At 55.8% G+C, this 57,671-nt stretch carries 39 protein-coding genes (2 of these 39 cut by a window edge); 26 read left to right on the top strand and 13 right to left on the bottom strand.

Annotated features, from left to right (window positions below; all coding sequences use genetic code 11):
- Nucleotides 1-1,828, top strand: partial view of a TonB-dependent receptor gene (locus VHE34_RS30090; RefSeq protein WP_325595107.1) — the 3' portion only. It extends 986 nt beyond the left edge of the window; 1,828 of the gene's 2,814 nt are visible here — the last part of the coding sequence; its start codon lies beyond the left edge, outside the window; its stop codon occupies nt 1,826-1,828.
- A gap of 71 nt (nt 1,829-1,899) precedes the next feature.
- Here the strand turns inward: VHE34_RS30090 and VHE34_RS30085 are convergent, their stop codons facing one another.
- Complete coding sequence (locus tag VHE34_RS30085) at nt 1,900-2,964, bottom strand: serine hydrolase domain-containing protein (RefSeq protein WP_325595105.1); 1,065 nt, start codon at nt 2,962-2,964, stop codon at nt 1,900-1,902.
- A 493-nt stretch (nt 2,965-3,457) separates the two neighbouring features.
- Nucleotides 3,458-4,441 carry an NAD(P)-dependent oxidoreductase gene (locus VHE34_RS30080; protein ID WP_325595103.1) on the bottom strand — a complete coding sequence of 328 codons (984 nt, stop codon included), beginning with the start codon at nt 4,439-4,441 and terminating at the stop codon, nt 3,458-3,460.
- A gap of 122 nt (nt 4,442-4,563) precedes the next feature.
- Between VHE34_RS30080 and VHE34_RS30075 the strand changes: the two genes are divergently transcribed.
- Nucleotides 4,564-5,364 (top strand): hypothetical protein, encoded by an 801-nt coding sequence (locus tag VHE34_RS30075; protein ID WP_325595101.1) that lies wholly within the window; start codon nt 4,564-4,566, stop codon nt 5,362-5,364.
- Nucleotides 5,365-5,476: 112 nt separating this feature from the next.
- On the opposite strand, the gene VHE34_RS30070 is transcribed toward VHE34_RS30075, so the two are convergent.
- From VHE34_RS30070 to VHE34_RS30050, 5 genes are all read right to left on the bottom strand, one after another.
- A complete protein-coding gene (locus tag VHE34_RS30070; RefSeq protein ID WP_325595099.1) occupies nt 5,477-6,328 on the bottom strand; it encodes an NAD(P)-dependent oxidoreductase in 852 nt (283 codons plus the stop codon).
- 63 nt (nt 6,329-6,391) lie between these two features.
- The gene (locus tag VHE34_RS30065) at nt 6,392-9,043 is read right to left on the bottom strand and encodes an outer membrane beta-barrel protein (RefSeq protein WP_325595097.1); all 2,652 of its coding nucleotides are present in this window, start codon (nt 9,041-9,043) and stop codon (nt 6,392-6,394) included.
- Between the two features lie 236 nt (nt 9,044-9,279).
- Nucleotides 9,280-9,825, bottom strand: coding sequence for a DinB family protein (locus VHE34_RS30060; protein WP_325595095.1), 546 nt, complete (start codon nt 9,823-9,825; stop codon nt 9,280-9,282).
- 194 nt (nt 9,826-10,019) lie between these two features.
- Nucleotides 10,020-10,910, bottom strand: a complete 891-nt coding sequence (locus VHE34_RS30055) for an SDR family oxidoreductase (RefSeq protein WP_325595093.1) — start codon at nt 10,908-10,910, stop codon at nt 10,020-10,022.
- A gap of 99 nt (nt 10,911-11,009) precedes the next feature.
- Nucleotides 11,010-12,803, bottom strand: a complete 1,794-nt coding sequence (locus tag VHE34_RS30050) for a beta-N-acetylhexosaminidase (protein ID WP_325595091.1) — start codon at nt 12,801-12,803, stop codon at nt 11,010-11,012.
- Nucleotides 12,804-12,868: 65 nt separating this feature from the next.
- Here VHE34_RS30050 and VHE34_RS30045 point away from each other — a divergent pair, with 65 nt between their 5' ends.
- The 4 genes from VHE34_RS30045 (at nt 12,869) to VHE34_RS30030 (ending at nt 20,194) form a co-directional block, all read left to right on the top strand.
- Nucleotides 12,869-14,512: a serine hydrolase domain-containing protein gene (locus tag VHE34_RS30045; protein WP_325595089.1), complete on the top strand. Its 1,644-nt coding sequence runs from the start codon at nt 12,869-12,871 to the stop codon at nt 14,510-14,512.
- An 11-nt stretch (nt 14,513-14,523) separates the two neighbouring features.
- A complete protein-coding gene (locus tag VHE34_RS30040) occupies nt 14,524-15,288 on the top strand; it encodes an SDR family oxidoreductase (protein WP_325595087.1) in 765 nt (254 codons plus the stop codon).
- A gap of 162 nt (nt 15,289-15,450) precedes the next feature.
- Nucleotides 15,451-17,823, top strand: coding sequence for an ABC transporter permease (locus VHE34_RS30035; protein ID WP_325595084.1), 2,373 nt, complete (start codon nt 15,451-15,453; stop codon nt 17,821-17,823).
- Nucleotides 17,816-20,194 carry an ABC transporter permease gene (locus VHE34_RS30030; RefSeq protein ID WP_325595082.1) on the top strand — a complete coding sequence of 793 codons (2,379 nt, stop codon included), beginning with the start codon at nt 17,816-17,818 and terminating at the stop codon, nt 20,192-20,194. Before VHE34_RS30035 ends, VHE34_RS30030 begins: the two co-directional genes overlap by 8 nt.
- 77 nt (nt 20,195-20,271) lie before the next feature.
- On the opposite strand, the gene VHE34_RS30025 is transcribed toward VHE34_RS30030, so the two are convergent.
- A complete protein-coding gene (locus VHE34_RS30025; RefSeq protein WP_325595080.1) occupies nt 20,272-20,688 on the bottom strand; it encodes a hypothetical protein in 417 nt (138 codons plus the stop codon).
- A gap of 328 nt (nt 20,689-21,016) precedes the next feature.
- Here VHE34_RS30025 and VHE34_RS30020 point away from each other — a divergent pair, with 328 nt between their 5' ends.
- From VHE34_RS30020 to VHE34_RS29925, 20 genes are read left to right on the top strand one after another with little or no spacing between them, the layout of a single operon-like run.
- Nucleotides 21,017-21,604 carry a DUF4255 domain-containing protein gene (locus VHE34_RS30020; RefSeq protein ID WP_325595078.1) on the top strand — a complete coding sequence of 196 codons (588 nt, stop codon included), beginning with the start codon at nt 21,017-21,019 and terminating at the stop codon, nt 21,602-21,604.
- On the top strand, nt 21,601-22,980 hold the full coding sequence (locus VHE34_RS30015; RefSeq protein WP_325595074.1) for a hypothetical protein: 1,380 nt from the start codon (nt 21,601-21,603) through the stop codon (nt 22,978-22,980). Before VHE34_RS30020 ends, VHE34_RS30015 begins: the two co-directional genes overlap by 4 nt.
- Before the next feature lie 45 nt (nt 22,981-23,025).
- Nucleotides 23,026-24,489, top strand: a complete 1,464-nt coding sequence (locus VHE34_RS30010; protein WP_325595072.1) for a phage tail sheath family protein — start codon at nt 23,026-23,028, stop codon at nt 24,487-24,489.
- 33 nt (nt 24,490-24,522) lie between these two features.
- Nucleotides 24,523-25,539: a hypothetical protein gene (locus VHE34_RS30005; protein WP_325595070.1), complete on the top strand. Its 1,017-nt coding sequence runs from the start codon at nt 24,523-24,525 to the stop codon at nt 25,537-25,539.
- 18 nt (nt 25,540-25,557) lie between these two features.
- Nucleotides 25,558-26,475: a hypothetical protein gene (locus VHE34_RS30000; RefSeq protein WP_325595068.1), complete on the top strand. Its 918-nt coding sequence runs from the start codon at nt 25,558-25,560 to the stop codon at nt 26,473-26,475.
- Between the two features lie 27 nt (nt 26,476-26,502).
- Nucleotides 26,503-26,973: a phage tail protein gene (locus tag VHE34_RS29995; protein ID WP_325595066.1), complete on the top strand. Its 471-nt coding sequence runs from the start codon at nt 26,503-26,505 to the stop codon at nt 26,971-26,973.
- 18 nt (nt 26,974-26,991) lie between these two features.
- On the top strand, nt 26,992-27,447 hold the full coding sequence (locus VHE34_RS29990; protein ID WP_325595064.1) for a phage tail protein: 456 nt from the start codon (nt 26,992-26,994) through the stop codon (nt 27,445-27,447).
- A gap of 17 nt (nt 27,448-27,464) precedes the next feature.
- Nucleotides 27,465-27,647: a DUF5908 family protein gene (locus VHE34_RS29985; RefSeq protein ID WP_325595062.1), complete on the top strand. Its 183-nt coding sequence runs from the start codon at nt 27,465-27,467 to the stop codon at nt 27,645-27,647.
- Entirely contained in the window at nt 27,637-28,344 is a 708-nt protein-coding gene (locus VHE34_RS29980) for a hypothetical protein (protein ID WP_325595060.1), read from the top strand. The genes VHE34_RS29985 and VHE34_RS29980 overlap by 11 nt, the downstream gene beginning before the upstream one ends.
- A gap of 5 nt (nt 28,345-28,349) precedes the next feature.
- Nucleotides 28,350-30,125: a type VI secretion system tip protein VgrG gene (gene vgrG, locus VHE34_RS29975; RefSeq protein ID WP_325595058.1), complete on the top strand. Its 1,776-nt coding sequence runs from the start codon at nt 28,350-28,352 to the stop codon at nt 30,123-30,125.
- Nucleotides 30,126-30,168: 43 nt separating this feature from the next.
- A complete protein-coding gene (locus VHE34_RS29970) occupies nt 30,169-30,432 on the top strand; it encodes a PAAR domain-containing protein (protein ID WP_325595056.1) in 264 nt (87 codons plus the stop codon).
- Between the two features lie 15 nt (nt 30,433-30,447).
- Nucleotides 30,448-30,882 carry a GPW/gp25 family protein gene (locus VHE34_RS29965; RefSeq protein ID WP_325595054.1) on the top strand — a complete coding sequence of 145 codons (435 nt, stop codon included), beginning with the start codon at nt 30,448-30,450 and terminating at the stop codon, nt 30,880-30,882.
- Nucleotides 30,883-30,895: 13 nt separating this feature from the next.
- On the top strand, nt 30,896-35,407 hold the full coding sequence (locus tag VHE34_RS29960; RefSeq protein ID WP_325595052.1) for a hypothetical protein: 4,512 nt from the start codon (nt 30,896-30,898) through the stop codon (nt 35,405-35,407).
- Nucleotides 35,391-41,705 carry a hypothetical protein gene (locus tag VHE34_RS29955; protein ID WP_325595050.1) on the top strand — a complete coding sequence of 2,105 codons (6,315 nt, stop codon included), beginning with the start codon at nt 35,391-35,393 and terminating at the stop codon, nt 41,703-41,705. Before VHE34_RS29960 ends, VHE34_RS29955 begins: the two co-directional genes overlap by 17 nt.
- A gap of 9 nt (nt 41,706-41,714) precedes the next feature.
- Nucleotides 41,715-43,313 carry a contractile injection system tape measure protein gene (locus VHE34_RS29950; protein WP_325595048.1) on the top strand — a complete coding sequence of 533 codons (1,599 nt, stop codon included), beginning with the start codon at nt 41,715-41,717 and terminating at the stop codon, nt 43,311-43,313.
- Nucleotides 43,314-43,317: 4 nt separating this feature from the next.
- Nucleotides 43,318-50,970 carry a DUF4157 domain-containing protein gene (locus VHE34_RS29945; protein ID WP_325595046.1) on the top strand — a complete coding sequence of 2,551 codons (7,653 nt, stop codon included), beginning with the start codon at nt 43,318-43,320 and terminating at the stop codon, nt 50,968-50,970.
- A 30-nt stretch (nt 50,971-51,000) separates the two neighbouring features.
- Entirely contained in the window at nt 51,001-51,768 is a 768-nt protein-coding gene (locus VHE34_RS29940) for a ParA family protein (RefSeq protein ID WP_325595044.1), read from the top strand.
- Between the two features lie 4 nt (nt 51,769-51,772).
- Entirely contained in the window at nt 51,773-52,510 is a 738-nt protein-coding gene (locus VHE34_RS29935) for a DUF4157 domain-containing protein (protein ID WP_325595042.1), read from the top strand.
- Nucleotides 52,511-52,528: 18 nt separating this feature from the next.
- On the top strand, nt 52,529-54,145 hold the full coding sequence (locus VHE34_RS29930) for an ATP-binding protein (RefSeq protein ID WP_325595040.1): 1,617 nt from the start codon (nt 52,529-52,531) through the stop codon (nt 54,143-54,145).
- Between the two features lie 60 nt (nt 54,146-54,205).
- Nucleotides 54,206-54,991: a ParA family protein gene (locus VHE34_RS29925; RefSeq protein ID WP_325595038.1), complete on the top strand. Its 786-nt coding sequence runs from the start codon at nt 54,206-54,208 to the stop codon at nt 54,989-54,991.
- A 29-nt stretch (nt 54,992-55,020) separates the two neighbouring features.
- On the opposite strand, the gene VHE34_RS29920 is transcribed toward VHE34_RS29925, so the two are convergent.
- The 5 genes from VHE34_RS29920 to VHE34_RS29900 form a co-directional block, all read right to left on the bottom strand.
- A complete protein-coding gene (locus tag VHE34_RS29920; protein WP_325595036.1) occupies nt 55,021-55,638 on the bottom strand; it encodes a hypothetical protein in 618 nt (205 codons plus the stop codon).
- Nucleotides 55,639-55,873: 235 nt separating this feature from the next.
- Nucleotides 55,874-56,299, bottom strand: coding sequence for a cytochrome C (locus tag VHE34_RS29915; RefSeq protein WP_325595031.1), 426 nt, complete (start codon nt 56,297-56,299; stop codon nt 55,874-55,876).
- A complete protein-coding gene (locus VHE34_RS29910; RefSeq protein ID WP_325595029.1) occupies nt 56,296-56,511 on the bottom strand; it encodes a hypothetical protein in 216 nt (71 codons plus the stop codon). Before VHE34_RS29910 ends, VHE34_RS29915 begins: the two co-directional genes overlap by 4 nt.
- Entirely contained in the window at nt 56,508-57,506 is a 999-nt protein-coding gene (locus VHE34_RS29905) for a cytochrome c (protein ID WP_325595027.1), read from the bottom strand. The genes VHE34_RS29910 and VHE34_RS29905 overlap by 4 nt, the downstream gene beginning before the upstream one ends.
- Nucleotides 57,490-57,671: the end of a cbb3-type cytochrome c oxidase subunit I gene (locus VHE34_RS29900; protein ID WP_325595025.1), read on the bottom strand. The gene runs 1,891 nt beyond the window's last position; the window shows 182 of its 2,073 coding nt (coding positions 1,892-2,073); the start codon falls outside the window, past its right edge — the gene reads right to left on this strand; its stop codon occupies nt 57,490-57,492. Before VHE34_RS29900 ends, VHE34_RS29905 begins: the two co-directional genes overlap by 17 nt.

Genomic DNA, 57,671 nt, shown 5'->3' with positions numbered 1-57,671 from the left:
AACGGCGGCGGGCGGACTGAATTACAACAATACCTGGGATAATGGAAGGACGAACCTCAATGCCAACTATACGATGAGTCATATCCGGCTTTTGACGGATAAGGAGTCGCGGGTGCAGAATCTCCTGCCGGGCAATTCTTATACGACGACGGACAGTAGCCATACGGCACATAGCGTCGATCAGCAACGGCTGAACCTTATACTGGATCAACAGATGGACAGCTCGTTCTCCCTGCGGCTGACGCCGTCCCTCACCTGGCAGGACACCCATAAGAACGAGCAGTCTTCTTATGCCAGCGCGCTGAACGACGGAACGATGTTAAACGATGGCAACAACCGGGCGGAGACGCGGCCGGGAGCCTTCAATCTAACTTCGGATGCCTTGCTGCGGAAGAAACTAGCCAAGAAGGGGCGGACGATATCCCTTGACCTGAATGTCGGGTATAATCACAGCACCAGTACGGGAACCCAGGTCTCCGATAATTTCTTTTATCCGGGGGCAGGGGTAACCGATTCGGCGATCAACCAATACGCTTCACGGGATGCCGTTACGCGGAGCATCGGCGGGAATCTCACCTATACCGAGCCCATCGGGCGGCGCAGCCTGGTGGCGCTTAGCGGATTTTACAATTCGAACATCGGCAGCAGCAACAAGGAGGCCTTTGACCTGGATGCGGCGACGGGCAAACGCGATCGTTTCAATACTCAACTTAGCAATGATTTCAGCAGCGATTACCGGTATTCGGGGGGAGGGCTCAGCTTTCGGAGCAACCCCGGAAAGTGGATGCTTACCGCGGGGGCCAACCTGCAGGCGGCCGTGCTGCGTGCGACTGACAATACCGCGGGGAAGACGATCCGGCAAGCGTTTACGGACGTGTTGCCGGTCGGCGTCGTCAAATATGTCATCAATAATTCGAAAATGTTCCAACTGGATTATAACACGAGCACGATCCAGCCCAGCGTTGTGCAGCTGCAGCCGGTGGCGGACCTGAGCGATCCATTGAATGTCCGGATCGGAAACCCCGGTCTGCGGCGAACCTATTCCCACCGGGTGGGTCTTTCCTTTTTCTCCGCCAATCCCGGCAAGCGGACCAATTTCATGGGAATGATCGGCTACAATGCCTCGGCCAATGCGATCGTGGAGAGCGATTCTGTGGGTGGTTCCGGTGCGAGGGTGATCGTTCCGGTCAATACGGATGGCGTACGGAATCTTATCGCTGATGTGAACCTGGGGTTCCCGATGCGGAAGATCTTTTCCCGGCTGGAGGTGGGCAGCTTTTTCACGGAGGCACGGAATGTGTCCTTTTTGAATGGGGTAAGGAACCTGATCCATTCGACGACGGTGGGTCCGCGGTTTTCGTTTGACTATAGCAGGGACAATGCAATCGACGTGCAGCTGACGGCGTCGCTGTCGCTGAATACGGGGAGCTATTCGTTGCGGCCGGCGCTGAACACCCATTACATGCGGCAGAACTACGGGGTCAATGCCACGGGGTATCTGCCGTGGGGGATCTCGGTGCATAGTGAGTTCAATGTCCTCTTCAATACGGGGCGTACCGAAGGATATAATACGACGATCGCTTTGTGGAATGCGTCGGTTGCCAAATCGATGCTGAAGCATGACCGGGGGGAGGTCAAGTTCGGCGTGATGGACCTGCTGAACCGGAATACGGGGATCACGCGAAGCGTCAACCAGGGAAGCATTGTGGATGAGCAGTATAATGTGCTGCGGCGGTATTTCCTGTTGAGCTTTACGTACAGTTTGAATAAGGCGGGGTTGAAGACGAAGGGGGGGCCGGTGATCAATGTGAGGAGGGTTGGGGAGTAGTGTTTCTAATTGCCAATTCTATCACTGATATCAATAAGGTGCTCATATTATTGCCTCATGCTCTGTGCTGTTTATAATCCTGAGCTTTGGTACGGCATATGAAAGACCAGGGACGCGATTTTATCGGCCCGCCCAACTAAATCCCCTTCTGATATATTACTCAGTAAAACAATGCAAAGGTCATCATCTGGGTAAAATTCCAGGTCGGAAATGAAACCCGGAACTCCTCCCGCATGTGAAATGCATTTCCGGCTGTATAACGAATAGGTGAACCATCCATAGCCATAAAGCCATTGATGGGGAGTAAAGGCGATTTCCCTGGTCTGACTGTTAATTAGCCGGTTGGTGCAGAGCCCGTGGTAGAACTTGTAGAGGTCCATTGCTGTTGTATAGACCGATCCACAGCCTGGAGCATAGGTCGAATCAAAATCATTTACAGCGACGAGCCCTTGTTTGTCTCGGATGTAGCCCGCTGATTTGTTGCTGTCTGCGAGGTGCAAGAAATCAAATCCCGAGTGATCCATCTGCAAAGGGGTAAATATCATTTCCCTCACCACTTGCTCGAATTTTTTTCCGGTAATTTTTTCTACGATGGCCGCCAGTAGGATATAATTTGAGTTCGAATAAGCAAACTTTTTCCCAGGCTTTTCCCCTGACGGTTCATCTTCGAAATAAGAAATTAGCGTTTCCATTGATATCGGAGGTGCTGAATCAGGAAGCTGCTGAACCGATCTCACTTCCAAATAATCCTTGATACCGGAACTATGGGTTAGCAAGTTTTCGATCGTAATTGAATCACCTTTCGGATACCCGGGAAAATAGGTAGACAACTTGTCCTCCAGGCTTAGCCGCCCTTCCTCTAGCAGCTTCATTATAACGGTTGCAGTGAAAGGCTTGGAAAGGGAACCGATCCGATAGATTGTCGATGTATCTGCTGGCTTTTTTGAGCGCATATTCCTATATCCATATCCGTTATTGAGCAGGATATTGCCTTTATAAACTACCAACACCGTCCCGTTAAAGGGATGCCCTTTTTGGTTAACGTGTAAGTAGTCTTCGATCTTGGAAGCGGTGGATTGAGCTTGTGTCCATAAAGATATCATGATCCAACCAAGTGTAAAGCAGAAGTTCTTCATTCGACAAATTATTGCTTTTATCTCCAGTTCGGTGATAAAAGAATGTTAATGCTAACTTCAACAGGCTAATTCGTTCGGGTTAACTGACCTTTTCAAATTCTTAAATAAAACAGACTTTCAAAGGAATGCTTTCTGAAAGGTTGTTTCAGCAAGATCGACCGAAACAAACTTTCAATTGGATTATCATGGTATACAGCATTTAGCCGGATGATTCGGAGAATATCGCCGGCGGAAAGTTTGAGCCGGTTGCAGGTCTTTTGGCGCAACTTCTCCGCATTGATAAAGAGTTGAGTTAACATACATAGGGCCATGTGCCGCAGCCAGCCCAGTTCCCTTCGGGTTTGATACTCATTTAAGCCAAGTTCCATTAGGATGAGATACCCTGTTTTGACGGAGCGGCGTCAGGGTTCCCGGCGATGGGAAACGAGATGGCAAGCGGTGAGGGTTTCGGCGATAGCGATGATGCCAAGGGTGCACAGGTATTTCGGGGGAATCAGTGCACGGGATAGGGACCTTCGGTAAATTCTTCTTCATGATAACCCTTACAGCCGATGGCCTGGGCAAGGGGGCTCCGGATCGTGCCGCCGGCGGCAAGACGGGCGAGAAGATCGGCAAAATCATGGCGGGGCTGCCAGCCGAGCTCAGTGCGGGCCAGGGCGTTGACATAGACGCGGTCGATGGCGGGGAACATTTTCCAGCCGAGTTTGGCATATATTTCCTCGTAGCCGGGGAAGAGGCGCCGGACGACGGTTATGGCATCGGTGCGAAGAAGGGTCATGTCTTCCGGCGTGAAGGGGGTCGTAGCGCTGATGATATATTTCCCGAAACCGATGGATTCGGCTTTTTCGGCCGCGGCCAGCAGGGAGCTGACGGTGTCTTCGATGTCCACGCGCCGGAAAAGGTACTCGTTGGCCTTGATATTGTCGCTGGAGTAAATATCCCGCATCTTTTTGTTATCGTCGTCCTCGGGGAAGAAGCGGGAGGTGCGCAGCACGATGCAGGGAAGGCGGAAATTGCGATAGTACAGCCGGCAAAGGTTCTCGGCGGCCTCTTTTGTTACTCCATATATATTCTTGGGGATCGGGCGGGTGTCTTCGGTGATCCATTCGGCCGGGGAGCCGGCAGGTGGGATCAGGGCATCACCGAAGACGCTGGTGGTGCTGGTGAAGATAAAGCGTTTGACCCCGGCGGCGACGGATTCCTGCAGGAGGTTGAGTGTGCCGGAGATGTTGGTGTCGACGAACTGTTGGGGGGTGTGGGTCGCTACATGGGGCTTGTGGAGGGTGGCGGTGTGGTAGACGGTGTCGACGCCCTTCATGCATTCGCGGACGAAGTCGCGGTCGACGATGGTGCCGACCTTATCGGTATAAGGCGATTCGAGGATATCGATTCCGAGGACGGGATGGTTGGCGGCGCGGAGGGTCCGGATCATGGCTTCCCCCAAATGGCCTGCGCTGCCGGTGACGAGTGCTTTCATTGGTTTTCGTTGTACCGGGACGAAGTTAGGGTTTTTTAGGAGGCGGCGGGCTTGTACGATCTTGTACGGAGATGTACAAGGCTTGTTTGGGGACCGGAGCCTTTGGGGGGTAAATTACCGCTATGAAGAAACTAACTGAACTGGGACCTGTCTTCTACGCGATAGCCGTGGCCGGGTTCGGCGTCAACCAGCTGGTAACCCAAAACTTTCTGACAGGGCTGTTCCCTGTGCCCGCGGGCGTGCCGCTGCGAACCTTCCTGATGATCGCGAGCAGTCTCCTTTTCCTGCTGGCGGCGGTAGGGATATTGTTCCTGGGGCGTAAGTGGCTCGCCGCGGCGCTGGCGGGGTCTTGTTTTTTTGTTTTCTTCCTGGTGCTGCATTTGCCGATCCTGTTGGGTGATCTGAAGAACCCGGTCCTCTGGACGCCGCCTTTCGAAGCGCTCATGCTGGGAAGCGGCGGTTTTATCATTGCGGCCTACTACATCAATACGGGAGCCGGCGATGCCCGATGGGTGAAACCGTTGAACCTGATGGGTACGCTGAGCCAATATTGGTTTGCGGTGGGCCTCGTGGTTTTCGCCGTGTTACACATCAAATACAATGACTATATACAAACGCTGATTCCCACCTGGATGCCGGGACATGTGTTCCTGTCCTATGTCGTGATCGCGGCCTTTCTGTTGTCGGCCTTCAGTCTTTTCACCGGGCTGAAGCTTACGCTGGCATCGGGGCTTTTAGGGGTCATGTTCCTGCTTTGGGTTCTATTGCTTCATGCGCCGCGGGCAATCGGGAAGATGACGATGGAACCGGAATGGTCCAGCCTGTTTGTCGCATTAGCAGTCTGTGGCGCGGCTTTTACCGTTTGCCGGCAAACCCAGGTATGGAGGGGGTATCACGTGCAGCGAGGGGCGTTCGCCAATTGAGGGGGCGGACCGCCCTTGGAGGGGGGCGGTCCGCAGGGCTGCATTGCGTTTTTGGCGGCGGGCTTCGCGGGCGGCGTGTTTTTGGCGGCGGGCTTCGCGGGCGGGGCGCTAATTATTCCAAATACTTTCTGATTGCGATGAGGTCTTCGTCCCCGTATTGGGCCTGTGCCTTTTGGAAGGACTGAAAGGCCAGCTCGGCCATGGGTGTTTTCCAGCCTTCGGCGCGCGCTAGTCCAAGGTCCTTCACCATGTGCTTCAACATAAAGGCGGGTTTGTAGTTATTTTGGATGATGGCCTCGCCTTTTATCCTTGCGAAAGGATTCCCCATGGCTCCATTGTTCATGATGTTCATGAAGTCTTCTGTACCGATCCCGTGTTGATTGGCGAAGAGGGTTGCTTCGGCCAGTCCCTGGGTGTGGAAGCTGAGGAGGAGATTGATCGCAAGCTTGACCGTATTTCCCGCGCCGGCGGCGCCGAGATGAAGGATGAGCTTGCCGAGTGGTTGGAGGAGTGGGTTTATTTTTTCGTATCCCTCTTTTGATCCGCCGACCATAATAACCAGCTGGCCTTCCTGGGCTTGTTTTACACTGCCGCTGACGGGGGCATCGAGATATTCGTTGCCCTGGTTTTTGCAGGCGGTTGTCAATTCCCGGCTGATACCGGGTGAGACAGTGCTCATGTTGACGATGAGCTTACCGGTGGCGTTGGCGGCCAGCAGGCCGTTGTCCCCGTCGAAACAGTCGCGAACGGCCTGGTCGTCGGAGACCATGAGGAAGACGATATCGGTTTGACGGATCAGGTCCGCGGGAGTGGCGGCAATGGACGCGCCGGCGGCTTTGAGGGCCGTCTCCTTTTCCTTGCTACGATTGTATGCAGTGACCTGATAACCGGCATCGATGTGGCGTTGGGACATCGGCCTACCCATGGTCCCCAGTCCGAGCCAACCTAATTTTACATTATTCATAGGACAAAGGTAAATGGTAAGGCCCGCTTTCGCGGGCCCTTTTTATTTCCATGGATTTCATTCCTATTGTTGCATACTTGAGCCGGCGTCACCCATGCCCTGGCCGTTCATGCTCTTACGCTTGAAGAGGTTGAGGTCCATCTTTCCGAAGCGATAGGCGAAAACGACGCGGAACAACTGGGGATCCTTCAGGCGATCGTATTCCTGCGAGAAGAAGGGGCTGCTGCTGTACTGATCGGACCAGCGATTGCGGAAGATATCGGTCATGGTGGCGGTGATCGAGGCGGCGTTCTGTTTCAGGAAGCTGTATTTGACCGCGAGATCGAATCCATAGTAGGGTTTGATATACCCCTGGGCCGAACTCTGCTGGACATTTCCGGGAGGGCCGAACTGGTTGTTGTTGAGGTTTACCGGCAGGTTTGTCTTCGACTGATAGATCGCTGTCAGCTGCACCGTGAAATTGCCCGGGATCTTGAAGTTGCTGTTGAACTTACCGAACCAGCTCCAAAGGGCGGCCTGCGAAGCCTGCTGCAGGTTCTCGGTGTTTATATGAGAATTATACACGTTGACGTTGAGCGATATATCCCACCACCTGGTGATATTATCCGTAGACGTAATCTCACCCCCGACGGTATAGGCGCTGTTTGCGTTCTCATACGTATTGATCAGCACGGGCTGCCCGATCGGGTTGACACCGCTGTCCTGGTAACGCGTGATGAGGTTGGTCGTATTCTTATAATAAGCCGAGATCAACAGGGTGTTGTTGTGCGGGAAGGTCTTCATGTACGAGAACTCGGTGTTGTACGTGAATTCCGGCACCAGGTTGGGATTACCGCGGGTGATGTTCAGCGTATCGGAGTAATCCGTAAAAGGTATCAGCTGGAAGAAACCGGGACGGTTGATCTTACGGGTGACACTGAGCTGCAGTTCCTGGTTGTGTTTCAGCTTCTGACTCAGGAAAACCGACGGGAAGAGCGCAGTGGGATACGAGTTATGGAAATGCTGGCCGGTATTCAGCAGATCGCCTGTATACCGGGAGCTCTCCCCACGCAGGCCGAGGGCATAGCCGAAGCTGCCGATGGCGCTGGTGAAATTGACATAAGCCGCGTACACGTCGCTTGTGCTGGTGTAGTCGCTGATGCCAAGAGTATTGAGGGTCCGGTCGCCTTTGTCGTCCAGGGTGAAGGTGTTGTTGTCATTGGCCAGCTTCTGAATGCTGGTCCGGAGACCGGCCTCGATCTTGGTTTTTTCTCCCAGCGGATCGACAAAATCGGTCTGGATGGTGTAGAATCGGGGTGCGGCGGTGCCGGTCTGCAGTTGCCGGGTAGTATAGGCGATGCTGCCACCGGGTTGGCCCGCATAATAGTCCGTTGTATAGAGCGAGGATAAGGAAGAATTGACGTCGAAGAACGAACCGTCGATGGTCCACTCCTCCCCTTTCTTATCGAATGTGTGCTTCATCCCTGTCTGTACGCCGTTGACGTGGAAGACGCGATCGTTGTTGGCGCTGCGGAGGGAATAGATGACCGAAGAATCGCTCCCCGGGGGAAGGATGACAGTCCTGATATTGGATGCATCGGTGGGCTTGAAAGAACCGTCGACGCGGAGATAGGAGGCGGAAAGGGTGGTCTTGTTGGATACGAACCAGTCCATCCCGAACTGCCCAAACATAAAGTGTCCGTGTGTCCGCTGAAGGTCGGACTGGAGGAGATGGGTGGTGGTGTCATGGAGAATGGTATAGCGATCGGTCGATCCTATCGTTTTCGGGTTCATCCCGTTGTACATGCCGTTGAGCGTGAAGTTGACTTTGTTCTGGCGAAGGCTGAGACCGACGAGGGCATTGGGCTGGCCATGGGAGTCCATGCCGGCGGAAATGCTGCCGTTGTAACCTTGCTTCCTGTTCTTTTTAAGGACGATGTTGACGATCCCCGCGCCGCCGCCGGAGGCGTCATATTTTGCGGAGGGGTTGGTCATAACCTCGACGCTTTCGATGGCGTCGGCCGGGATCTCGTCGAGGGTCAGCGTGGTAGGCCGGCCGTCGATGAAGATGGTAGGCGTTGCGCCGCGGAGGGTCAGGTTGCCGTCGATGTCGACGTTGACGGAGGGAACGTTGCGCATGACATCCACGCCGGTACCGCCGGCGCTCACGATGTTCTGTGAGACGTTGAAGACTTTTTTATCGAGCTCGAGCTTCATTGGCGGCGTCTTCGCTGTTACGGTCGCGGCAGCGAGCTGCGCGACATCGGTTTGTAATTTTAGAGAGCCTAAGTCCTTTTCGAAGGAGGGCATAGCGCCGAAGGGATTGCTGCTCTGTCCCGGTGTGGTCTGCGCTGCGGCGGGGATGATCGTAAAGCTTACGTCCTGCGACTTGTAACCGGTGGCGGAGAGCCGCACTACCAGGGGTTGGACGATCGGCAGATCTTCGAAGTTGAATTCGCCATTTGCCTTGGTGTCCATTCCTTTTATGAGCACGAGCTTTTTCTTTTTTGTCGTGGGATCGACGGTGGACTTTAGCACGACGGCTGTTGCTGCGATGGGCTGGCCGGTGGAGTCGGTGACTTTACCGAAGGCGCGACCGATGGCGGGAGGAGGACCGGAGGGTCTGCCGCCGGGAGCGCCGGGTTTTGCGCCGGGGGCGCCTCCACCGGGTTGCTGCGCCTGCGAGAGGTTAGCGAAGAGGAAGGAGAAGATAAGGAAAGCAACTAATTTTCTCACGATTGTAATTTTAGACCACAAAGGTAATTTCGGCGCCGGGTTCTGTCGATAGCATTACTGCAAACGGAGCAAAAAACGCGGTAAACGGCATAAATCTGTCGGCAAACGAAATCGGCGGGTTTTGATGCGAAAATCGCGTGAGAGGGATGCAAAAAAAGATAAACAAATATTCTTTTCTATTTGTAACATATTGAAGAAGACTGCGACGGATCTTTATTGATCCGTCGCAGTCTTTCTTATTTTACTCCTTTGTTGGCGTCCCAGTTGCCGGCGAGTTTACGGATGTATAAGATCTGGCCGGTATGGTAGGCGGTATGTGTGTTGATATGATCGATGGTGGAAGCCCATTTTTTCAGTTTGGCTTCATCGGCGGTCTCGATGGCTTTTTCCCAATCCGACATGACCTGGTTGAGCTGCTGGATGGTGGAGGTCCAGGTTGCTTCTGTGACAGCGGTGAATGTTTCGTTGTTGTTACCGCTGAACGGCGCGGGTTTGCGGTCATAGAATTTGTCGAGTGATTCGCGGTTCCAATACATGATGTGATAAGCGAGCTCGGCGACGGAGTGGCTGGAGTCGGCGGGTTTCCACATGGCCTGTTTGGCGGTGATGCCTTCGACGGCGATGGAAACGGGGACGTACCAGTCCTCTTTGTTCCAGGTGTTGCGGAACTGTTCGAGGAGGATGGATCTCAGCGTCGCCTCTTTTTGCGGGGCTTGCTGTGCGGCGGCGGGCAGCGCTGCGCTGATGAGGAGGATGGCGATGGGAACGAGGTGTTTACGCATGGTGAGCGATTGTTTTTTTTCAAATATAGGGGTTCCGGGGGCGGCGTTTGCCGGTGTTTGACAGGCGGCCGGGAGGGCGTGCTATTTAGCAGTTTTGTCGAGATATTTGGTTTCCTTATAGATGAGGGATGCCCGGTCCGTAAAGAAACACGGACCGGGCGCTGGAGACCGGAGATGTCGACTGATTGGAAAACCTACCTGGCTTGGGAGCGGCTGAGGAACGCCCGGCCACCGTCGGTGTCGAAGAAGTTGACGGCGTCGTCGTGGTCGGTGGACCGGCTGATGGGGAGCCATTTTTCGAGTTCGGCTTTGCGGGTGGCATCGGCGGCCTGGAGGAGGGCGACGGCTTCGCTGCCGAGGACGAGGTGGACGGGGGGCTGGGGTTCGTCGGCGAGGCTGATCATCGCCTTTGCTGCCTTGTCGGGATCGCCCATGGGGACATAGATGCCGCTGCGGAGGAAGCTGCGGATCGCGCCGACGCTGGCTTCGTACCCTTCGACATCGGGGGCGAAGGTCATCGAGGCGCCGCCCCAGTCGGTGCGGAAGCCACCGGGTTCAACGGAGGTGACGTGGATACCGAGGGGCGCCACTTCTTTTGCGAGGGCTTCGGAGAAACCGGCGAGGCCGAATTTGGCGGCCTGGTACATGGTCAGGCCGGGGTTGCCGACGCGACCGCCAACGGAGCTGACCTGCAGGATGCGGCCCGACCGCTGTTTGCGCATGATGGGCAGAACCGCGCGGGTGACAGCGATTGGCGCATATAAATTGGTCTCGAGCTGGCTACGGACCTGGTCGTCGGAGAAGGCTTCGGCGGCGCCGGTGATGCCGAAGCCGGCATTGTTGACGAGGACGTCGATGCGCCCGAACTTGCCGAGGGTCTGCCCGACGGCTTTTGCGATCTGCGCGTCGTCAGTGACATCGAGCGCGATCGGAAGGATCTGATCGGAGTATTGGGCTTTGAGATCGTCTAATTGTTTCGGGTCGCGGGCGGTGGCGGCGACTTTGTCGCCGGTTGCGAGTACTGCTGCGGTGAGGCTGCGGCCGAGACCGCGGGAACTGCCGGTAATGAACCAAACTTTTGCCATGATCATTGATTTTTTGATGGCTCAAAGTTCGGTTCATTTTCGGGCGGCAGCTTTGTTTAAAAGCTCAAACATGGTTTGTTGTGGGGCTCACCCACCTCACTAGTAGACGTGATGTCCTTCGGCGGCGCGTTTGATCAGCTCGTCCTTCTTCACACCGATCTGCATTCCGATGGGATGCCCGTCGCGATAGGCGACGACATTGATCTGGTTGGCGCCCATAGGGAACCGCACTGGCGTACCGTCATATTTGGGATAGGTGGAATCGGGATTTGTCTGGTCGAAGGTATAATAGAGGTCCAGGCCGCTGATCTCGGTGGTAATTCCTACGGTAAGCTCGCCGCCCGGCAGCCGTTTGGGGATAAGGATGGGATTGAAGGCGCTGCGGGCATATTTGATTCCGGCGGCATCCATCCGCTTGAACTCCTGCTCCATTCTCTTTGTGAAGTCATCCCAGTTGCGGGCTTTCTTCGGACTCCAGTAGACCTCGGCAAGGGCGAGGCCGCGGGGCCAGGTCATATACTCGGCATGGCGGAAAGTGGGGACAGACTCGGACCAGAGATTGCCCTGGCCACCGAGGATCAGTTTTTCGTCGACGCTGTCGGGGACAGGATCCCAGGTGTAGGAATCCTTGAGGCGGCACATCCCATACGTGGGCGGCTCAACTGTAGGCTCTCCCTGGTAGAGATCAATATAGACATAATCCCAGGGGGTCATGACCACGGGATGGTTCATCTTTGCCGCGGCGACGCCGCCGGACATTCCGCGCCAACTCATCACCGTTGCGGTTGGAGCGAGACCGCCCTCGAGGATCTCATCCCAACCGATCAGCTTCTTGCCTTTTGAATTGACGATGGTCTCTATACGCTTCACAAAATAGCTCTGCAACTCGTCGACGTTCTTGAGATTCTCGTCGTGCATCCTTTTCTGACATTTGGGGCAGGTGGCCCAGAAACCTTTGTAGGCCTCGTCACCGCCAATATGAATATAAGGATTGGGGAAAAGGGCGGCCACTTCGGTGATGATCTTGTCGAGCACCATATATACGGAATCATTGCCGATGCAGAGGGCATTGTCCTCGCGGATCGGAGGGCGCGCACCGGGGTTGACGCTGTATTGCAGCTGGGTGCAGGAAAGATTGGGATATGAGGAGATCAGCGCGAGGCTATGCGCGGGGATATCTATCTCCGGAAGAATGGTCACATGACGTTCGGCCGCATAACGGATGATGTCGCGCATTTCTTCCTGGGTATAGAAGCCGCCGTAGGGCGTGGGCTCATTGGCGAGAGGCGGAAGATATTCCCCCCAACGACCGGTGCGGGCTACGCGCCAGGCTCCATGCTGCGTCAATTGGGGCAGGCTTTTGATCTCGATCCGCCAGCCCTGGTCATCGCTGAGATGGAGGTGAAGCGTATTGTATTTGTACCGCACCATGTCATCGATATAGTGCTTGACCTCATCCTTTGTGAAGAAATGGCGGCTGACGTCGAGCATCAGACCGCGCCAGGCGAAGCGGGGGTAGTCCGTGATCTCGACACAGGGAATATTCGTGGGTTGGCCGGGCGTTGCGCCGACGGGTATCAGTTGCAGGAGGGTCTGCCTGGCATAGAACATGCCGGCAGCGCCGTTGGCGCCGATGCGGATCGCCGAGGGAGTGACGACAAGGGTATACCCTTCTTCTCCGAGGACGTTGCGGTCGGCAGGCGTCGTGAAGACGATGCGTTTGCCCCCTTTACCTTGTTGCAGGAGAAGATCTTCGGCGGCGGTGAGCGTAAAATGACCGGGCTGCTCTTTGACGGAAACGGGCTCGGGAATGATATGGACGTTCTGGGCGAGCAGCGTGCCGGAGAACACGATGCCAACAAGCAATGATGAGAGTCGGGGAACGATGGACATAGCGGGCAATTTTATGAATGAACCGTGAATTTAGAATTTTCCTACCTTTCTGTAAAATGTTGTCTATGGTCCCTTCCCCCTTCCTTCGACGGGTCGTCGTGTGTCTGCTGTTGATCGTAGTGTCTGGCCGCGGCTTCAGCCAGGTGAGCGATTCGCTTGCTAAAAGAATCGACCGGGTGTTTAGTGAGTGGGACAAGACCAATTCTCCGGGCTGTGCGCTGGCAGTGGTGAAGAATGGAAAAGTGGTTTATACGCGTGGATATGGCATGTCCAATATGGAATATTCCATCGCCATTACCCCGGCCTCCATTTTCCATGTGGCCTCTATCTCCAAGCAGTTCACTGCGGCTTGCATCCAGCGGCTGGCACTGGAAGGGAAGCTGTCGTTGCATGACGATGTGCGGAAGTGGGTACCGGAGGTACCGGATTTTGGGCATCCGATCACGCTGGCGAATTTGATGCATCATACAAGCGGGTTGCGGGATCAGTGGGATCTGCAGGCGCTTGCCGGCTGGCGGGATGGGGACCTGATCACGGAGGACGACGTGCTGGAGATGCTGCAGCGGCAGCAGGGCCTGAACTTCCGGCCGGGAGATGAATATCTTTATTGCAATACCGGTTATACCTTGTTGGGAGTAGTCGTTAAGCGGGTGACGGGGGTTTCGTTGCGGCGGTATGCCGACTCGGTGTTCTTTCAGCCGTTGGGGATGGGCTCGACCCATTTTCACAGCGACCACAGCGAGATCGTGCCGAACCGAACGTCGGCGTATGTACGGGATGGGGGAAGGTGGGCGATAAGTATCCCGGTGTTCGATACTTATGGGGCCACCAGTCTTTTCACTACGGTGGGTGATCTCGCGAAATGGGATGAGAATTTTTATACGGCCGCCGTGGGTGGACGGGCGTTTATCAACGCGATGTTGGAGCCGGGGACTTTCAATAACGGCGCTGTACAAAACTATGCGTCGGGTGTTGTGCTTGGGGAATATAAGGGGCGGCGGATCGTAGAACATTCGGGGGCGGATGCGGGGTACCGGGCGAACTTCCTGCGTTTTCCCGAGGAGCATTTTTCTGTCATTGTGCTGGCGAATTTGGGGGATATCAATCCCGCGAGTCGATGCCGGCAGGTGGCGGATTTGTTTTTGCCGCCGGTGGGTGGCAGGGATGCAGTGCCGGACGTTGTCGTGGATACGGTGAGGGCGGCGAAATGGGCGGGAGATTATTTTGATGATGTTACCAAGGCGAGGATGAAGGTGGAAATGGTTGCGGCGACTCTTTTGAACAGCGGGATGCTGAGTGTTAATGGGAATCTTTTACGGGCAATGAGCGATTCGGTGTTTTCTTATAATGGTACGGAATACCGGTTTCGTGTTTTGGAGGACTCCATTACACTGGTGTTACATTCAGCAGGGATGCGCGACAGGACGATGGGGAAGGTGAAGAAGGTGGCGGTGTCGCTGAAGGGGTTGGAGGAGTATGTGGGGACTTACTATAGCAAGGAGCTGGATGTGAAGTATTCTCTTATTATGAAAGACTATACGTTGCGGGTGAAGACGCCGAGGAATGAGGCGGCGGAGCTGATGCCCTTTATCCGGGATGTGTTTACGGGACCATTTTTGGTGGAGGTGGAGAGGGATAAGAAGGGAAAGGTGAGTGGGTTTTTGGTGTCGACGGGGAGGAGCAGGAATATACGGTTTGAGAAAATTTAAAATTTACAACCATGAAAAAATGGGACTTGAGGGGCAAGAGGACCCTTGTAACGGGGGGAACGAAGGGGATCGGGAAGGCGATCGCGGAGGAGTTTTTGGAGCTGGGGGCGGAGGTGATGATCGTAGCGCGGAATGCGAAGGAGGTGGGGGAGCTGGTACGGTTGTGGCAGGCGGAGGGCCGGGCGGTGACGGGGCTGGCGGGGGATGTGAGTGTGGAGGCGGACCGGCGCCGGATCGGGGCGGCGGTGGAGGAGCGGTGGGGTGCGCTGGATGTGCTGGTCAATAACGTTGGGACGAATATCCGGAAGAAGGTGGTGGAATATGAACCGGCGGAATACCTGCAAATCTTCGATGTGAATTTGTTTGCGGCGGTGGAGCTTTGCCGGCTTTGCTATCCTTACCTGCTGAAGGGGACGGGCGCGAGTGTGGTGAATGTGGCGTCGGTGGCGGGGAGCGTGGATGTGGGGTCGGGCGCACCTTATGGGATGACGAAGGCGGCGTTGATCCAGCTGACGCGGAACCTGGCGGTGGAGTGGGCGCGGTTTGGGATTCGCGTCAATGCGGTGTCGCCGTGGTATACAGACACGCCGCTGGTGGAGAAGGTGCTGCAGCAGCCGGAGCGATTTCAACGGATCATCGACCGCACCTTGCTGAACCGGGTGGCGCAGGCGGAGGAGGTGGCCGCGGCTGCGGCGTTTCTCGCGATGGATCGGGCCTCCTATATCACCGGGCAGAATATTGTGGTTGACGGGGGGATGGCTGCGAAGGGGATATGACGGTGTGGCCGGTGGACGTGCGGGCTGGGGTTGTGGGAGCGGGTTGCGTTAGGGCCGGACATCGGGCGTATCGAAAGCGGACAATCCGGGTACTTGGGCCGATTGTTTATCACTGATAATTAATAGGATACAAAAGCGGCATTCTTTTTACAGCGAAAAGATATGCTCAAAAGTTATTTCAAGCTCGCCTGGCGTAATCTTAAAAAAGACAAGCTCTTCAGCTTTATCCATATTTCGGGGCTGGCTCTTGGGATGACCGTTGCCCTGCTGATCGGGCTCTGGGCCTGGTATATGTATTCCTATAACCGTTTCCTGCCGGGTTACCGGCAGGCGTACCAGGTGAAGCTGAACTTCGACTACAAAGACCATATCCAGACGCAAAGCGGGGCAACGCTGCCACTGGCGGATGCACTTCGCAGCCAGGTGCCGGGGATCCGGTATGTGGCCGAATCCGATTGGTTGGGTCAGCATGGGCTAACGGCGGGGGAGCGCAAGCTGTACCTGAGGGGGGGTGCAATGGGAGCCGATTTCTTCCATATCTTTCCTTTTCCATTTGTCGAGGGGGATGCGGCCACCGCTTTGCGGGACCCCTACTCGATCGTGCTGACGCAGTCCGGAGCCAAGGCCTTGTTCGGTTCGGCGGATGCGCTCAACAAGATAGTGCGCTATGAGAATACGCATGACCTGAAAGTGACTGGCGTGGTAAAGGATCCGCCGGGAAATTCTTCTTTTCAATTCAGCTTTATCATCCCTTTCAGCTATGATGAGCAGAACGCCGATTGGGTGAAGCAGAGCCGCACGAACTGGGGGAACCATTCCTATCCGGTCTATGTCGGGCTGGAGCCCAATGCTTCGCCGGAGCAGGTGGGGCGGCTGGTCCATGATCTTCAGCAAGATAACGAACATCCCACCACGGCGAAGATCGGGGTGGTCCTGCATCCTTTCGCCAAATGGCGGTTGTATGCCCAATTCGAAAACGGCGAGGCCGTTGGCGGCTATATCGAATATGTCCGCATCTATAGCTTTATCGCCGTGCTGGTGTTGTTGATCGCCTGTATCAATTTTACGAATCTTTCGACGGCGCGATCCGAGAAGCGGGCGCGGGAGGTAGGAGTCCGCAAGGTAGTGGGTTCGGAGCGGCGGGATCTTATCGTGCAGTTCCTGGCGGAGTCGCTGGTCGTTGCTTTTATCGCCTTTGGGATCGCGCTATTGCTGGCGCAGCTGGCGCTGCCCGGCTTCAATAGTCTGTTTGACGTGACGTTGCAGATGCCCTTTTCGAATCCTGTCTTTTGGGCGTTGATGATCGGCTATGTATTGCTCACGGGCGTGTTGGCAGGGATCCGGCCGGCCTTTTATTTTTCGGGTTTTGAGCCGGTGAAAATATTAAAAGGTACGTTTTCATCAGGGAAGCCGGCTGCCTGGTCGCGGCGGACGCTTGTCGTCGTGCAATTTGCGTGCAGCTTTGCGTTGATCATCGTGACGCTGATCGTTTATCAGCAGGTGCGGCATGCGCAGAACCGGCCGGCGGGGTTCGATAAGAACGGGCTTGTGGCGGCCGATGTCAGTCCCGATCTGGCGAAGAATTACGAGCCGTTGAAAAACGAGCTGTTGCAATCCGGGCTGGCGGCCTCGGTCACCAAGTCCTCGGCCTCACTTGATGGATTTGCGGCATCCTTTGCCATCAAGGACTGGCCGGGCAGAAAAAAGGACGAGTCGCTGGAGATGGCGACGACATCGGTTTCCGATGATTATTTCAAGACGGTGGGAATGACCATCAAAGAAGGCCGGGACTTCAAAGGGCCGATAGATACGATGAGCCTGGTGTTGAACGAAGCGGCGGTGAAACGGTTGCGGCTTAGCCATCCGGTCAATAGCCTGATCAGTCTCGACTATACACAGGTTCCGATGCGGGTGATCGGTGTCGTGCAGGATGCCGTGATGGGGTCTCCCTTCCAGGCGGCTGTCCCTACCCTTTTTGTCTATAACACGGGATGGGCGAGTGCCATCCTCGTGCGGCTGTCGCCGGGGCGGCCGCTGACCGACGGGGTGAAACGGATGGGCAGCGTGTTTGGAAAATACAACCCGGCCTATCCATTTGTATATCATTTTGTCGATGAAGAATACGAACACAAATTCGACGCAGAGGCGCAGGCGGGTCAACTAGCCGCCTTGTCGGCCACGCTGGCCATTGTGATCTCCTGCCTGGGGCTGCTGGGACTGGCGAGCTATGTCGCCGAGCGGCGGTCGAAGGAGATCGGCATCCGGAAGGTGATGGGGGCGACGCCCTGGCGGCTGTGGCGACTGTTGTCGACGGAATTCCTGCTGCTGGTGATCATCAGCTGCGTGGTAGCGTCGCCGGTGGCTTATTTTTTGGCGCATGGGTGGCTGGCGAAGTATAGCTACCGCGTGAGCATCGGGCCAGGCGTATTTATCCTGGCTACCGTGCTGGCGCTTACCATTACTCTTATTACGATCAGCGCCCAGATCGTCAAGACGGCGCTGGTAAACCCTGTAAAAAGTCTGAGAAATGCTTAAGAATTATTTGCGTACCGCGTTGCGGACCCTTTGGAAGCAAAAGGGTTTTACGGCGATCAACCTGACGGGTTTGGCATTGGGTATGGCGTGCAGCCTGCTCATTCTTCTATGGGTGCGGGACGAGCGGGGGGTGGATGGGTTCCATGCAAAGGGGAACCGGCTGTTCTATGTCTATGAGAAGAACCAGATGGGGGCCAAGCTGCAGTCCTGGTACTGGACGCAGGGGCCGCTGGCGGAGGAGTTGAAAAAGGATATTCCCGAAGTGGAAGGCGCGACCGCGATCGCGTCGGGCTATACGGGCTTGTTCAGTGTCGGGGACAAGAAGCTGAAGGAAGCCGGATTTGCTGCAGGGCCGGATTTTTTCTCGATGTTCAGCTATCCGCTGATCAATGGGAGTGGGACGAAGGCGTTGAGTGCGCCGGATGGGATCGCGATCTCGCGGCGGATGGCGGTCGGTTTGTTCGGCAGTGCGGATGCGGCTATCGGCAAGACCGTGCGCTATAATAATAAAAAAGATTTCGCCGTGCGGGCGGTCTATGAGGACTTTGGACCGCGGGTGTCCTATCCCGGCGAGTTTGTCATGTCCTGGAAAGGATATATAGAAGATGGGAACGAGTGGGCGACGGGATTTGCGGCAGTGGACAATTCGACCTGTGTCCTGCTGAAGGCCGGTGTCGATCCTGCGGTAGCGGAGGCCAAGATGCGTCATCTGCTGGACGATTTCCCGACAGAAGACAAGAAGGTCAAAATCAACCTGGCTTTGCAGCGGTTTGGCGACCGGTACCTGCATTCGGATTTCGATGCTGCGGGAGTGCCGACGGGCGGGCGGATCGCCTATGTGCGACTGTTCGGGCTTATTGCATTGTTCATCCTTGTCATTGCGTGTATCAATTTCATGAACCTGACGACGGCGCGGAGCGTCAAGCGGGCTAAGGAGATCGGCGTGCGGAAGGTGATGGGTGCGGTGCGCGGGCTGCTGATCCGGCAGTTTATCGGCGAAGCGATCCTGATGGCGTGTTTCTCGGCGGCGCTGGCCCTGGTGCTTGTCGCGATGGCGTTACCGGCCTTTAACCTGCTAACGGGGAAGGCTATCGTCCTGCCGGCCGGGGATGCTCAATTTTGGGTCAGCCTGGCGGGCATTACCTTGCTGACGGGGCTGTTATCGGGGAGCTATCCGGCGTTCTACCTGTCGGGGTTCAATGCGATCCGGGTGTTGAAGGCCGCGCTACCTTCGGGGACGAGGGGAGATGCGCTGTTTCGGAAGGGGCTTGTGGTGTTCCAGTTCACGCTATCGATCGTGCTGATCCTGGCGACGATATTGATTACGCAGCAGATCGACTATATGCGGAACGCCCGGCTGGGTTATGACCGGGAAAATTTGCTTTACCTGCCGATCGAGGGCGAAATGGGAAAGAAGCTGGGGGTGTTGCAGACGGAGGGCTCGCGATTACCGGGTGTGGCTCAGCTGACGCTGTTCTCCGGGGGTAGTGCGACCAGCTTTGGCGACGGGACCCTGGGTATAAATTGGACAGGTAAGGACCCGAATGAGACGGTTCGATTTATCCACGAGTCCGTCGGCCGCGATTTTCTGAAAACGATGAAGATAGAGCTGGTTGCGGGCCGGGATTTCTCGGCGGACTTTCCCACGGACAGCAATGGAGTGATCCTGAATGAGACGGCCTTGAAATTGATGGGTTATAAGGACCCGATCGGGAAGACGCTTAAGATATATAATTATCCGCTGCATATTATAGGGATCGTTAAGGATTTTCATTTCCAGTCGTTGCAGGAAACGATGCTTCCGTTGGCGCTGTTCCAGGGAAAGAACGAGTGGTTCTCGACGGTTGTCATAAGGACGAAGCCGGGGCAGACACGGGTCGCGCTGGCTGGGCTCGAGAAGTTGTACCGGCAGCTGAACCCAGCGTTTCCGTTCAGCTATCAATTCGCCGATGCGCAGTATGCGGCGCTGTATAAGAGCGAAGAGGTGACGGGGCGATTGTCCGTTCTCTTTGCGCTGCTGGCTATATCCATTTCCTGTTTGGGTTTGTTGGGACTGTCGCTGTTCACGGCGGAGCAGCGGGTAAGGGAGATCGGCATCCGGAAGGTGCTTGGAGCGAGCGTGTTCTCGTTGTTTGCGATGTTGTCGCGGAGTTTCCTGGGGCTGGTGGGTATTGCGTACCTGGTTGCGGCGCCGTTGGGTTGGTGGGCGATGCATCAGTGGCTGGCGGGGTTTGCGTATCGCACGACCATTTCGGGGTGGACCTTTGTGGTCGCGGGATTGCTTGCGGTGGGGGTGGCGTTGGTCACGGTGGGGTGGCAGACGCTGCGGGCGGCGGGGGCGAACCCGGTGCGGTCGCTGCGTAGCGAGTAGAATACGAATGGACAGCTTTGCTGTGCCATTTTTGAACCACTAATGATGGGCCTTCGGCCGGCCGGCCTGTGGCCGGCCTATCTAAAACTATATTCGACCGTCTTGGTTCGCTGGCCGGCGGTGCTGCTGTCGAGGAACCAGCTTTCCCCTACATTATCGATGTCGTAGATGAAACCGACGACGAGGTTGTCGTGTTCGTGGCCGGGGGGAACGTTTTTTGTGAAGACGAGGCGGTGCAGGGAGTCGGGGATCTCGCTGACCTTCATCGGTGCGATGCTGGAGTCGAGGAGTACTCTTCCGGTGGTGCCGGTCGTTTGCATCCGCAGGCGGAAGCGGATGGTGTCTTTTACGCTGGCAAAATCCTCCTTTGTGTACAAAATATACCAGATAGTCCGGGATGGCGAGGGCTCGGCAGACTTTTTGCAGGCGGTGAAAAGCATTGAGAGTCCGGCGCATAGGACGCCCATGATCAAAGTAAGTTGGTGTTTCTTCACGTTAACAATTTGGCATAGTAGACGCAGAAAAGAGTGCAGGCGTTGCCTGACCGGTTGTTAAAAATTGCGTAATAATACTTATCCAAAATGGGTTTTTCCCCATTGTTTATTTAAAATATTTTTCTAACCTTCGTAAAAGCTTCGCAAAGATTTCATAAACCATCCGCGCCAGTTAAGTTTTACATCTACTTAATCACCTCACCACTTTCCGGTTACCCCACAGACCCTGAATTAGTATGTGTGTAACCTTGCGCCTACACGGGTGCGAGCGTTATGGGTGCCTTATTCTGCCTATTCCGGCCATTTTATTACCGATCAATCTGGTCATATGATTGACGCAGCTATTGCTTTGCTCCAACAGGAGCTGCAAAATTATCTCACCATCAAGGACGCCACGGCAACCGTGGTAGTCGATAATATTGGACTGCTGGAAACGCCCAATGGAGATAACCTCCCTAACAACATCATCATTTCCGTCGTGAATGTGGAAGAGGAAAGCACACTAAAGAATCAACCGGCCATAAAAAGGAATCCGCCTTTCAACGTGACCTATGAGAATCCGCCGGTATTCCTGAACCTCTATGTGCTTTTTACGAGCAACTACTGGGGAGACAAATACATTTTTGCGTTGAAGCGGATCTCCTATGTGGTACAATTCCTTCAGTCGAAGAATTCGTTTTCCTATGGATCGTCCGTAACCGGCGCGATAGATGCGGATCCCGATCTGCTGGACCTGAAATTCACGATGGAGATCTACACCCTCACATTCGAGCAGCTGAATCATTTATGGGGATCATTGGGCGGGAGGCAGATTCCCTTCGTCATGTATAAACTAAGGCTGGTGGCGATAACGGAACGTAAGAGGTTGCGCGAAGTGCCGCCGGTACTGGGAGTAGAAACCGGAATCACGGGATGAGAACGCTGTATAAAATATTATTCGAAGTGAAGCTGCTGCACGGGTTCTACCTGACGGACCCGGAGGGCAATGCCATCTTCGATCTTCCGGCGCAAGAAGACCGGATGAATTTTTTGCTTAGCCGGTTCTCGACGGATGTGAGCCCCGTGAATGAAGACGTTACCTTCACGCTGAGTCCTCAGCAGCAAAGCGTGTTCAATAATTATCATCTGCGACTGGTGGCCAGCTATAGTGGCTGCCAGGTGGTCGTGGAAGTGACCGAATCGGGGATTGCGGGGGGAAACACCGTATATACACCCGTCGTCAGCCTGCCTGACAATCTGAATTTGCTTATCGGAATTACCGAGACCCGATCTTTTTTGGATCAGATCACCAATGCGCGGATGCAGCGGGCGGTGAAAGCCGCCCGATATTTCAGCAACGAGCGGGTATTCGGTCCAAAGGTCTCTCCGTCGTTATCCTCGCCGTTGCCGGCATTGGTCGCCGGCTATCCTTATGAGCAAGGCGAGCTGGCCAATTTCGGCGTCGACGATACCGGAGCCTATTATTTTTATAACGTGGGCAATCCCTCGAACAAGGACCGATGGGTGCACTTCAAGGGAGAGGGTTTCAGCGGCGAGCCGGACCGGTTGGTTGTATCGCCAAGATCCTACTATAGCTTTTCAGCGGCAGATAATGTCAGTAATGCCGTGATCGAGCTTAGGGATGCGAACGGAACGTCGATAACCACGCAGGTTTTTACCGATCCGGTACGGCTGGGCAGGGTGATGCTGGATTATCGTCCGTTTCTAAAGAAGCCGCCCGATGCGATGGAGCCGCCCGCCCTGATCCCGCCGCCGGTGCTGAATACCCTTCCCGATTCGGGCGTTGGAGACGCCATCCTGTATACCTTGTTCGTGACGGGCGACAACGGCTATAGCCGGCAGGTGCCGGTGATCTTCCGCACCGAGGCGATGGGCGACGAATGGGGCTGGATACAGATACAAAGGACCGTGAGCGATCCGGCCTACAACTTACTCGATGCGGATGGACGACTCGTGACGCAGACGAAACCCGACGGTACTACGATCCCCCATCGCATCTTCGAGATCTGGCTGAAGAGCCGTTTCACCTACTGGCGTTATCAGAATGATGAAGGCGGGCAGCTGAAGGCTCCCGCGGCTCCGAACGATGTGTTCCTGGACCTCGTGGGTGCGAACCTGGTAACCAAGACCCCGCGATTCATTACCTACCGGGCCGGCTATTTCCTCAATGAGGCAGACGACACCTATCATTTTCTCCCCAACCCGGAATTTGAAACGCTCCCGGTGATCAGCGCGAACCAGTCGTTCTCCAATATCCCGGTCGCGGCTTCAACCTTATTCCCCGTCAATTGAACCATTATTATATTATAAACCAGATTATTCAAAAAAGCATCAAATATGAATCAGCCAACCATCCCCGGTGTGTATATCCAGGAGATACCCAATTTGCCGCCTTCGATCGTTTCGGTGCCGACGGCGATACCCGCCTTTATCGGGTATACGGAGAAGGATACGCAGTATAAGGACGCGGATCTGCACCTGGTCCCGTTTATGATCGAGAATATCATGGATTACCAGCGCTATTTCGGCCTGGCCGCGCAGGATGCCGGTTTGAGTGTGGCCTTTTCGACCGACAGCGCGGGGAATATCGTTCCGATCGCGAGCGTCGACGAGAACAAACGATCGAAATTCCTGATGTACTATGCGCTGCAGCTATTTTTCGACAATGGCGGCGGAGAGTGTTATATCGTATCGGTGAACAAGTATACGGCCGATGGAAGCATCAGCGAGGACGATCTGCAGAATGGGCTTGACGCTATAGAGAAGCTACAGGATTGTACCCTTATCGTTTTCCCGGATTCCATGGGTCTATCCAGCTACGCGTCATATTATCTTTTGCATACGAAGGCAATCGCCCAGTGTGTGAAGCTGCAGGACCGCTTTACCGTCATGGACCTGTACCGGGACAAGGTTGGGACCCCGGCGAAAATAGACAACACCACCCCTGGCTGGCAGACCGACGTAAAGAAGATGCGCAATGCGCCCATCGGCGGCAATCCTTCCACGGGCGGGCTTTCCGGCACGGTGGACGATCTGAAGTACGCGGCCGTGTATTTCCCCCGAATATTCACCGGGATCGAGTTCAGATATGACGAGACAAAGGTTGCCATCACCGGGTCGCCGGAGGGAAGCGACACGATGGCCAAGCTAAAACAGGGGAACAATCAATACTACAATATCGCGAAGAATGCGCTTACGGGCGCCAATCTCCAGATGCTGCTTCCGGCGGCGGGCGCGATCGTCGGCGTCTATGCCAAGACGGACGACGCCCGGGGCGTTTGGAAGGCCCCTGCCAACATCAACATCATCGACGGTCTTGACCTGGAAGTGAAGATCAACAATTTCGACCAGGGGGACCTGAATGTGGACCCCACGGGCGGCTTGTCCGTCAACGCCATCCGGTATTTCCCCGGCAGGGGGTCGGCCATCATCTGGGGAGCCAGGACGCTCGCCGGCAACGACAACGAGTGGAGGTACATCCCGGTGAGAAGATTCTTTACGATGGTGGAGCAGTCGGTAAAGAACGCCTGCGCCCAGTTCGTTTTCGAACCGAACGACACCAACACCTGGGTCCGCGTAAAGGCAATGATCAGCATTTACCTCACAGAGCAATGGAAGAGCGGGGCACTGATGGGCACCACGGCGCAGGAAGCCTTCTATATCCATATTGGCCTTGGTCAAACGATGACGGAAGTCGACCTCTGGGAGGGAAGGATGATCGTACAGATCGGGATGGCGGCGGTGAGACCGGCCGAGTTCATTATCCTGCAATTCGTCCAGAAAATGCTAAGCGAATCATAAACCATACTATTCAACCAAAAAAAATAACCCACTATGGCATCGAACTCGTATAATCAACAGGATCCCCCGAGGAAACATGATCCCTGCAAGTGTGAAGAGCACGACTCCGCCACCAAAAAGAGCCTGGGCGCCCTGATACAGGTGTATTGCCAGGCGAAGGACGCCGCGGAGAGCAACCAGGAAGTCGCTACGAAAGATTTCGAGCAAAAAGAGGATCTCTTCCAGGAGAAGAAAAAGACCTTTATGTGGACCGAGCGGAATTACCGCATCTACCGGGACATCGATATCGTCGTCGATACGCGGCTGCAGGCGACCAACGACACGTTCAAGACCAATGTCGCCACCTACAACACCGAGAGTACGGCCTTGTATACCCAGCTGAAGAATATCCTGGCAGCCATCAAGGACGTCAAGACCAAGGTGTCGGCGTTGCGGGACCAGGCGTCCAACCTGGACAATTTCAGGAACGACCAATGCAATGCGGGTCAATGGGCATTATTGACGGGGAAAAATGTGGAGAATTGCAAACCCGATCCCAATGGTCCCCCGATCGAACGGCCCGAGGCCTGCAAGGATGCGGAGAAGATCTACAATGAGCTGATTCATGTGCCGAAGAAGTGCCTGGTCTTCGACGTCGACTACCTGGTGTCGGCCTCCGCGGATGTGATCGGCATCCAAACCTTCTCGAATATCGCTTCGCTGACCCCGCTACAGGGAAATCTGGCCGATGCGAGCAAGGCCTTAATCACGGCTATCCAAACGGCGGCCAATACCCGCAAGGGCGAGCTGACGACGCTGCAGGCCGATCTTATCACTGCGATGACGGACGCCACGGTGTCGGGGATCAACAAGTTCACGGCCATCAGCGACTGCGACGCCGCCTACTCCACCCTCGAATTCTTCTGCAAGCCGTGGTGCGATTGCGTGGTGCCCCGAAGAGAGGACGTCTGCGAGCCCCGGCTTAAGAAGTGCGAATGCGAGATCTGCGAGATCTGCACGGAAGTCAAGAACACCTATTGTGAAGCGGACAAGAAGTCCGTCCATTCCTGATCAATAAAACTATTTCATATGTTAGCAATTTATGAAACATGCGGTCCGAAGAAATGGGATAAGGACATGTTCTGCAAATGCTGTGAAAAGCCGGCGCCTCCCGATCCCTCTTCCGACTGCTGTTATAACACCTGGCAATGGGAACTGATCCGAACGACCCGGGAATACAACCTTGTGACAAAGGAGCTGCAGTATGTACAGAAGCACCTGGACATCATCACGGCGCGAACGACGAGGCTGAAGACCTGGTTCGACGAGCTCACCAGCGCCAACGAGCTGGCCAGGAAAGTATGCCATCAGCTGGAAGTGATCGAAGCCCAGGTGGTGAATATCTGTATCAACACGGAGTTTACCGTGAAGGCGATCCGCATCCTGTTCTGTATGGTCCGGGAGTTCTATGTGGAGGTGGATTGTCTGCAGACCAAATATGACTGTCTGAACAATTGCCTCAAGTGTCTCAACCCATCTTCCATTTCCGCTACTCAGGGTATCGGGAAGGCGCTTGCCGATTATGCGACGGCGCTTGCGGCGCTGATCGCCACCCGGGACAATCTTCTCAAGCTGGTGATGGCCGCCCTGGCCATGGCCGAGCAGCTCCACTGGGAGATTTGCGACAATTGCGGATTCAAGCGGCTGCTGATCGACTGGTCAGAGACCCTGCATTGCGGGGTAACCTGCGGGCCTATCGAGGGCGAATGCCGGGATGAGGATGAGCCTGACTGGGAAAAGGATTGCCTGTTTCCGATATTGCAATTCCCGCTTTGCAATACCCACTATTACAAGATGATCGACAATTTGTATCACAAGGACAAGAAAAAGATGGACGAGCTGACGGTGTCCAGGCAACGGCTCACGAAGCGGCAGTTATCCTTGCAGGCCGGGATGCAGAGCCTGCAGAAGGCATTGAGCGAAGTAGGCCAGACGGCCAGGTGTTAAATTCTCTATACTTTAAACTGAATCAATATGGCAACAAACGATCCTACAAAAACTTACCCTCTGCCGAAATTCCATTTCGAAGTGGATTGGGGAGGGACGCGTATCGGCTTTACGGAGGTGAGCGGGCTTGATTTCGAGACCGAGGTGATCCAGTACCGGGAAGGGCATTACAAGCTGTATCATAAGACAATGCAGCCGGGGCTCACCAAGTACACGAACATCACGCTCAAGCGGGGTACTTTTCTCGGGGACTATGAGATGTACAACCTGTGGCTCAACACCTTCCTGTTCCAGGAGGCGGACCAGAGCCCGGCCAAGAAATACCGCCGGGATATCACCATCAAGCTGTTGGACGAAACGCATAAGGCCGTCATCACCTGGACGGTGGCCAATGCCTGGCCGACCAAAGTGCAGTCCACGGACCTGAAGGCCGATGCCAATGAAGTGGCGATAGAAACGATGGAGCTGGCGCACGAGGGATTGCGGATACAGATCTGATCGTCTTAAAGGAGACTTATGGCTACGAGCTTTTATCCAACGGTAAATTTTTGTTTCCGGGTCAATTTCTATCTCGATACCAAGACCCGAACGGATATCGGTTTTCAGTCCGTCAGCGGTCTCGACGCGACCCTTGAAACGGAAACGATCGTCGAAGGAGGGGTCAATCATTACACGCATGTCGTGCCCACGCGGAGGAAGTACGGGCCGTTGGTGCTTAAGAGAGGGCTACTTAGCCAGGACCAGTCGGCGCTGATCGAGTACATTAAGGGCTGTTTCGACAATGAGACGATCGACCCATTGCCGACGGTGCTGATCGAACTGCTGGATGAGAAGAATCAGTCTTTGCTGCATTGGACGGCGTCGAATGTATGGCCGTTGAGCTGGAAGGTCGGAGAACTAAATGCCACGCAGGGAGAGATCCTTATAGAGACCCTGGAGCTGAACTATAACCAACTCGTCTTTAACGACTGAGTCAATATCTGGAAAATATGCCAATAGAGGTACGCGAACTGGTGATCAAGGCTACGGTCCTTTCGAAAGGAAGCTCTCCTTCGGAGGGCGGCAAGACCGACGACAGTAAAACGAACAACACGGTTCCCCCGCAGGAGGAGATCATCAAGGCCTGCCTGGAGAGGGTGTTGGAAATCTTAAAAGACAAATATGAGCGATAGCAATCCGACCAGCAACAGCTTATCCAAACTGATCATTCACTGTTACCTGGATAAGAATTTCCAGCAAAAGAAGCCGGACCTGGACTTCAGCACGCCGATAAACCCGGAGTCCTTTACCCGGAATCTGACCGTCAACCTGGATACACGGGTGGCGCATGGGCAGCCGGGAACGGATGCGGGGTATAAGTCCAGCCAGCCGGAGCAGCTCAAGCTGGATTTTGTGCTCGACGGGACGGGAGTAGTGCAGGGTTATGCGTATCCCCCGGGTACCAATTCCGTGCATGAAGAGCTGGAAGCCTTTTTAAATTGCGCGTATAAATTCGACGGGATCACCCACAAGCCGAACTACCTGATCGTCTACTGGGGCACCGAGATCAAATTCCCCTGTGTCCTTTCCAGCGTGGACATCAATCACACGCTGTTCAGACCGGATGGCAGCCCGTTGCGGGTAAAGATCAGCGCGACCTTCACCAAGACGGAATCGGATGCGGCCCGGGCGGCCATCGCGCAATTCTCTTCCCCCGACCTCACGCATCAGCGGACGGTGCAGCAAGGGGACCGGCTGGATAACCTGGCCTTCGATATCTATACGCAACCCGGTTATTTCCTGATGGTGGGGGCGTCCAACAACCTGACGACGATTCGGAGACTTTCACCGGGTCAGAAACTCAATTTTCCTCCTTTGCCTAAAAGTTAAACCCTATGGCCGAATTGTTCATCCCCAATGCCTCGACCTATAATGCGGTGACGTATGCGATCCTTATCAACGGGTCGCCTGCGGACCCCAGCTATGAGCTGCAAAGCCTGGTCGTCACCCGGGAATTCAACCGCATCCCGATGGCGCGGGTGGTGTTCAGGGACGGGGACCCCAGCCGCAGCACTTTCCCGTTGAGCGACAAGACGGATTTTGCGCCCGGCACCCCGATCCAGGTGAATATCGGGAGAGATGGGAAGAATGTCAACTCCTTCAAGGGGATCATCGTCAAACACAGCGTCCGCGTAAAGGAGAACGGGAACGGCGAGCTGATCCTCGAGTGCCGGGACGAGGCCATCCGCATGGCCGTTGGCCGTCACAGTAAATACTATACGAATATAAAGGACAGCGCGTTGTTCGACCAGCTGATACAACCGCATGCGCATCTTCAAAGCGATCTGCAGCCGACGTCCTATGAACATCCGGAGCTGGTGCAACACCATTTGACGGATTGGGATTTTATGCTCTTACGGGCAGAAGCCAATGCGATGCTGGTGAATGTCATCGACGGCAAGATCTCGATCCGGCGTCCAACCACGAACGGCAGTCCTGTGCTGGAAGTGAACTATGGTTCTTCCCTGCTGGAATTCGAGGCGGAGATGGATGCGCGGACCCAGTGGAAGAGTGTGGAGGCCAAGTCCTGGGATTATCATGATCAGCAGCTGTTCAAGGCGGATACGGATGGGGTTCCCGGCTGGGTGGAATCGGGCAATATCACGGCTACGACGCTTGCCGGAACGATCGACCTGTCTGCTTTCGAGCTGCGTCATAGCGGTTATCTGCCGGAGCAGGAATTGAAGGATTGGGTGGACGGGCAGATGCTGAAGAGCAGGATCGCCAAGATCTGCGGAAGGGCGAAATGCACGGGTTTCGCGGGTATAAAGCCCGGCGACGTATTAAAGATCAGCGGGGTCGGAGCCCGGTTCACGGGCAATGTCCTGGTGACGGCCGTACGCCAGGAGGTGGGTTCGGGTTCATGGGACAGTCATATCCAGTTCGGGCTGGACCCGCGCCGTTACAGTGAAGCCTATCCGGACCTCAATGACCGGCAGGCCGCGGGGTTGATGGGAGGTATCCGCGGGCTGCAGATCGGCGTTACCGTCAAGCTCGAAGGGGACCCCGAGGGGCAGGACAGGATACAGGTGAAGCTTCCGACGATAGATAACAATGCCAGCGGTATCTGGACGAGGATGGCTTCGCTGGATGCGGGTAATAAGAGAGGCGCTTTCTTCCGGCCCGAGGTTGGCGATGAGGTGATCGTAGGATTTATCAATGACGACCCCAGGGAAGCCGTCGTGCTGGGAATGCTGAACAGCAGCGCGAAGCCGGCGCCGCTGGCTACGGAGCAGTCGAATGACAAGAAGGGGTTCACGACGCGGAGCGGTATGCATGTGCAATTCGACGATGGCGCCAAAAAGATCACCATCGATACCCCTGCGGGGAACTCCATCGTGCTGGACGAATCTTCCCAGCAGATACAGATAACCGATCAGCAGCAGAACCAGGTGACGATGGATACGAGCGGGATCACCGTGCAATCCAACCTGTCGGTGTCCGTGAAAGCGGGCACGGACCTCAGCCTTTCGGCGGGAGCGTCGCTGAGCATTTCGGCGCCGTCGATCAGTCTCTCGGGCGACGCCCAGGTGAGCATGTCCGGCGCCGCGCTGACGTTGTCCGCGCAGGGGGTGGCGTCGATCAGCGGCACGCTTGTGAATATTAATTAACCAGCAATAAAACCCGATGCCATCCGCAGCGAGAATAACCGATATGCATACCTGTCCACTGTTCAATGGGCCCGTTCCCCATGTGGGGGGGCCGGTGGTGGGGCCGGGAGTGGCGACCGTCCTGATCGGCGGGTTGCCGGCGGCCGTCGTAGGGGACATGATGGTGTGTGTGGGGCCGCCGGATGTGGGAGCGATGGGCAGCACGACCGTCCTGATCGGCGGGCGGCCGGCCCTTCGGCAGGGAGATCTTACGGCGCATGGGGGAGTCATCGTGGGCGGGATGCCTACGGTACAGATCGGCGGGTAACACAAATAAAAGATCATGAGTACAACGAAAGATGCACAACCGGGATTTTTGGGACGAGGGTGGGCCTTCCCGCCGTCGTTCGACCGGAATGCCGGCACGGTAGAGATGGTGAGCGGCGTCACGGACATCGAGCAAAGCCTGAATATCCTGCTTTCCACGAGTCTGGGCGAACGGGTCATGCAGCCGAACTACGGCTGCGCCTTACAACCTTATCTTTTCGAGCCGCTGAATGCCAGCCTCATCGGATATCTGAAAGACCGGGTAACCAACAGCATCCTGTTCTACGAGCCGCGCATCAATGTCGTCAGCGTGGAAGTCACCGCGGCGGATTCAACGGATATCTGGTCGGGAAAATTCCGGATCACGGTGACGTATGACGTCATCCAGACGAATTCCCGGCTGAACTACGTATACGACTATTATCTAAAAGAATCATTACAGCCTATCTAAATAAAGGGAGCCCATGTTCGACTGCCACCATCTTGACCATCCCTTTTTGCACGATCCCGGAGTTTCCCAGGCGGACAGGGCCCTTGCGACGCTGTTGCCGGAGAACCTCCGCATAGACGGCCGGAAGACGGCCGATCTGTTGAACTATTTCACCGAGCTGGCGCGGCAGATCAATTTTTACAATACGGACTCTTCCATCCTCGACTGGAGTCTTTTCTTCGAGAACAGTCTTCCTTTCCTGCTCAGCAGGATCGCGGTGCACCCGCTGAAAGTGCAGGAGCAAAAGCTGGCCACCTACGAGCACCTGCTGCATCGAAACGCCAGCGCCTCGAGCCTGCAGCTGCTGTTCTTTTACAGCTATTACAACCTGATCCTTCCGCTGCATCGGTGGGCCGTCCTGTTAAAGGGCACGAATGTCGACCTGGAAACCGGGCTGACCAAGCTGATCAAGGAGAATCTGCGTCAGCCGTTGCTCAGCTTTATCAGCCTGGCCAACACCGCCAGTCATTGTTATGGCATCCGGAAGATCGATTTTGCCGATTTTCTGCAGGTCGACGCCTGGGGATTGGAGCAAGCCGATCTTTATGCCTACCAGGCCAGCTTTGTCTGCAGTGCGGGTGGAACGAGACCGCAAATCCTGGCGTTGTGGAATTCGGCGAACGACGTCCTCCCCTTCTTTACGGGGGTGATCGGGCAGGCGTCCTCGGGGGCTGCCAATGACGTCAACGACAAACTGACTGACGTGCTGACCCTGGGCGGCGGACAGGACCTGCCGCCCCATCTTGCGTTGTTGTTCAGCTTTATCAACCTATTCGGCAAATTGCAATCTGATCTCAACCGGTTCGCGAGGCATCACCTGCGATATTTCTATACCCAGGTGTTACAGCTGGCGCCGGCGCCGGCCGTCGGGGACAAGGCCTTCCTGGTGTTCGGCATTCAACAGCAATTCAAGCAATACCTGCTGGACAAGGGGTTGCTCGTGAAGGATGGGAAGGACAGCAATAAGGCGGATATCCTTTTTTCGCTGGATAAGCCGCTTGTCGTCAACCAGGCGCAGATATCCGATACGAGAACTCTCTTCTTCAATACCCTGTATCACTATGACCAGTATTATACGGAGGGCGCTTATATGGCGCCGAATGCCCTGATGGCCGATGGCTTGACAAAGCCTTTTGCCGATGCGAGCTATGTGAGCTGGGCGACGCTTGGGTCGCGACTGAGTAAATATATGCCGACGGGGGATGATGGGCCGATCCCTTATCCTGCTGCGAGGCTTGGGCTTATTCTGCATTCGCCGGTTCTTTTGTTGAATGAGGGGACGCGGACCATCACGATCCACATGGATTGTGAGTATAAGGATGATATCTGTCCCAATGCCCTGCCCGGGGAGTTGGGAATGAGCGAGCTTTTCCCCGTTGTGTCGCCGATGCTGAGCACTACCTATTTTTATTTTACGCAGGATAATGTGGCCGAGGCGCTTGGGAAGGGGCTGGCTCCGTCGCTGGGTGAGGATATCCTTACCAACTGTCTGACCTATACGGACCCGAAGGGGTGTTACGGTCCGCATAGTCAAAGTCTGTACGATGCTTTCGTGCCGACTGGGTCTCTTTCCGATCCGGACGCGCTGGCCGTCTTTTTTCCCAAGCGAACGGTGTTCCAGCTGCAATTCAGCGGAGCGAAGGGTTGGATCCAACCCATCCATCCGCCGACGGTAACGCTTCTTTTTACGGGGGGAACCGGGTTTACGCTTGATTTCCAGGTAACTCTTCAAGCGGAGGAACCGGCCGTTAGTTTTTATGACAAGAAGGTGTTTGGGGGGCTTGACTACCAGACGACGGACCCGATGGTGAAGATATTGCTGGATGATGCCATCAAGATGGTTTATACATCTTTGAACGCGGACCCGGGTTGCTGCCTGGAGCCGAAGTCTTCGGCGGAGCTGTCGGTGTCTACGTATCATTTTTTCAAGCATTTGCTGATAAAGGATCTCAACATTACGACCGAAGTCTGCGGGATGAAGAATCTTATTGTGCAGAACGACCAAAGCGTGATGAGTGTAAATGGGCCTATTTATCCTTTCGGGACCAGGCCTACGATCATCGACTTCAACCTGATCCAGCCGCAACCCCCCGCCTCCCCCGGTCCACCTACCACTCCGAATCTGAAAGGGCCTAATTTCTATCTTGGATCGGCGGAAATCTTTTGTAAGTCGTGGAACTACCTGTGGATCGGTATCAACTGGAAGGATAAGCCGGGTAACTTCAATGATTATTATGCAGGGTATTTGCGCAGGGGAGATGGCTCTATCGGCAATCCATTCGTATATGGACTCAACTCCAGCGACTTCGTCGTAAATCTGTCGCTGCTTTCCGATGGATTGTGGAAACCCGAGCTTGTGGGTGGTCCCTTTCTGGCCCCCAGTCCGTCGCCGGACATAACGGACAATATCCGTCGTCTTTTTGACAAGGAGGATGTGATCAGCGTTACGACCTGTTCAAACAAGCCGGACTATGGATTTTCTTTTTACGTTACCCCGGATGAATTTTTGCCTGTACCGTTGAATTTCGAAGCATTTCCTGCGTCCCTTACCAAATACACGGTCGATTCGCGGATAGGCTTCCTGCGTTTCACGCTGGAGTACCAGGACTTCTTACATAAGGATTATCCTTTTGTGCTGGCGAGGCAGATGCTTGCCGCCAACAAGTTGCCGGATGTCGTGCTGGATGGAGCCATTTTCTTCGACGACACCGGTAATTACTTTGTAGTAAATACCACCTTATTATACCAGGAATATCTTAACCTGCAGGCTGTGGCCGGCAGTATCGGCGGCGAGGTCACCCAGATCGGTAATGACGCAGTCGGGCTCTCGCCCAACCCTATAGCCGGGGGTATTGGAGGACCTGCCGACGATATTCGGCAACAGCTCGTGAGTGCGAACGATCTTCCGGCGATGCCGCCTCCGCCGTCGCCCGGGTTGATCAAAGACGCCGGTGACCTGGCAGGGGCCGTCAATACAGGGATCAACGATCTGAAGCCCCATGCAAAACCTGCGGCGGTGATCCCCAAGGAACCCTGGACGCCAACTATACAGGACCTCACGGTCAATTATTCCGCGACGGCGACGAAGACCGATATCGGGCTTATTCATCTCTATCCATTTGACGGCACGTATGAGCTGATGGATGTCGAATCGGAGCCGGGGCTTTTGCCGGTGTTCTGCCAGGAGGGGTTGTTGTTTCTGGGTGTTCAGAATCTGATCGCGGGGGAGAACCTGAACATCCTTTTCCAGCTGGCGGAGGCCACGGCGGATACGGAAGAGCCGCCGGCTACGGTGCAGTGGGAATACCTGACGAACAATGCGTGGCAGCCGCTGGCGCCGGGTTTCCAGGTGATCAACGACGGCACGCAGAATCTGACGCGGACGGGCGTCGTCGAGCTTTCGATCCCCAAGGACATCAACACGACCAATACAAAAATGCCGGCGGGTCTGTACTGGCTGCGGGTTTCCCTTCTCACTCATACGGCGGGGGTGGCGGAGACGCAGGCGCTGTTCACGCAGGCGGTGGGGGCCAGCTTTGTTCCGGGCGAGGGCGATCCCGCGACGGCGACCGCACCCAACGACCTGACACGCCTTTCGACGCCGCTTGCCGCGAAATCGCTGGCCCGGCTGGACACGGCCGATCCCGTGGTCACAAAAGTGCAGCAGCCTTCGCCGTCTTTTGACGGGCGGGCGCCGGAAGACTCGGGCAACGGCTTCTTCATCCGCATCAGCGAGCTGTTGCGGCATAAGAGCAGGGGCATTCAGAAGTGGGATTACGAACGGCTTGTTCTGCAGGGATTCCCACAGGTGCTGCGCGCCAAATGCATTAATCACAGCTATTTCCTGGATGCGCATCAATATCTGTACGATTTTCCTATTGCCCCGGGGAATGTGATCGTGGCCGTCATCCCCGACGTCACGCAGCTGGCGCCCGCCGACTCGTTACAGCCGCGGGTCCCGGCAGCGATGCTGGAGAAGATCCGGACCCTGTTGAGCGGGATCATCTCGCCCTTCATCCGGCTGTTCATCGTCAACCCCCGCTATGAAGAGATCGACTTCTGCCTGAGGATCGTGCTGAAGCCGGGGTATGACCGCGAATTCTATCAACAACAAGTAAAGAAAGACCTGACGCAATACCTGGCGCCCTGGACGACGGGGGATATGAAACGCTATGTGTTTGGCCAGCCCGTTTACCGCTCGGATGTCATCCGGTTCCTGGAAGGGCTGAGCTATATCGATCATCTGCTCGATCTGCAGATGAAGCATCATGAAGACGCCGATATGCCGATGGTTCCGGCGGCCAAGGTAGAGCCGCGTACCCCGAGATCGATCCTGGTCGCGGGCGAGATCATTGTGGACGTGCCGGATGCGGTAGAGGGGGATCAGTTTGGTCCCAAATGCGGGAGCCTGCCGGTAGTAATCGATCATTGTGGTCCCAAGATCGCGAAAGCAATCCTTACAAAGAAAAATGGCAACGGATATTAGCAATATAGACCTGACGGCCCAGGTGAACCTGGGAATACCCGAGTGGCTGAACTTCGATCAGCTGCGCCACGACGCTATCGATTATCTCGGCCGGGTGACCGGAAAGATCTGGACGGACTATAACGAGCACGATCCGGGGATCACCACGCTGGAGGCCCTGATCTATGGACTCCTCGACCTTGGCTACCGGACGAACCTGCCGCTGGCCGATATCCTGGCCCGCGACCCGGCACAAACAGGAAAAGACCCCGACTTTTTTACACCCGGGCAAGTACTCGGCTGCAATCCGCTGACCCTGCTTGACTACCGGAAGCTTTTGCTGGATATCGACGGGGTCCGCAATGCCTGGGTTGAGGTGGATACCGCCGCGCCTTTGAACATCAACGGGCTTTACCTTGTCTATATCGAACTGGACAAAGAGCTGAACGATTTCACCACTCAAAGCGAATATGACGACTATAAGGACACCGTCCTTTGCTATATCCGGCATGCCCTCATGGCCCATCGCAATCTCTGCGAGGATTTCTACCAGGTGTATTTCCTTTGTGATCTGCCGGTGGGCGTGTGCGCCGATATCGAGCTGGAGACCGGCGCCGATGTCGGGGCCGTTTATCAAACGCTGATCACCAGGCTTTACGAATGGTTCTCGCCGGTTCCGATCTTCTATACGCTGCAGCAGATGCTGGCGCGAAAGGTGCCGATAGAGAACATCTTTGCGGGGAGGCCTTACCCCGGCGGGGCCAGTCACGGGTTCCTCGACACTGACGAACTGGGACTGATCGTTCGCAGGACGGAGATAGATGTCTCGGACGTATACCGGGTGATCCTTTCCGTCGACGGCGTGAAGCGGGTAAGGAAACTCCAATTGCGTATCTGTCCGGATGGCGGCGTTGCAGCGTCGTTGGATGAGAACAGCTGGGTGCTGACCCTGCCTGACAACACCCTGCCGCTTTTCTCTATCCCCTGTGGGGGATTTCAATTCTTCAAGAACGGCCAGCCCATTGCCGTGGACCTCTCTTCCTATAACGCCCTGCTGGAACTGAACCTTACGAAACAGGGGAAGGTGTTGTTCCCTGCGGGATCTCCCTACCTGGATGCGTCCGTTCCCACCGGGCTATTCCGGCCCGACCTGGGGGATTATTATTCCATCCAGCATGATTTTCCACAGGTGTACGGCATCGGGGAAGGGACGCTGCCGGCGGATGCGCCGCCATCGAGGGTGGCGCTGGCGAGACAATTCAAGGGATTCCTGCTGTTCTTCGATCAGCTGCTTGCCGACTACCTGGCGCAGCTGAGCCATGTCCGCGATCTTTTCGCCCTTGGCCCTGCCAGCAACGCGGCCGACAATCACAGCTATTTTATCGGGGATGTTTCCTCCGTGCCCGACCTGGACGCCTTGCTGAGATTTCCCGGTACCGGCGGCGCCGCAGCCAGCGGACCTGCGCCCGGAACAGCGCTGGCCTTTCCTGTTGCGGCCGAGGCCTGGCGGCCATTGCACACCAAGGCGTCGATGAATTGCAAAGACCTGGGTACGCTAACCGCCCACTCCTACGGCAGCAGCGGCGATAGGGACAATGTCATCGGTCAGTTGAGCCTGGACATGCTTTATACCTCGCCGACAGTAAAGACCGTGCACGTCATCGACACGGATAAGGACCGATATATTTATGTGATCGTGATCCCCGGTCAGGACCTTGTGCTCGTGAGCCGGAACGATTTCCCCGATGTGGTCTCCGCCGGGCAAGAGGCCGCGCTGGTGCTGTTCCTGGGTCAGGACACGGAGAATTTCTCGAGAACGAACACCGCCCAGGCGGGGACCTATGGCTTTTCGATCAACCAAAGCGCGAAGACCTATCTGCAATATTTGCAGACCATTCTCGAAGACGACGAGACCTACCGGCAGAGGCGGAAAGGCTTTTTGGATCATCTGTTGGGAAGGTTTGCCGAGCTATTCACCGACTATGCCCTCTTGTACCTTGGAGATGTCAACAGCGCGGATTTCGAGCAGGGGCAAATAAATGCTGTTGAGCGATTCCTTTCGCATTTTCCCGGGCTGAGCGCCAACCGGGGGAAGGCCATGAACTACCTGAAACCGGGGTGGAACGATAATAATATTTCGGGGCTGGAGCGGAGATTCAAGGCCTATGCGGGTATCGAAGACTGGACGCGACATCATCTTTGCCATTTCGAGGTGATCAAGCTGGAAGAGACTTTTCTGATCAAGCTGGTCCTGCTGGGGAAGGAGCTGTGTGTTTCCAAAGGTTCGTTTAGCAAAGACGAAGCGGAAAAGGCCCTTGCAGCGTTGACGGCCGCCCTCTCGAGGCCGGACAGCTACCAGGTTGTACAGCCGCCGGAGGATTACCGGTTTGCGCTGGATGTGCATTTTTATGGCGGGAATATCGCCCGATCGACGCAGCGTTATTCCTCCGCCGAAGCGGCGGGCAGGGAAGCGGGTGTTCTGGCGGAGCTGTTTGGCCCGATGCCCGGTCGCGAGCCCGATGTGCGGATCAGCGGCTACGAGCACCACCTGGTCTTGCTGGATTGCGACGGGAATGTCGCGCGTTACTCCCGGCAGGCTTATACGAGCCCGGAAGAGGCTCTTGCTCCGACGCCCGTGAATGAGAGTGTGGCAAAGCCGCAGGATAATACGGTGTGGGAATTCGACGAAGGCGCTCCGGCGATCGGAGCGCTGATAAGGAATAAAGAAGAGGGGAAGACTCAGCAATTCCTTGTGATGGGCGGTTTCAACATCTCGCAGGATAAAAATATCCCGAACCGGCCGGGGAGACACCGGTTCAATGTACTGGATGACCGAAATGTATTGGGGCTGCACTCTATCGAGGACTATGAGGAGGAACAGGACGCCTGGGCCGCCTGTATCCGATTCCTGTACGGTCTGGCGGAGGAGGTCACCTATGTCGTCCGGACCGATGAAGAAGATCGCTTGCGTATCGTCGTCCGGCTCAATGAGCAGGAGCAGGCGATCAGCGACAGTGATTTCCCTTTCGAAACGGAACGGGAGGCCCGGGATGCGGCGAAGGGATTTGTGGCGAGAGCGAGGACCTTTCTTTTTTCCATTGGAACCGTGCCGAAGCCCAATCACTGGCGCTGGCATTATATCGTCGGGGCATCCACCGACCAGCTTTTGCACCTCGCCAGTGTCGCGGAATATGACAGCCCATCGGCTGCGGCCGATTCGGAACGGCTGTTTGCGGCGGGAAGCCGGAGCTGGAAATTGAGTGAGCCGGGCGGGCCGTTACAGCTGACGATGTCCGGAGATCCGCCTGTTGCCGGAGAGCCCTGGGCGGAGCCGGGAAAGGCGGTCGAAGAAGAAGGTTCTCTTCGGACGAAAATGCAGTCGCTCGTGGATTGGAAACAAGCCATCAACCGGTTGATCGACCGGGACCAGGCGTTTTCGGCGGAGATGATCGTGCCCGATGCGAAGACGCTGGCGGGAACCTGGATCTACCGGTTGGTGGACAGGGATCATCCCAAGGCCCGTTGCCCAAGGGGGATGGGAACGAAGGCCGATGCCGGGGCGCTGCGGGGCGATCTTATCCTTAAGGCGAGGGCGGGGTATCCCTTCCTGGAAATATGTCTGGGCGGGGATTGGATGGTGAAGAGCTCCGGGACCGGCACGCCTGTAGCGCCTTATTATTTCCAGGTAAAATGCCGGAACAACTATTTTGAAAGCAGGAGCATTTTCGACAGGGACATCGTCCTTTTCGAAAGCGTGCAAGGATACGACAGCCCGGAAGATGCGCAGGCCGCCTTCACGGCCCAATACCTGAACTTTCTTGCAAAGGGGATGGACGCCGCGGAATACGGCCCGGGGAAATGGATCAGCCTTTTGGACCGGGACGCCATAGAACAACAGGCCTCGCCCGAGGGGTTGGTTCCGCAGGCCCTTGTACCGTCGAGAACGCAGCAGCAGCTGGGTATCCTCGGCAAGAACCCGGTCACCGAGCTTGTCCTTGCGTGTCAAACGTACCCGATAAGGTTGGTAACGCAGCCGGTGGAGGCCGATCCCTGTGCGAAGCCCGTGGCGGCCGACCCCTGCACTTGCGTCACCCCGTCGACGGCGACGGCGCCGTTGTATGGGTTTGTGCAGTTCAATATCAGTACGGGACAGACAGACTGGGAAAGCATTGGCCGTTGGGATTCGCCCGTTATCGCGATGGACGAATTCCATTTCTTCCGGATGTTGCTGACCTATCCGGGGAATCTGTTCGTCCAGCTGGATGAGGACGATTGTCTTTATTATGTCCGGATCCGAGAGGTACTGGCTGAAAGTGCGCAGCCTTTCCCCGATCCCCTGGCGGCCTGGGGAGCCAACGGCGTAGAGAAATTCATAGGGGTTACCCAGGGTCCGGGTGGATTCCATCTGCAGATACGACCGGAGAACTGCGGTTATACGTTTTGGGTAGGCTGTCCCGACCGCAGGCTCCAGCATCCGTGTAAGTATGACACGCCGCAAAAAAGGGACGCCGTCCGAATACGGCTGCACGGAAGCTACCAGGACTTTAAAGACAGGGACTGGTTGCAAGGGTTTTATACGCAATACGAAAAAAAGGAAGGGGAGGCGCGAGAAGGGGACCCCGGTGAGGGAACGCTCTACGGGCTGGACGGGCAGCCATTGGCCGTTGCGTCAACGCGGCGGAGACAGGGCGGCGATGCGGTGCTGGATACGATCCTCGACATCATCGACGCCGGCTGGCTGGATGGCCGTTACCGGCAAGAGAAGGAGGGCTTGTCGCTGGTCGACGATACGGGAGCGGTCATCGCCCGCAGCGCGGGACCTGCCAAATCTCTTCAAGAATGGAAGAAAGGTCTGCGGGCTTTTGCGCAATATTTTCCTTTACACCGAAAGATACAGCAGAAAGGCGGGGTGCTGCATAGCCAGTACCGATTCGCCGTAAAGCTGCCGGGATTCCCGGAATTGTCCGACGCCCTCTCTTACTATATGCCCTGTGGCTGCGGTCCCGAGCCTACTCCACCGGGAGACTGCTATGTGGCCTGGAAGAATGAGCTTGTATACGATAATGCGCCGGAGGCATGGGGCCATTATATCCAGGCCTTCGGCGCCCTTGACGACCTTGGGGCTTACCAACCGGTGTTCGATTGCAGCTGCGGATCCTACGGGATCGAGCTGGCTCCCGTCAGCTCCATCATCGCGGTGAACCCTCAATCTTATTTTACAGGCGATGATGCCTGCGCGGCCGTGCAAAGGGCGGAGGGACTCACCAATGCCGAAGGGCTCGAACTCGTGGAGCATCTCCTGTTGCGTCCTTGCGATGAAAAAACGAGCATCCCTTCCTGTGGAGACGGCTCCTGTTCTTTACCGTTCGTGCCGGGGGCCGATCCCTATTCCTTTATCGCCACGGTGGTGTTACCGGGCTGGCCTATGCGCTTCGCCAAGCCGGAGAACCGCCTGCAGCTGGAAATGATCCTTCAGCGGGAAGCCCCGGCGCACGTGCTGCTACGTATCCTGTGGCTTTGTCCCCGGGACTTCTGCACCTTCGAGCACCTCTATAAAAAATGGCTGTATTCGGTGAGCCCGCAGGGGGCCTGCCCGGGATTCAACCTGAGCGCCTTTATCAGCTTCCTGTTCTCGTCAAACCTCTGTTGCTGGAAGACGCCTTACGCCTGCTGTACCGAGGAGCTTCCGCCGCCGCCTTCTGTTCCTTGCTGGGCTGCTGCGGCACCGGCGCCGGTGACCCAGAGCAGCCAGGATTGGCTTAGCGAGATCAACTTACTTTATTGCTGGGCGGATATGGAATGCGCGAATACCGATGGGTGGGGGCCTCAAAAGCCGCCGCCTTTTACCGAGACGCCGGGGACATTTTCGGAGGCCCCGGCGGCTTTTACCGGGACTTCGGCGTCGGGGATTGTGGAGACGGGATCTGCTGCGGAGACGGGCCTCACAGCGAAAAAACTGAATCCGGCGCGGTTGAGGGCTTATCGGAACCGGGTGCAGGAGATGATGGGGCAATTCCGGAAGGAAGGGTTGGTGGAGAAGACGGCTGCGTTTGTGAATGAAACCGATCCATCGATGCAGCGATTTGAAAAACTGGCCGGGGAGCTTGCCGAAAGAATGAAGAAAGCGGCCAAGCCCTCGCGCGAAAAGATAATGGTATTGTTAAGCAGCATGACGGGTTACTGGCTGGACAAGTCGAGTCTGAAGGAAGGGGGAACTATCTCCATCGAATCCTTCCGCGAGATGATTGCCCGGACGGGTCTGGCGCCGGAAATCGCAGACGAGCTGTACCAGGAATGGGAAAAGGGAATGAAAGAATAAACTGTACTCATGCCACACCATATAAAAAGACAAATATTGCTGCTGCAGATGGACCCGGGCCTGGATGCGTTTGGGTTGCAACAAGCGGCCAGCAAGTATTATTGGGATGTGGTGCTTCCTGTGCTGGAACGACTGTTTGACGAGCTTGCCGGGGACGGGCAGGTCATCCGGCTGGACCGGATCGAGTTGGACCTGGGGACGATGACGGAGAGCTCGCTGCGGGGAGGGGGAATGAGGGATGAGCTATATACTCTGTTGCATGCTCAATTGCAGGATCTCCTGGTGAAACAGGAGCAGGGGAAAGCCGTGCTATTTAGGCGGGAAACGGCGGAGGCGCATGCCCTGCGTCAATGGTGGTATTATATGGAACATGGCCGGTTGCAATGGAATCAGCAAGGGATCACCGAGGACTGGCATTCGGAAGTGCTGGAACAATTTGCCGTCGACTATGGCGAAGTGAGCCGGTTACGCAAGGAGATGAAGAAGGGATCGGTAGTGCTTCGGCGGATTGTCGCCCAGCACAGGAATCCCTTCCTGGAAACGCTGACGGGGATATTGGTTGCCGAAAGGCAAGCCGGGCTGGCGGCCTTTATCGAAACCCTTCTTCTTTTAACGGTTTGGATGGAAGAGCGGATCAGGGGCGCGGGATCGCCGGTTCGGTACGGCGATGGGCCGAAGGGCGCGAGACGAAGAAGTCTGTTGCGCCGGAGCCTTACGCGCTGGGAGTTGGCGCACCGCGGGTTTTTGTCCCTTAGTGAACCGAAGCGAAAGGAAGCGATCTGGGAGATGATCTTGCGTCAGGCTGCTACCGTGGGGCCTGCCTTGCGGGCCGGGGGAGGGGTACGGATGCTAGTCCAATGGTTTGTGGGGGATGATCAAATTTTGCTCCGGTGGCTTCATGACGAGCGCTCTTCCTTGCCGGCGGCCGTTTCTCAATTGATACCCCCTATTTTGCCAAGAGCGGAGAGACCGGGGAAGAAGACGTCGAAACCGCCCCGGGAGAAGTCTGCCGAGGGAGAAATTCCGAATGATGAACGGACGGAGCCGCTCACGATGAAGGAGAATTCGGTGGAAGAGATACGCTTTACTGAGGGCGACTTCGATGAAGAAGGCATTTATGTTACTTATGCGGGAATGATCCTGTTGCATCCCTTTCTGTCCACTTGTTTCAGCCGCCTTCAATGGTGGGTGGATGGGGAGTTCAAGGATGCGGAGTGCCGTCAAAAGGCCGTATTCCTGTTGCATTACCTTGCGACGGGCCGGAAGGAGGCGGAAGAATACGAGCTGGTATTGCCGAAGCTGCTCTGCGGATATTCACCCGAAACTACGATGCCGGTGAGTGTCGGGCTGGCTGCCGAAGAATATGAGGAAGCGGAGGAGTTGTTGAAGATGGTCCTGATGCGATGGGAGAAGCTGCAGGGTACTTCACCCGAGGGTTTGCGGGAGGGCTTCCTGCAGCGGGGTGGGAAGCTGTTCCGGCGGAACGACCGGCTGACGTTGATGGTGGAGAGTCATGCGATCGACGTGCTGCTCGACTATCTGCCCTGGAACATCTCGCTTGTCAAGCTACCGTGGTTGGATTCCCTATTGTTCGTGGAGTGGAGATAATAACATGAAAACGCGTGCCACCAAGACGCCGGCCACCCAGGCCAAAAAGAATGATCCCTTTTTCCAGAAAGAGGGGAAGGGGGAGTTCTTTGGGTCGCAGCCGGCGAAGGGGGGATTCTTCCGGGGCCGGACAGCGGGCGGCGGGGTTGTGCAACCGAAGCTGACGGTCGGCCAGCCGAATGATGGCTTTGAGAAGGAGGCCGATGCGATGGCCGATAAGGTGGTGCAGCGGAAGTGCGCCGAGTGTGAGAAGGAGGAAAAGGTGCGAAAGAAACCCATCTTCGAGAGTGAGGCGGATCCGAAGGAGGAGGTGCGGCGGAAGCCGGATTCTTCGGGAGCGCCGCCGGTGACGCCGGCTGTCGAGAGTGGGATCAGAAGTTCGAAGGGGGGTGGTGCGCCGTTACCTGCCGCTACGCGGAGGCAGATGGAGTCGGGTTTCGGAGCGGATTTCTCGGGGGTTCGTATCCATAATGACGGCGGGGCGCGGGAGATGAGTAAGGATCTGAATGCGCAGGCGTTTACGCATGGGAAGGATATCTATTTCAATTCGGGGAAATATGATCCTGCGAGTACCGGGGGGCAGAAGCTGCTGGCGCATGAGTTGACGCATGTGGTGCAGCAGGGAGGGGGTGTGGTGAAAAGGAAGGAGGCGGGGAAGAATCTGACGGCGGACCATTCGAAGGGCGCGACGACGCCGGATGTTCAACGGGACCCTTCAACCGCCCCCACCGGTGGGAGCGACGGGAGTTCATCTACGGCGGGAGGATCCGGTCCGACTCCGCCGCCGGGGCCTCCCTATAAGATCCCGGATGCGACAAACCCTCAATATATCCTCGATCCGTCCAAGCAGGATTTCGAGATCGTCACCGACGGGCTGCCGCTGCCCACTTTCAAGGCAAGGAATGCCGACAAATTCAAATGGCCGTTATATTTTGCAGCTGGCCGGCCGGAGACGACGCAGGAATCGAAATGGAAGGACGCCGTCAAGACGGAGGCAGATGCAGCGTTGGAAGCCTTCTTAACGGATAAGGACAAGAAGGTACCAGGCCAGATCTATTTTCTGAAATCGCTGCATAGCGACTATACGCTGATGGGAACAGTTACGCAGCTGCGGCCGTATGTATATCTGCCCGATTGGGACAGGACCGGTCAACCGCGGACCCATCAGATAGACCATATCCTGGAAATGCAGCTGGGAGGCGGGGATGAGGCGACCAATTACGAGCTGCTGGATTCAAAGGCCAATAATTTATCCGGGCGGGCATTGCAGGATGCCATTGGAAGCCGGATCAGGAAAGGTATCAAGGCTTTAAAGGATGCGGGTGTGACAGCCGCTCCCGAACCGATGGAAGTGCTCGGAAAGGAAAATCCCAAATACATCGTTCAATTCCACAAATCGGGCGGATGGAACCTGGGCGTAGGAGGGAATGGTGATGCCTATTGGTCGTTGGACGAAATCAAGAAGGGTTCGCCGTTGAAACAGCTAAGAGGCATGACGCTGGATGAAGTGCACGCGATGGACGGCTCCGATAAAATCCTGCTGGTGTTCGTAAAGGCCAACAGCGGTAAGCCTCACCGGTTCACGCTGCCGGTTGCTTCGAAGAACAACTGGCTGCCGGGCGTCGACCTGCAATCATTGACGGTAACCAATCCAAAGGCGGCGGACAACGAGGTAATGGGAACGATGTCGATCCGGCTGGGGAAGACGATCACCGATAAGTTTGGGGTACCTTCGGATCTGACCATCAATTTTGTCAAGATACCCGGGCTTGTCAATGCCGGATCATTGGAGCTGACCGCCGCCACACAAAAACTGGCGAATGTTCTTAAGTTCAAGGGGCTCAGCCCTGTCACGGTGAATCAATTCGATATTACCGACAATGGGCTTGTGCTATCCGGGTTTATCACAGCGGATGTTCCGTTAATAAAGGATTCACCCATCGATTTCTCCGTCGACGGCAACGATATCCGGATCAGCAAGACGTTCAATACCGGGGAAATAAAGTCTTTCCCCAAGCCATTTGTCCTCAATGATGTGAGCCTCTCGATATTTGCGAGCACGGAATACGGTTTCGGGGTTTCGGGAAATATCGACTTCGCGATCCAGGGTCTTGGAAAGGGCAGCGTGACCGGGATCGGGGCGACGAAGGACGGGTTCGGCGTTAAGGGCGAGTTCGTCTTCGACAGCGAGAGGTTCAAGGGGTCGAGCATCGGTTTCACCTATGCGAAGGAGAAATGGAGCATCAAGGGAAAGCTGGTGGTTCCACCGGGAAGCGGGATAAAGGGTGTCGACCATGGTAGTCTTGCCGTTGTCTATGACGACGGAACGATCACGGCCGACGGGGATGTTGTGCTGACGGTACCGGGTATCGACAAGGCCACGCTACATGCGGTGTTTGGCGAGGGTGGCGCCTTCTCGATAGGGGGGGACATCACGCTTAAGTCGATGCCCGGCATCAAGAGCGGGGGCAAGGTATCGGCGTTGATCTCGAAGGCAGCGGGCGCCGCCGACTATAGTCTATCGGTGACGGGTGAAGTGGAGCCCAATCTGCCGAATATCCCCAAGATGAATCCCAAGCTGACGATCAGCTATGTCGACGGGCTGTTCAAAGCGGAAGGGAAATCGGACTTTGGCACATCGGGCGGGATGATCACCGGAGACGTCACTGTCGGGGTTACGAACGGGACTGTGGTGGATGGCAAATTGCAGCCGGGAGAAGGTGGTAAGAAGATCTCGTTCTATGGGAACGGGACGCTGCATTTCATCCCCTTCAAGGGTGTAGACGCCTCGATAACGGTAAAGGTCGATACGACAGGAAAGGCGCTCTTCAGCTTCAACCTGGACGTTCATGTGACGCCGTTCGATGAGTTGAAGAAAGATATCACGCTGCTGGATATCCAAAACGATATCCCGCTTGTCGGCGTTCCTTTCCTCAGCCTCAATCTTCATGTGGGATTAAAGGCCGTGTTGTACCTCCGCTGGCTGCCGCTGACCATTGGGGTGCAGGCCTCTATCACCGATAAGACCTATGAGGAGTTGATCGCGGGCAAATTCAGCTCGGACTTTGCGCTGACGGTGGAGACCAGCGGGAAGGTGGGTATCGACATCAGCGTGGATGCCGGCGTATCCGCCAAGGTAGCCGTCCTGGTCGGCGGCGCTACCCTCGGCGGTGACATCAAGCTGGAGGCCGATCCGGTTGTGAAGGGTGAGCTCGACGCTACGTGGGAAGGCGACAAGGGGCTGAAGCTGAAGGGCGGGAAGGGTACGGCAAACGTCGATCTTAACCTCATCCTGGCTTTGCATGGAAGGGCCTTCGTGGACCTCGATCTTGTCTTCAGCCGGACCAATCTTTGGGAGAAGGTCTGGGTGCTTGCCGAAAGTAAGCCTAAGACGTTGTACTCGATGGGTATCGAAGCGCCCTTCGAATTCGATGACAATAACAACCTCAAGCCGTTCGATCCCAGTAAGGTCAAATTCCTGCCGGACCTGGACAAGGACAAGGCCAAGGAGCAGGGCGACAAAGGTGTCAACCCCGATGGGGATAAGGGAAAGCAGCAGGATGACAACACCATTCAAAGCAATATCCGGAAGCAGATAGCGGACAATTTGCGCGAGAAGAGCAAGGACAAGAGCATCGATATCCATGGGTATGCGGCGCAGCTGCGGGAAAACCTGACGAAAAACAACGATCCGAAATTGGCGGGATTTGTTTCGCAGGCCGTGGATGAGGAGCTGAAGAAGATCGACGCCGAGTCGAATCCGCAGGGTGGTGATTCCTCAGCGGATGTGAATCCGCCCGTGAGCCGGAAGCCGATGGAGGCTGCAGAGGGAGATGTCATCCAGACCAAGCCGGATAAGCCAGCCAAGGGTGGTACACAGGGTAAGGCCGCCAAGGCGCCGCCGCCGGATATCAAGCTCAACATCGATATGGCCCTCCCCAAGGAGGATCCGGAACCCGATTACCGAAAAAGCTGGAAGGACCTCAAGGCCTGGGAGATCGCCCGGTTGCAGTCGCATTTAAAAGCATACTCCATCTGCGAACATGTCATGAAGGATGGAAAGGAATGGAGTTTTGTTTCGGAGATCAACTGGATCTTCGAGAAGCCGGAATTCATCTATGAGATCGCCAACGAGATCCTCCGGGGTACGAAAAGAGAACTTGAGAAAGATGAGATCAGTGGACTGACCGATCCGACGACCGATGAGGTCAAGCACGCCTTCATTGCTATCGATATTAGGATCAGGAAACATTCGAAGGAGCATTTCGCGCGGTTCAGACAGGTGATAAAGGACGAAGAGGCGGTGCTCCAGCAGAAGTTGACCGGCCTGCCGGATAAAAATTCACCCCGGCGGATGGAGCAAAAAGATCTCGAGAGCTATATGATGGACTACATGGCCGCGCTTGTCACCGATTTCCAACACCGGATATGGAAGATCACCTGCGACCTGGAAAGGAGGGATTATCCGACCTTGCTTTCCGGGATCTACGAAGTCCACGGTATCTTCGAGGTGACGTGTGACAAGGATGAGCCGCAGGTGCTGGCAGAGCCGATACTGGTCACCGCATCGGGTAAGCCTACCCCGGTGGTGAAGCCGGCTCAACCGAAGATCCGGCGTCAGCCGGAAGAGGAGGAGAAACCTGCGCCGCAACCGCCGCCGAAGGCTGGGAAATATCAAATCCGTTTCCCGTACGAATTTGGATTCGTCGAACTATCGGAAGACCCGGCGCATGTGAGACATCAGCTGGAAGAGGAGGTGATCCATCACGGAAGGGAAAGCATCCACAAGCTAAGGGAAAAACTGTCGGATGGATTGAACCTCATGGAGTGGGGAACGACGGGCAAGCCCTCTTACGATGCGCCGTGGTCGCAGCCCAGCCCCTCTTATGGCAGAAGGAACCTCTCGGAGCATGAGGAATTCCAGCTGCAAAAAGGCAAGGAGATACTGGCGGTGGTGGATGCGACCGTCAAGACCCTGGATGCAGAATTCGATCAGTTCATCGGCGACTTCTATAAGCTACAGGAAGCCAGCGCTCTCAAGATACTTAAGATCAGCAAGGAGCGGGCAGGATCGGAAATGATCCGTTACGGTCTTGTTCCCGGCTACCAGGGCAGGAAGGAACTTTTCTCGGCGAATAAAGAATTGCCGGCTTTCAAGGGGATGCAGCTGGGTGCGCAGATGCTGCTCGAAAGGCGGGATATTATCGACGCAAAAAAGAGCGCGCTTAATTCGCTGAAGTGGAAAGCCTTTGGAAAAGAACAGGAACTCGTGGGCTTTGCCACTATTAATGCTGTGTCCATGATCAACCCTGACACCGTAAGGGAATTCCAGGCCCTGAACGATCAGTTCCGGGCTGCGGTGAGTGAGTATGTGAAAGCGAACCAGGAGCTGGATCAGCTGAAAGAAGCCTATAATAAAGTGCTGCTCTTTTTAAGCGGGGAATATCCTGTCCTCGGGAAATTCGGAGACCTGGACCCGGACGACCACCGAAGCCTGGCTACGATCGCGAATGAGGCTGATCCCTACGATGTCATTGCCACTGTGATCGGGAGCCAGATAGCCTATCAATTGGAAAATATTCAGGAATGCGAGAAGGCGATCGACAAGGGGAAGCTCAATTTCTGGCGGCTGCCGAACGTGGTTCAATTCAACCTATTCCAGATGGGGGCAGACCAGGACCCGGTGAAGAAAAGGCTTATCGAGGACAAGGTGGCGGTGGAACAACCTGGCTGGGCTGCGGCCGCTGCCCTGATCATCATGGACGTGGTTGCCACTTTGCTGGCGGCCCCGACCGGAGGGGTAAGTCTTGGAATAGCGGCAGGGGTCAACCTGGCCGTCGTGCACCATGATGTGGAGGAATATTTCCTGCAAAAGGTGGAAGCCAATACCGATTTCGACAAGGCGCATTCCCTTTCTGCCAATGACCCGTCCGTCTTTTGGCTTGCCCTCTCGCTGGCCTCAGCCATACCGGCCGTGACGGACCTTGCCAAGGCGTTCAAGATGATGAAAGTAGCTGTGAAGGGCATACGGGCGGCGCGCAATACGGCGGCCCTTATCGAAGCGGAAGAGGCGGTACGAGCCATTGGGAAACAATACCGGCTCGAGGAACATATCGTCGAGGACATCGTGCGCAAGGCGGAGAGCGAGGAGGCGGCGCTTAAGGCAGTCGGCTTCACGGAAAAAGAGACCGGCGAGATGAAAGGCCTGAAGGAGATGGAAGAGCATGTTCCCCTTGTCGAGGATATGCCCGGGCGGGCTGTGCAAAACAGCAAGAAGGTAAAGGTCTCGCTTCGCGGGGATCTGTATGGGTGTGCCAGTCCCTGTACGTTGCTGAGAGAGAAGTATGCGAAACATATGGCCAACGATCCCGGGTTGCTGAAGGAGTTCGAAGAGCTGGAAAAGGACGCCAAGAAGGCGGTGACCGAGGCGGACAGAACAAGTGTTGAAAAAAGGGCGCTGGAATGGGAGAAGAAGGCGCAGAATGTGCAGCTGGCGTCCTGGAAATCGCCCTTGTCGGAGAGGCCGGACTTCGAGGAACTGGTGAAGAAGCGGGGTTCGAGAGGACCGGAGTTGACGAGCAAGCCCGAGGGGTGGACCGGAAAAATGGAAGCCCGGTTCCGGTACGGGGAAGTGGTGGACAAGGAGGCGGAGGAAGGCTACCGGTGGGTATTAACCGAGGACGGGACCCTACGGTACGACCGCATGGATGAGAGTCTGCCCAAGAAATTCTTCGACCCTGAAACGGGTGAATTCAAGATCCTACCGGAGAAGTCCAGCAAGTTCCCGCTGGAGTCGACGGAGGAGCTCGAAAAAATGGCCACGGTGGGTAAGGGCGCCAAAAATTTCAAGGAGTGGGCCGCAAAGCTTCGGAAGAGCATCCCCAAGCTGAACGAGGTGAGCGACGAAGGGATTGTCCGGGTGCTGGAGAAGGGGCCGGATATCGATCATATGAAGGGCCAGCTACTGGAGGAACTCGGCGCTTCGGCCGCCCGAAAATCAAAATTGGCCAAGGGTGCGGAATTCATTGAGGGGCATCGGATAACGGATGCTGCGGGGAAGCAGTTGACGGATGGGATCATGGTGAAACGGGGGAAGGGAAACATCGTGGAAATAACGGGAGTTGCCGAATCGAAGGCCGGGCATGCGTCAGCCGAAGGCCTTAATCGGAGTCATAAGAGCTTCAACCAGCTGGGTTCCTCCGAGCTCAAGTCGCTGCAGGATGAGGCCGTCGAAGAGTACAGGCTGAGGAGAGGGCTGACCGGGGAAGACGAGTTGGCGCCGGGGAGGATGCCGGACTGGGCGAAGAGCGAGAATGTTTTAAAGGACAATAAGGACGAGATAGAAGCGATCATGAGGGAGATCCATGGGAGCGATATGGGTCAGATCGAAAAGGATTTCGAGCGGCTGACGCCCAATCACGGCGAGGAATATGTAACCATTCTGATCGACGGTCAGCCCTATCGGGCGAAGGCCACCATGCGAGCGAGAATAATGACCATCACGCCGTCCGATGTGCCATTCGAAGCGGCAGAGGCGTTGACGAACAGGAATATCGCGACCATGGCATTGGATGTAGGGATAAAAGCGGACGAGCTGGTGAGCCTCGCGCGGCAGCTCAGAGCGGAAAAAGTGATCAATGGGGCGGATTTCTTATAGGACAACATATGTTATCTCAAATAATCAATCATGCCCGTCATCTCAATCGCCATCCAGAAAGGGGGCAGCGGTAAGACCACGACCGCCATCAATTTAGGGGCCGCACTCGCGCGGGCCGGAAAGCGGGTGTTGCTTGTGGACGCCGACCCGCAAGCCAACCTTTCGCAGTCGCTGGGCCTGGAGGACGAACCGGTGTTCAACCTGTACACCGAGCTAAAGAAGGAGATACAGGAGAGCAGCGGTGACCTGGTGAAGGCGGTGGTGACCACCCGGTCGGGGATGGATGTGGTGCCTGCCTCCATCGACCTGGCCGTTGTCGAGCTGGAGATGGCGGGGATGATCGGCAGAGAGCAGTTGCTCAGCTGGTTGCTGAAGCCGCTGATCCCGGCCTATGACTATATCCTTATCGATTGTCCACATGCCATCGGCATGCTCACCGTAAACGCGCTGCTGGCCAGCGACTATGTGTTGATCCCCCTGCCGGGCGAGTTCCTGCCGCTGAAGGGAGTTTACAGCTTCATGCGACAGTTCGATATGATCCAGAAGAAGCTGAATCCGAAATTACAACTGCTGGGGTTGGTGATGACCCGCTTTGATGAACGAAAGGTGATGAATGTCGGGGTGAAGAAGCAGCTCGAAGAAAAATTCGAGGGGAAGGTGTTCAGGACGGTGATCCGCACCAATATGCAATTGGCCAAGGCGCAGGAGGCGGGGATGGACATCTTCAGCTTCGACGGCAGCGCGAACGGGGCGAAAGACTACCGCGATCTTGCGGAAGAACTCATACAAAAAACATGATGCCATGTCTTACCATTTAAGAAATTATCGTCATCGCAACCCGAAGGGGGGCGAAGAAAAAAAAGGGAGCGGGCCGTTCTTCCAGTCCTCCCAGGGGGCCCAAAAGAAAGGCGTGCAGCGGAAAAAGAAGGACGGCGCGTTCTTCCAACCCAAGCTGGCAGTCGGGCAACCGGACAGTATCCAGGAGAAAGAGGCCGACGCAACGGCGGGCAAGGTGATCCAGCGGCTCGCCACCTCGAAGGAAGACGAGAAGCTGGGTACGCATGACGCCCGGATGGAGAAGGATAAGGAGGAGCCGATGAAGCCTGTTCAGAAGAAGGGAATGCCCGATGAGAAGAAGAAGAAGAAAAAGGCGGCCGGCGCTGAAGCGGGAAAAAAGAAGGGCGGCATGATCCATAAGAAAGAGAAGGGACCGGGGGCGGGCGGTTTTGCGGCTGGGGGCGGCTTTGCGTCTCCGGAGGTGGCGGCGGGGATAAAGCGGCAGTCGGGTAAGGGCAGTCCGTTGCCGGCGGGGACGCTGGCGGAAATGAACAAGTCCTTTGGTACGGACTTCAGCCAGGTGCGTATCCATACTGACTCCGCCGCGGCCCGGCTATGCGAAGAGCTGAATGCGCAGGCCTTCACCCATGGAACGGACATCTTCTTCAACGAGGGGAAGTACAATCCCGAAAGCACGGAGGGCAAGCTGTTGCTGGCTCATGAGCTGACCCACGTCGTACAGCAGCGGGAGCTTATTTGCTGATCCTAAAAACTTTTGCTTATGAATTTCCTGTCCAAATGGTTCGAAAAGCCGGACCCCGAACAATCCGGGGGATCGCCGGCCGACGAGAATGCATCCGAGCCAAAAGAGACGCCGGAGGCCGAAGTGGTGGAGGCGGAGGAGGCTGACGCCGGTGATAGCGGACCGGAGCCTCGTACCGGTCCTGCTCCCGGGCAGAACCTCGCGGAGCTGGACTATCTGCAGGATCTTATCCGCTACCGGCTGGCGCTTGAATTCCATCCCTTGTCGCCAAAGGCCGAGCCGGAGATGCCGGACTATGGTGAGTGGGTATTACCGTTGGGCGCCTTTATCCGGGACTACCCACAATATAATAATGGAGAGGTATTGGGTCCGGATGAGGGAAGGCTGTTGCTGATCGCGCTGGTCCATCATATCCAGCCCGATCTGTTCGACCAGGTCATCGACAGTATGTTGAAGGGTGCGGGTGACTTTCCGAAGATCGGCGGGATCAGGGGAAAGGACTTCCGGGGATTTATGCCGACCGGCGAGACCGCGCTTTTTTTGCTGGCGGGCAACGACTGGAGCCGGAGGCTGACGATCCAACGGCTATTCTGGGCCGACCATCCTTTCGCCAAGAAACGTATCCTTTGGCTGGAGGAGGTGACGCCCGGCGAGCCGGCGATGAGCGGGCGGATGACCTTGTCGAGGGATTATGTCGATATTTTCACGCATAACCGGATAGCCCCACCGCATTTCGGGATGAGCTTCCCCGCCAAGAAGGTGACTACGGACCGGAAGCGGGAAGACCTGGTGATCGACAGCCAGCTGAATGGCCAGCTGAACGATTTGCTGGACTGGCTCAAATATCACAACAAGCTCGTCAATACGGGGGGAGCGGACGGCCGGTTCCGAAACGGCTACCGGGCGCTGTTCTACGGTCCCTCCGGGACCGGCAAGACCTTTGCCGCCTGCCTTCTGGGGAAGGCCACCGATAAAGAGGTGTACCGGGTGGACCTTTCGATGGTGGTCTCAAAATTCATCGGGGAGACGGAGAAGAACCTCGAGCTGGTGTTTGCCAGGGCCGAAAGCAAGAAGTGGATCCTTTTCTTCGACGAGGCCGATGCTTTGTTCGGCAAACGCACGAATGTCCGGGATGCACACGACAAATATGCCAACCAGGAAGTGTCGTACCTTCTGCAGCGGATAGAGGACTATGACGGGCTGGTGATCCTGGCCACCAATATGAAGAACAATATCGACGAGGCGTTCATCCGCAGATTCAACGCTATCCTCAAGTTCTCCATGCCGGGCCTGGAGGAGAGAAAGCAGATCTGGGAGAAGACCTTTCCCGATGGGATCGTATTCAAAGAGCATCTGCCCGATGAAAGCAAGAAGGACGAAGCCGCGAAAAAGTCCGACGAGACCCGGAAGAAACCGTTTCATCTGCCGGACGCCGTGAAAAAATATGAATTATCGGGCGGGCATATCGTCAATGTGGTGCAGTATGCCGGCATTAAAGCCGCCAAGAGACAGGAGGAGCGGATGGAGAAGGACCTCACGATCTATCTTCCCGATGTGCTGGAAGGTATCCGGCATGAGCTGACGAAGAGCAGCATTCCATTTAATTTGAAGCAATCCACACGCGTGGGTAAATAATTCGCGGAATAACGGCCAACCCTAAATATTTTTAGGAACTAAACCTATAAATAGCATAACATGCCAGTTATTTCGATTGCGATTCAGAAGGGCGGGTCGGGAAAGACCACGACCGCGCTTAATTTGGGGGCAGCGTTGTGCCGGGAGGGGAAGAAGGTGTTGCTGATCGATGCCGATCCGCAGGCCAATCTTTCCCAGTCTCTCGGCATTGAAGATGAGCCCATGTTCAACCTGTATTCCGAGTTGAAGAAGGAGATCCTGCAGGAATTGGGGGATCTGTCAAAGGCCATTATCCATACGCCCCAGGGTATGGACATTATCCCGTCTTCTATCGATCTGGCCATTGTGGAGCTGGAGATGGCGGGTTTGATGGGCCGCGAGTATTTGCTTACCGAACTACTGAATCCCATTGTCGACGATTACGATTATGTTTTTATCGACTGTCCGCATGCGATCAGCCTGCTGACGGTGAATGCCCTTGTGGCCAGCGATTTCGTGATGATGCCGCTGCCGGGCGAGTTCCTGCCTTTGAAGGGGGTGTATGGGTTTATGCGCCAGTTCGACATTATCCGCAAGAAACTGAACCCGCGGCTGGAGCTGATGGGGATGGTGATGACGAAGTTTGACGAGCGGAAGTCGATGAATATCGGCGTGCGGAAGCAGCTCGAAGAGAAATTCGACGGCAAGGTGTTCCAGACGGTGATCCGGACGAATATCCAGCTGGCCAAGGCGCAGGAAGCCGGTACGGACATCTTCAGCTTCGACCGGAGCGCGAATGGTGCGACGGATTACCGGAAGCTGGCGGGTGAACTGATCCGGCGGTCGTTTGATCTTGCTACCGTTTAGAACTGACCATTGCTCTTTGGAAGGCTTACCTAGAACTGTACCCGGTAGAGGATATCGGGGAAAAAGCGGATCTGATAGATCGGGCTGGCGATGCCTTTGGCCTGGTTATATTGCAGGAGAAAGATGTTGCGCCGATTGGTCACGTTCTGCAGATCGAGATAAATGGTTGAGCTGAAGCGACGTTTTTTACTGCTGGTGCGGTAGCCGAATTTGGTGTCGAGGCGGAAGTAGCCGCTCAGCCGTTCGGAGTTGTAATGAAGGGTGTCATCGACCTGGTAGCCGGCGGCGAGGGAGGAGGCGACATTGACGGGAGTTGCATAGCGGCCGCCGATAGAAGAGAGCCGGATATCGACCGTGAAGGCATTCGCGCCGGAATTACCCAGTTTCCATTCGCGCCCTGCCAGGGCGTTTACCACATATTTATAATTAAAGGCCGTATTCCTTTCTATTCCGTCACTACCCTTGTATTTTGAATCGAAGAGACTGGTGGTGAGGAGAACATAGTAGCCGTTGTTCAGGAATCGTTCGACGGTCAGTTCCAGGCCTTTATTTGTCCCCGTTCCCTTATTGATCAATCCCACCTTATCGGGGAAGCCGAAGTCGGCACCCGCGTTGAGCATCGAGAAACCGCTGCTTCCTCTTTCCACAGGAACATTAAACAGGTACTGATAGTACGCCTCTGCTTTTAACCGCCAGCCGGGAAGGAACCGCCATTCATAGCCCGCCACGAAGTGATGGGCGCGGGTGAGGTCCAGCTTCCGGTTGGTGGAGTCGCGGATATTGTCCGTCTCGTCGAAGGCCTGGAAATATACCGGCAGCGGCTGGAGCTGGCGCCGCCCAGTGCTGCCGACTGCGTTGTCAGCCGTGAGCGGGTTACCCCATTCAAGGTTTGGTTGGGGCAGTAAGGGTTACGGCATTGGACGTGATGAGGAAGTAGATGGACCAGGCGACGAGGCCGATGACGAGGATGAAGATCCAATAGGGGATGGATTGGGGCGTCTCACTACCCGTGATGATGAAATTCTTTGCATCGCCTTTGCCATAGGCATTGATCATGAGAGGGAGGACGCCGTTGACGACTGCGTCTTCTTTGATGCCTTCGACGGCGATGGCGGGGCCGTTGCGTACTTCGAAGGGGATGATCCTTAAGCCTTCCTTGCCGCCGGGGTCCTGGCTGACGATGCGGAGCGTGTGCTTTCCGTCGACGAGACGGGTGGTGTCGAGCTCGAAGGTGACGGGCGCCGAGAGCCGGGCGATGGGAGTCGGATCGTCGTCGATGAAGAGGATGAGGGTGCTTTTAGGGGTCATAAGATGGAGCGTTTGATGTGATTTTTTTCGGTTTCGCCGGGGCGGATGAGCCATTTTATGGAATAGTATGCGGTGGCGATGGTGATGAGGACGAAGGCCAGGGTGATGAGGTAGTCCCAGCGGGAGTCCGGGCCGGGGCCGTGGGAGATCGCTTGTATTATCTTTGGCTGTCCGAGTGTGCAGGTCGGACAGAACAGAAAGGTTTGTATCATTTTTTTATAGTTGTGGTGAGTTTTTCGATGGTGGCGGCGTCTGTGGTTTTGCCGGCGTTACCCCAGCTTGTGCGTTCGTAATTCATGATGGCGCTGATCTCGGCGGCGCTGAGGTTGTTGGTGGTGCCGACGGGGGGCATGGGCGGGTAGCCTTGCTTCACGCGGCCTTCATAGCCGTTGAGGATAATGCTGAGATGGATCGAGGGGTCGTCATTGGTGACGATGGCGCTGCCTTTTAGCGGGGGGAAGGCGCCGGGGAGGCCTTCGCCGTTGGGTTGGTGGCAGGATTGGCAGTAGGTGGCGTAGAGAGCGCTACCTTCGGGTTCGTTTTTGCCGCCGGCGCCTTTGTTGTCCGCGGCTTTTGGTGGGTAGAGGAAAATGGGCACAGGCCGGCCGTCGGGGAGGCTGACTTGTTTTAATGATTGGAGGTAGGCGACAAGCTGGCGGGCTTCTTTTGTGGCGATGACCTTGCCTTTTTCGCCGTCCATAAAGTTGTCGGGGACCGAGACGACGATGTCGTCTTTTTCGGCGCTATCCTTTATTTCGAAGAGCCAGGGATAGGCGGGCATGATGGATTCTTTTACGACGATCCGCGGGTTAAAGAGGTGGGTGAGATGCCAGGCGTCGGCGGGTTGGCGGTTACCTATGTTGGTCAGATCGGGGCCGGTGCGTTCGGAGCCCATGAGGGTCGCGGTGTTCTGCCAGGTGGACATGCGGTGGTCCCGGGCGTAGTCGGCGGAGATGCTGGGGCGGCTGCCGAAGGGTTTGTCCATCTCGATGTTGCGGACCTGCTGGGTGTGGCAGGCGACGCAACCGTTGGCGATGAAGATCTTTTTACCTTCCTCCGCGTCGGCGCTGAGGGGTTGAGAACCGGGCAATGGTGCGTTGTTGCGTTGGTTGGTCAGCGCCGGGAGGATGGCGACGAAGAGGGATAGGGTGAGGAAGAAGAGGAAGCTGGCGCGGAAGAGGGTTTTGTGGTTATCGAAGAATTCCATTTGTAACAATTTTGCTTTGTGATGGGGATTGTGAGGCCGATGTGGCGAAGACACCTGAACCTTCGATCATGCGATACATGTTATAGCAAAAAACTATGTGAGAAAACCACATTAAGCTGCCGCCGATCGCCCGCCAGAGCCAGTAGGGAGCCATGAGGACGACGC

Source organism: Puia sp., from assembly GCF_035546395.1.
GTDB lineage: Bacteria > Bacteroidota > Bacteroidia > Chitinophagales > Chitinophagaceae > Puia.
Note: the sequence above shows the minus strand (reverse complement) of the source record. Positions and strands in the feature narration are given on the sequence as shown.

Bases quoted from the DNA above. Each gene is read 5' to 3' on its own strand.
- VHE34_RS30085 (WP_325595105.1), bottom strand. From the start codon at position 2,964: ATGAAGAACTTCTGCTTTACACTTGGTTGGATCATGATATCTTTATGG.
- VHE34_RS30080 (WP_325595103.1), bottom strand. From the start codon at position 4,441: ATGAAAGCACTCGTCACCGGCAGCGCAGGCCATTTGGGGGAAGCCATG.
- VHE34_RS30075 (WP_325595101.1), top strand. From the start codon at position 4,564: ATGAAGAAACTAACTGAACTGGGACCTGTCTTCTACGCGATAGCCGTG.
- VHE34_RS30070 (WP_325595099.1), bottom strand. From the start codon at position 6,328: ATGAATAATGTAAAATTAGGTTGGCTCGGACTGGGGACCATGGGTAGG.
- VHE34_RS30060 (WP_325595095.1), bottom strand. From the start codon at position 9,825: ATGCGTAAACACCTCGTTCCCATCGCCATCCTCCTCATCAGCGCAGCG.
- VHE34_RS30055 (WP_325595093.1), bottom strand. From the start codon at position 10,910: ATGGCAAAAGTTTGGTTCATTACCGGCAGTTCCCGCGGTCTCGGCCGC.
- VHE34_RS30050 (WP_325595091.1), bottom strand. From the start codon at position 12,803: ATGTCCATCGTTCCCCGACTCTCATCATTGCTTGTTGGCATCGTGTTC.
- VHE34_RS30045 (WP_325595089.1), top strand. From the start codon at position 12,869: ATGGTCCCTTCCCCCTTCCTTCGACGGGTCGTCGTGTGTCTGCTGTTG.
- VHE34_RS30040 (WP_325595087.1), top strand. From the start codon at position 14,524: ATGAAAAAATGGGACTTGAGGGGCAAGAGGACCCTTGTAACGGGGGGA.
- VHE34_RS30035 (WP_325595084.1), top strand. From the start codon at position 15,451: ATGCTCAAAAGTTATTTCAAGCTCGCCTGGCGTAATCTTAAAAAAGAC.
- VHE34_RS30030 (WP_325595082.1), top strand. From the start codon at position 17,816: ATGCTTAAGAATTATTTGCGTACCGCGTTGCGGACCCTTTGGAAGCAA.
- VHE34_RS30020 (WP_325595078.1), top strand. From the start codon at position 21,017: ATGATTGACGCAGCTATTGCTTTGCTCCAACAGGAGCTGCAAAATTAT.
- VHE34_RS30015 (WP_325595074.1), top strand. From the start codon at position 21,601: ATGAGAACGCTGTATAAAATATTATTCGAAGTGAAGCTGCTGCACGGG.
- VHE34_RS30010 (WP_325595072.1), top strand. From the start codon at position 23,026: ATGAATCAGCCAACCATCCCCGGTGTGTATATCCAGGAGATACCCAAT.
- VHE34_RS30005 (WP_325595070.1), top strand. From the start codon at position 24,523: ATGGCATCGAACTCGTATAATCAACAGGATCCCCCGAGGAAACATGAT.
- VHE34_RS30000 (WP_325595068.1), top strand. From the start codon at position 25,558: ATGTTAGCAATTTATGAAACATGCGGTCCGAAGAAATGGGATAAGGAC.
- VHE34_RS29995 (WP_325595066.1), top strand. From the start codon at position 26,503: ATGGCAACAAACGATCCTACAAAAACTTACCCTCTGCCGAAATTCCAT.
- VHE34_RS29990 (WP_325595064.1), top strand. From the start codon at position 26,992: ATGGCTACGAGCTTTTATCCAACGGTAAATTTTTGTTTCCGGGTCAAT.
- VHE34_RS29985 (WP_325595062.1), top strand. From the start codon at position 27,465: ATGCCAATAGAGGTACGCGAACTGGTGATCAAGGCTACGGTCCTTTCG.
- VHE34_RS29980 (WP_325595060.1), top strand. From the start codon at position 27,637: ATGAGCGATAGCAATCCGACCAGCAACAGCTTATCCAAACTGATCATT.
- vgrG (WP_325595058.1), top strand. From the start codon at position 28,350: ATGGCCGAATTGTTCATCCCCAATGCCTCGACCTATAATGCGGTGACG.
- VHE34_RS29970 (WP_325595056.1), top strand. From the start codon at position 30,169: ATGCATACCTGTCCACTGTTCAATGGGCCCGTTCCCCATGTGGGGGGG.
- VHE34_RS29965 (WP_325595054.1), top strand. From the start codon at position 30,448: ATGAGTACAACGAAAGATGCACAACCGGGATTTTTGGGACGAGGGTGG.
- VHE34_RS29960 (WP_325595052.1), top strand. From the start codon at position 30,896: ATGTTCGACTGCCACCATCTTGACCATCCCTTTTTGCACGATCCCGGA.
- VHE34_RS29955 (WP_325595050.1), top strand. From the start codon at position 35,391: ATGGCAACGGATATTAGCAATATAGACCTGACGGCCCAGGTGAACCTG.
- VHE34_RS29950 (WP_325595048.1), top strand. From the start codon at position 41,715: ATGCCACACCATATAAAAAGACAAATATTGCTGCTGCAGATGGACCCG.
- VHE34_RS29945 (WP_325595046.1), top strand. From the start codon at position 43,318: ATGAAAACGCGTGCCACCAAGACGCCGGCCACCCAGGCCAAAAAGAAT.
- VHE34_RS29940 (WP_325595044.1), top strand. From the start codon at position 51,001: ATGCCCGTCATCTCAATCGCCATCCAGAAAGGGGGCAGCGGTAAGACC.
- VHE34_RS29935 (WP_325595042.1), top strand. From the start codon at position 51,773: ATGTCTTACCATTTAAGAAATTATCGTCATCGCAACCCGAAGGGGGGC.
- VHE34_RS29930 (WP_325595040.1), top strand. From the start codon at position 52,529: ATGAATTTCCTGTCCAAATGGTTCGAAAAGCCGGACCCCGAACAATCC.
- VHE34_RS29925 (WP_325595038.1), top strand. From the start codon at position 54,206: ATGCCAGTTATTTCGATTGCGATTCAGAAGGGCGGGTCGGGAAAGACC.
- VHE34_RS29915 (WP_325595031.1), bottom strand. From the start codon at position 56,299: ATGACCCCTAAAAGCACCCTCATCCTCTTCATCGACGACGATCCGACT.
- VHE34_RS29910 (WP_325595029.1), bottom strand. From the start codon at position 56,511: ATGATACAAACCTTTCTGTTCTGTCCGACCTGCACACTCGGACAGCCA.
- VHE34_RS29905 (WP_325595027.1), bottom strand. From the start codon at position 57,506: ATGGAATTCTTCGATAACCACAAAACCCTCTTCCGCGCCAGCTTCCTC.